Consider the following 54,962-nt stretch of genomic DNA (forward strand, 5'->3'; position numbering starts at 1 on the left):
GGGTGGCACGCCTGCCGGTCCCGCCACGCAGGCGAGCGACTCAGCCGCCGCGGCAACCGACCAGCCCGGCGAAGATATCGTCGTCAATGGCACCTACGCGCGCAGCATCGACGCCGCGGTCGAGACCAAGCGTCGCGCCGCGTACGGCGTCGACTCGATCAGCTCGACCGACATCGGCAAATTCCCGACGCAGAACGTCGCCGAGGCGCTCCAGCTGATCCCGGGCGTCGCGATCACCCGCCCCCGCGGCGAGGGGCTGTACGTCAGCGTCCGTGGGCTTGGGCCGCAGTTCCAGAACACGCTGATGAACGGCCGCACCATCGCGCTCAACGACCTGATCGAGAACGGCGGCGCCAACGGCCGCCAGTTCCGCTTCGAGATGCTGCCAGCCGAGTTCACCTCGCGCATCGACGTGGTGAAGACGCCCACCGCCGACATGAGCGAGGGCGCGCTGGGCGGCAACATCGACGTCACCACCTTCCGGGCGCTCGAGGTGGGCAACAAGACCACGCTCAACCTGCGCGGCACCTACACGACGCAGACCGACAAGGTGCGTCCCAACGCCACGCTACTGACCAGCGCCGTCACCGACGACGGCACCTTCGGCCTGCTCGCGGGCGCGCAATATTGGGCCAAGTCGGTTCGCAACGATCGGTTCATGGGGTTTGGCTGGATCGCAGACCGCTATGCCACCACCGCGGCCGGAGGCCTGCCCAAAGGCCTCTACTCACCGACGCGCACGCGACCGACCGTGGAGACTGAGGATCGCGAGCGCGTATCGGGAATGATCTCGGCGCAGTGGCACCCGACGGCCGAGCTGGAGACCACCCTGGACGTCGTCGCGACCCGGCTTGACGTCGCCTATGACGAGTTCGGCCTCGACATCTATCCGGACGACGGCAAGGGCACCTACAATCCTTTGGGGTCGTCGATCGTGCCGGGCTCGGTCGTCGCGGACGGCGACACGATCACCAAGGCGACGATCAACGACGTCCGCTTCATGGCATCGCGCGAATACAGCCTCAATCGCCATGACCTGCTGACGGTCGGGCTCAAGCAGCGCTGGAATCCCGACCGCTGGCACCTCTCGGCCGATGTCAACTGGTCGGCGGCGCACAGCTACCACCCTGACTATCGCGAGGGCACGGTACGCAGCCGCGCGATCTTCATCGCGCCGCTCAGCTATGACGCGACCGGCGGCTACGAGGTGCTGCCGACGCTCACCACGCCGGTCGACGCCACCGACCCGGCGAACTACAGCCTCTACACCTTCAACATCGCGCCCAAGGACAGCAAGGACTGGGATCTCTACACGCGCGCCGACGTCGCGCGCGACCTAGACGGCTTCGTCTCCAAGCTGACTGCCGGCGGCGAATATCACCGGCGCCGCCGTGACTATTTCCGCCGCGACTTCCTGGTCAACCCGCCCGCCGGCACGCCGCTTAGCGTGCTCGGCACCGGCGCCTACGAGCAGCTGCCGTTCGACGACTTCCTCAAGGGCGTCCCGGGCAACGCGCCGCGCACCTTCCTCGTGCCCGTGACGAGCGCCTATCTCGACGCCTTCTTCACGCCCGCCGTGGAGAATTCGGCGCTGACGCTGGCGGACCGGCGCTCAAGCTTCAGCGTCACCGAGCGGATCGCGGGCGGCTATGTCCGCGCCGACTATCAGTTCCCGGTCGGCGCGGTGGCGGTGAGCGGCAATGTCGGCGTGCGCTACATTCACACCGACCAGGTGGCGAGCGGCACGCTCACCGCGGGCTCGGTCGCGACGCCGGCGAGCTTCCCGAAAACCTTCAACAACTGGCTGCCCAGTTTCAACCTGCGCGCCGATCTCACCACCAAGCTGGTCGGCCGCCTCGCCGCCAGCCGCGTGCTGACCCGGCCCAACGTCACCGACGTCGCGCCGCGCATCACCGTCTCGACCGACGCGGCGACCGCGAGCGGTGGCAACCCGCAGCTGGTACCGTTCCTGGCGACGCAGTTCGACGGCTCGCTCGAATGGTATTTCGCGCCGTCGGGGCTGCTGTCCGGCGCAGTCTTCTACAAGGCGCTGGATAATTACATCACGCAGAACAACGTCCAGATAGAGATACCGGGACGCGGCAACGTCAATCTTTCCACGCAGATCAACGGCGGCGACGCCAAGGTCTATGGCGCCGAGTTCGCCTACAGCCAGGTGTTCACCTTCCTGCCCAAGCCGCTCGACGGGTTGGGCGTGCAGGCCTCGTACACGCACACCTCGGTGCAAGCGGACTATAAGGCGGGCGACCGCGAGATCCGCGACCAGCTGATCGGCCTGTCGAAGAACAGCTTCAACCTGGTCGGCTTCTACGACATGGGGCCGGTGTCGACCCGGCTCTCCTACGTATGGCGCGACCGTTATCTCAACGGCACCGGCAGTACGGTGCAGGCGCCGAGCTATGTCGCGCCGTTCGGCTCGCTCGACGGCAATTTCTCGATCAAGGTGACGCCGCAGCTGACGCTGAGCCTCGAGGGGATCAACCTCGCCGGCGCACGGCAGAACACGTACAACGACAAGGAGCTGCGCTTCGGCGAGGTGAATTACTACGGGCGCACGATCCTGTTCGGCGCGCGCGCGGAGTTCTGAGCGTCAAGCTCCTCCCCGCTTGCGGGGAGGGGAACCGCCGCGAAGCGGCGGTGGAGGGGGGTCTGCGCAGGCGCTGCGCCTAGTGGAGATCCCCCTCCACCACCCGGCTTTGCCGGGCGGTCACCCTCCCCGTGTTGGAAAGGATCTTGGGTCAGAACCGATACGTCAGCCCGACGTAATAATCGGTGCCGTAGCGCTGGTAGCGCCGCACCTGGCGCGGATCGCCGTTGGTGTACTGGTAGAAAGCTTGGTCGGTCAGGTTCTTCGCCTGCGCCAGGATGGCCAGTCCCTGGAGCGGACCGCTCTGGAATTCATAGCCGATCTGCGCGTCGAGGATGCCCTCCGCCTTGGCGGTGTTCAGCTCCGGCGTCGCCGACAGGCCGCGCACCTCCGCGAGGAAGCTCGAGCGGTAGCGGTAGGTCGTGCGCGCCTGGAAGCCCCATTTCTCGAAGTAGGCGGTGCCGTTGAGCACCCACTTCGACAGGCCCGGCACCGTCTGCGTGTCCGCCGGCGCGCTGTCGTAGCGCACCGCCGAGCTGGTGTAGCTACCGCTGCCGAACAGGCCGAAGCCGTCGAGCGAGCGGGTCAGCATGCGCAGCGGCAGCGACAGCGTCGCCTCGGCGCCGAGGATCTCGCCGCGGCCCGAGTTGGCCGGCAGCTTGAACAGGCCGTTCTGCGCGTTCTGCGCGCGCACGATCGCCTGCTGCTCGGGGGTCAGCGAGCTGAGCAGCGGCGAGAAATCGTACAGCACGTTGTTGTTCGGATCGACGTAGTCGGTCAGCCGCTTGTAATAGCCGGTCAGCGCGACATAGCCGCCGCCAGGGAAATACTTCTCGAACGACATGTCGATGTTGGTCGACTTGTACGGGCGCAGCTGGAAGTTGCCGCCGTCCGACGAGAAGGGGCTGTTGAGCGGGTCCGAGCCGCGCCCGACGTTGCCCGGCGTGATCGCGACGTTCTGCGAGATCCGCTCCTGGTCGAGCCGCGGGCGCACCATCGTCTGCGACGCGCCCATCTTGACGAAGCCGCTCGGGATCAGCTCCACCGACAGCGTCGCGCTCGGCAGCACGTTGGTGTATTTCGCGCCGCCCGACACCTCGGACAGCGTCACCGCGCCGGCGTTGAGGCCGGCGATGCGGCCGTCCGAGCTTTGGTCGGTGTGCACCACCTGGACGCCGAGCGAGCCCTTCATCGCCTTGCCGCCGGCGGTGCCGTCGAACACCAATTTGGCGTAGCCGGTCGCCACCTTCTCCTTCACGCCCCAGACCTTGGCGAGGCTCTCGGGGCGGTTGTCGAACACCGGGGTAAGCAGGTCGAGCACGCCGCGCGAGTCGAGCGCGAGGATGTTGGGCACGCCGATGAAGCCGAGCGAGACCGGGTCGAGCACCACCTCGCTCGGCACCGCGATCGAGGTGGTGGTGCCGCTCGCCACCGTGCAGTTGCTGCCGGTGCCCGACGGGCAGTAGAAATACGACGTGTACTGCGCCTTCTTCTCGCGCTGCGAGTAATTGGCGCCGACCTCCCAGCCGCGGATCACGCCCAGGTCGGCGAAGTCGCCGGCCAGGCTGGCGCGCAGCGACTTGAGGTCGTCGCTGAACTTGGGCCGGTTCTGGAAGCCCGCCTGCACCACCGCGTTGGTGCCGTTATAGCCCCAGCCGCCCGGGTCGGTGATGCGGATCACGTCGGTGTTGGTATAGTCGAGCGTCGGCACGATCGAGTAGATGCCGCTGTTCTGGCGCGTGATCGTGATCGTGTCGCGCTGCCCGGTGCCGCCATAGCCGGTGCCCGAATAGGTCTCGATCAGCTCGTCCTGGCGATTGGCGTGCGACCAGCTCGCGTCGACGTTGAGGTGGATCGAGTCCGACAGCTTGAGGTCGTTGTTCCAGCCGAACGAGTACATGTCGGCGCGGCGCTCGTTGAGGTCATTGCGCTGCACGGTGTATTGCGGCGAGAAGGTCGCGCTCTGGACGTAGCCGTCCTGCACCGTCACCGAGCCGGGGTTGGGCGCGACGTTATACCCCAGCGGGAACTCGATCCCGCGCAGGTGCTGCGTCTCCTCAAAGTGCGTGTACAGCGCGTCGAAGGTCGAGTGGAACGAGTCGCTCGGCTGCCACTCGATCGTGCCGACGCCGCCGTAGCGCTTGAGCAGGTTCGACTGGACATAGGGCTTGGCGCCGCCGAGCAGGCACGGGTTGCCGCCCGCCGCGTCGCAGTTGACGTTGCGGTCGTTGAGCCCCGGATAGCCCCAGGCCTCGTATTTGTCGTAGTTGGTCGGCGATTCCTGCGCGGCGAGGCCGATCGAGATGCCGAGCGTGTCACCCGCGAACTTGTCGACGAAGGTGGCGGTGGCGCGATAGCCGTAGCGCTGGCCGTCCGGGTTGCGCTTGCCGATGCCGTTCATCTGCCCGCGCGCCGAGACGACGAACAGCCGCTCCTTCTGGTCGAGCGGGCGCAGCATGCGCAGGTCCACCGTGCCCGACACGCCGGCCGCGATCAGCGACGCGTCGGCCGACTTGTAGACGTTGACGTTGCTGAAGAACTCCGAGGGATATTGGTCGAACTCGACACCGCGGTTGTCGCCGGTGGTGACCTGCTCGCGTCCGTTGAGCAGGGTGGTGGAGAAATCGGGGCCGAGGCCGCGGATCGACAGGCTCTGGTCGCGGCCCTCGACGCGCTGCGCGGTGACGCCGGGCAGGCGCGCGAGCGAGTCGGCGACCGACACGTCGGGCAGCTTGCCGATGTCCTCGGCCGAGACCGAGTCGACGATGATGGTCGAGTTGCGCTTGATCTCGGCCGACTTGGCGAGGCTGGCGCGGATACCGGTGACGACGATCTCGTCCGCGCCCGCGTCGGTCGCGGTGGGATCGGGGTTGGCACTGGCGTCGGGCGTGGGATCGGCCGGCGGCGCGGGCTGGTCGACCGTCGCCTTGGCGGTCGGGTTAGCGGTCGGCGCGTTCGCCTGCGGCGGCGCCTCCTGCGCCTGCGCGGCGGCGGCGACGAGCAGCAGCGCCGCGGCGAGCGCGCTGGCGCTGCCGTGCGAGACGAGGCGCGTGCGCGCCGACGATATGGATGACGAGCGGTCCAAGATGATCCTCCCCTGTCCCGGCGGCCGCGTTGGTGCGACCGTGCCTGGGCTGATGCCGCCGATTAGGCCCGCCCCGGACCGCGTCACAAGAAAGCCACATACGTATTCAGCCGCCTCGGGGCGGGCTGTGGCGCGTCGGACACAGCGGCTTCGGCGGCGTCAGCGAGGGAACGAGCGCGGCCGGCGCGACGTTGGCGCGCTTCAGCCGACGGAGACTGACATGACCCGTGCCCTGCCCCGCGCCGCCTTCCTCGCCGCCCTTCCGCTCGCGCTCGCGCTCGGCGCCTGCGGCAAGGGCGACCAGACGATCACGGTCGACGAGAACAACAATGTCGTCGCCAACGAGAGCCAGGCCAACGGCCTCACAGCCTCGGGCGCGGCGGGCGACGTGATGGCGACGGACAATGCCTTGAGCGGCAACGGCATGATGATGGAGAACAGCGACACGCTCGGCGACCTGTCGAACGGCACGATGTCGGGCACGAAGTGAGGGGAAGAGGCGGGCTGGCGGTTACTCGCCTGTCGCGCCATCGGAGCGGTCAGTGGCTGAGCGGAAGCCAGCGTCGCTGACCGGGATCGGCGATGCCGTCAGATCCTCCCCTTCCAGGGGAGGATGAGGGTTCCCGTTAGCCGACCTCCCCGCCTCCCTACTTTCCCGCCTCCCACGCGCGCTGGCCGCCGATCCACGTCTCCAGCACCTTGGTCCGGCGGAGCTCCGACGCGCCCGCGAGCATCGGGTCGCGGTCGAGGATCAGGAAGTCGGCGCGCTGGCCCGGTGCCAGCACGCCGAAGCGATCCTCCGCGAAGCCGGCATAGCTCGCGCCGCCGGTATAGGCCCACCACGCCTGCTCGCGCGTCACCGCCTGCTCGGGATGCCAGCCGCCGGCGGGCTCGCCGTTCGCGTCGGTGCGCGTGAACGCCGCCGCCCAGCCCGCCCAGGGATCGGGGCGCTCGACCGGCACGTCAGAGCCGAACGCCAGCTTGGCACCGCTGTCGAGCAACGACTTCCACGCATAGGCGCCCGCCAGCCGCGCCGGCCCGAGCCGTGCCTCCGCCATCAGCCGGTCACTGGTCTGATGCGTCGGCTGCATCGAGGCGATGATGCCGTAGCGGCCGAACGACTTGAAATCGGCGGGGTCGACCACCTGCGCATGCTCGATCCGCCAGCGCCGGTCACCTTTATAGGTCTGCGACAGCTCGGCGATCGAGTCGATCACCTGCGAGTCGGCGCGGTCGCCGATGGCGTGCACCGCGACCTGATAGCGGTCCATCGCGGCGCGGCTCATGATGTTCTGCAACTGGTCGTCGCTGAGGAAAGCGAGCCCGCGCTGGCCCGGCGCGTCGGCGTAATCGGCCTTGAGCCACGCGCCGCGCGAGCCGAGCGCGCCGTCGGCGTAGAGCTTGACCCCCTCCAGCCGTAGCCGGTCGTCGTACAGCCACGGCGTCGGCCCGGTGCCGCCGATCGTCACGGCGGTGTCGATGCCGAGCGCGTAGGACATGATCCGCACGCGCAGCGCGCCGGTGTCGCCCATGCGACGATAGGTCATCCAGTCGTCGAGGCTGGTCCCCATGTCCGCGATCGCGGTGACGCCGTAGCCGAGCAGGATCTGCTGCGCCTTGAGAAAGGCGGCGGTGCGGTCCTTCGGGCTGACCTTCGGGATCACTTTCTCCATCAGGTCGGTGGCGCGATCGACCAGTGTGCCGAGCGGCTTCTCGATCCGGCCGCCCGCCGGGTTGGGCGTCGTCGCGGTGACGCCGGCGGCCTTGAGCGCGGCCGAGTTGGCCCATACCGCGTGACCGTCGGCGCGCGTCATTACCACGGGGCGGTCGACCACCGCGGCGTCGAGGTCGGCGGCGGTGGGGAAGCGGCCGAGCCCCCACACTTCCTGGTTCCAGCCGCGCCCGACGATCCACGGCCGCTCCGGATTCTCGCGCGCATAGGCGGCGATCTTGGCCTTGGCGTCATCGAGCGTCCGCGTGTCGGAGAGGTCGAGCGTCAGCGCGGCGATGCCGAGCTGGACAACATGGCCGTGCGCGTCGATCATGCCGGGGACGAGCACGCGCCCCTTCATGTCGGCGCGCCAGTCGTAGCGCGGGCCGGGGTTCTTCTTGGTCGGCTTGGGCGGCTGCTCGTCGGGTGCGATCAGCCGGACCACCTTGCCCTGCGCGTCGATCACCATCGCCTTGAAGCGGACGACGCGCTGGTCGCGATCGAGCGTGAGGCCGGTGACATTGTCGATCAGCGCGTCAGCCGCGGCCTGCCCCGCCGCGGCGAGCGAGGGCAACGCGACGGCGGCGCCGAGCAGGCGCGGGAGCAAGCGGCGGTTCATGCGATCGCCATATGATCTCGCGCGGTCTTTGGCGAGGGTGCGATGCATTGGGTGTGGAGGGGGTTCGCGATCGGCGCGGCGCTGCTGGGCGCACCCGCGGTGGCGGAGAAGACGGCCGATTACACCTTCGCTTATGTTGCGCCGTCTGCCGCGACGTGTCCGCCCGGCTTGCGCCAGTGGCTCGACCGGGACCGCGCGCGCTTCCGGCGGACGGTGGCGACAGAGGCGGCGGCGGATCGGGTCGAGGCGGCAAAGGACGGTTACCCGTTCCACCAGCACGAGGCCACGCGGACGTGGAAGGTGGTGACCGAGACGCCGTTCCTGCTCAGCCTCTCCGCCGAGACCTATCGCTACACCGGCGGGGCGCACGGCGGCACCGCGATCGAGTCGCTGGTGTGGGACAAGGCGCGGTCGCGGCGGCTGGACCCGCGCGCGTTGTTCGTGTCGGCGGAGGCGCTGCAACGCGTGCTCGGCGCGCGCTGGTGCGTCTGGCTGTCACGCGAGCGCGCACGCCGGCTGCAGGCGGACGAGGTGGACGATCCCGTCTTCCCCTGCCCGAAGGTGGCCGAGCTGACGCTGCTGCTCGGCTCGAGCGACCGGCGCGCGATCGACCGCGTCGGGCTGATCGCCGGGCAATATGTCGCGGGCGCCTACGCCGAGGGGATGTACGACATGACCGTGCCGGTAACGCCCGAGCTGCTAACCGCGGTGCGCCCCGCCTGGCAGGAGGTGTTTCGCGTCGGACGGTGAGACCGGGGCGCTCGGGCCGCGATCAAGCCTCTCCTTACTTCTCCTTCGTCATTCCCGCGAAGGCGGGTATCCAGACGCGCTGGGGCCGATACTGGAGTCGCCACGTCCGCGTGTCTGGATCCCCGCCTCCGCGAAATGCACGGCGAAGAGGGCAGACCGCCCGAGCAGCGTATACATCGCGCCCGTCACCCCCGTCGGCAGTCCTCCGCCGACACGGTGTAGCTCGTCTGCTCGCCCGGCCTGACGTCGCCGCGCAGCACCTCGCGACCGCTGCGGCACAGCAGCCGCACCTGGCCGTCGAACGCCGGGCGCGTCGCCCAATAATCGCGGGCGAACGCGCGCAGCGGCCGGCGTCTCGCGCCGAGCCCGTCCTCCAGTACCGCTCCCGCGATCAGCGCACGCGGATCGTACACCACCACGAAGCCGCGGGTGGCCAGGTCGATCGCGCTCACCGCTACGCCGGCGACGATCACCAGCAGCGCGATCCGGAGCGAGAAGAAGTAGCGCTGCACCGATGACCAATGCGCGTCGGCGCGGGGGTGTTCCTCTCTCCCCGATCATCGGCTAGCACGGCGCGATGGCCAGCCTTCCCGTGTCCGATCCCGCCCTGCCCGTCTCGATCGACGACGTCCGCGTCGCGCACGCGCGCATCGCGCCCTCGATCGTGCGCACGCCGACGCTGATCAGCCGCACGCTCTCCGAGCTGACCGGCGCGACCGTCTATCTCAAGTTCGAGAACCTCCAGTTCACCGCGGCCTACAAGGAGCGCGGCGCGCTCAACACCTTGCTCCAGCTGTCCGACGAAGCGCGGGCCAAGGGCGTGATCGCGGCCTCGGCGGGCAATCACGCGCAGGGGCTCGCCTATCACGCCAACCGGCTCGGCGTGCCCGCGACCATCGTGATGCCGCGCAACACGCCGACGGTGAAGGTCACCCAGACGCAGGCGCACCGTGCCGACGTGATCCTGGAAGGCGACACGTTCGACGCCGCCTACGCGCACGCGCGGCTGCTCGAGTCCGAGCGCGGCTTCACCTTCGTCCATCCGTTCGACGATCCGCGGATCATCGCCGGCCAGGGCACGGTGGCAGTCGAGATGCTCGAGGATCACCCCGACATCGATACGTTGGTGGTGCCGATCGGCGGCGGCGGGCTGATCTCGGGCATGGCGACCGTGGCGCGCGCGGCGGCGCGCCCGATCGAGGTGGTTGGCGTGCAGGCCGAGCTCTACCCCTCGATGTACAACCGCATCAACGCCACCCAGCTCACCTGCGCCGGCGACACGCTGGCGGAGGGCATCGCGGTCAAGGAACCGGGCGGCCTCACCGCGCAGATGGTGGCGCGGCTGGTCGACGAGATCGTGCTCGTCTCGGAGCGCAGCCTGGAGGAGTCGGTGAGCCTGCTGCTCCAGATCGAGAAGACCGTCGTGGAGGGCGCGGGTGCGGCCGGGCTCGCCGCCTTGCTGGCGCATCCCGAGCGCTTCCGCGGGCGCACCGTGGGCGTCGTGCTGTGCGGCGGCAACATCGATACGCGGCTGCTCGCCAACGTGCTGCTGCGCGACCTCGCGCGCTCGGGCCGGCTGGCGCGGCTGCGGCTCCAGCTGCAGGACCAGCCCGGCGCGCTGTACGGCGTGATGCGCGTGTTCGATCGCGAGCGGGTCAATATCATCGAGATCTATCACCAGCGCGTGTTCACGACGCTGCCCGCGAAGGGCCTGATCACCGACATCGAGTGCGAGGCGCGCGATCGCGCGCATCTCGACCGGCTGATCGTCGCGCTGCGCGAGGCCGGCTATGAGGTGCGCCCCGTCGACCTCGCCTGAACCGAATTGAGCGGGGCAATGGCGTGGAAATCTTGGTGAATCCACTTTTCACCATCGGCGCGACCCTACATATGGGAGATCACGCACCGGGGCGGAGTCGAAGAGGAGGCTGAAGGCGGTGACCGCGCCATTTCGATTCCCCCGCTTCTTCGTCACCAGCCCGCAGCCGTGCCCGTATCTGCCCGGCCGGCAGGAGCGGAAGGTCTTCACCGAGCTGAGCGGCCCCAACGCGGGCGAGCTCAACGACGCGCTCGGTCGCATCGGTTTCCGCCGCAGCCAGTCGGTCGCCTATCGGCCGAGCTGCGCGGGTTGCGCCGCCTGCGTGTCGGTGCGCGTGCTCACGCACCAGTTCGAGCCCAACGCGAGCCAGCGCAAGCTGATGCGCCGCCACGCCGATCTCGAGGTGAGCGCGTGCCGCCCCTGGGCGACCGACGAGCAATATCAGCTGCTGCGCCAGTATCTCGCGGCGCGTCATCCCGGCGGCGGGATGATCGGGATGGACGAGATGGACTATGCCGACATGGTCGAGCAGTCGCCGGTCAACTCGGTGGTGGTGGAATATCGCGAGCCCGCGGTCGGCGACCGCCCCGGTCGGCTGGTCGGCGCCTGTCTCACCGATCGCCAGACCGACGGCCTGTCGATGGTCTACAGCTTCTTCGCCACCGAGCAGGATGCGCGGCCGGGGCTCGGCAACTTGATCATCCTCGATCACATCGCGCGTGCGCGCGAGGCCGGGCTGCCCTACGTGTATCTCGGTTACTGGGTGAAGGGCTCGGCGCGGATGGCGTACAAGACGCGCTATCGCCCGCTCGAGATGCTCGGTCCGCGCGGCTGGACGCTGATGCCGGAGGAAGAGAGCGCCGCGGTCCGGGTGTGAGGGATCGGGGAGCGGTGTGGTCGCTCGGCACGCCTGCCCCCGTCCACTGGCGTCATTCTGAGGTCGTCTCAGGATTCGCACCGCGCCTCAGAACCCAGTATGCTCATTGTCGCAGAGGCGGCTCCCCCTTCCCGTCACCCCGGACTTGGTCCGGAATCCACTCCTCCGCAAGAATAACGCGACATGAGTGTGCGGCACGGTGAATCCCGGACCAAGTCCGGGATGACGGAGGGTTCTTGCAAGGATCTCGCTTGCGCAGGAGCCCGAGGCCACCGCGCGCACCGCCCGCGACGCTGGGTTCCTGCCTCCGCGGGAACACCGCTTCGAGAAAGACGCCCCCCTCACTCCCCCGCGAAATAGCGCGCCAGCGGCTCGATCATCTCCTCGGGGATGCGGCGTGCGATCACCGGCATCACCTGTTGTGGCTGACGCGCGTCGACGATCTTCTCGTCGCCGCGCCAGTGGCGCAGCCGCTCGGCGAGATACACCGCGCGCTGGCCCGCGAGCACCGGCTGCGGCTTGCCCGGCGCGTGGCAGCTCGCGCAGGCCGGCAGCTGGCGCTCCGGCAACCCGCGCTCGACGATCAGCCGCGCGCGCGCGTCGCGCGCCGGAGCCGCGCCAAGCCCCGGCATCGCGGCGAAATGCGCCGCCAGCGCGCGGCGCTGCGCGGGCGTGAGCACCGCGGCGACATTGGCCATCACCGCGCTCTGCCGCCGCCCGTCGGCATAGGCCGCCAGCGTCGCCTCGAGATAGCCGCCGCGCTGCCCGCCGAGCACGGGGATGTCGGGCTGGCCGCGCCCGCGCCCGTCGGCGCCGTGGCAGGCGACGCAGCCCGCCAGCGTCGCGCCGGCGAGCGTGCGCGCGTCGGTCGTCCCCGCGCCGGTCGCGCCGCCGCTGAGCAGACGATATTCCGCCGCCGACATCACGGGAAGCCGCCGCACGAAGGCGACCATGCGGCGGATCTCGTCGTCGCGCCCCTTCCCGCCCCAGGCCGGCATGCCGCTATACTTCACGCCGTGGCGCAGGATGTAGAACAGCTGCTTGTCGGTCCACTGTGTGGCGTTGACCGCGAGGTCGGGCGCGGGCGGCATCGCCCGCTGCATCACCGGCGAGGGGCGCTGGCCCGGTGCGCCGTGGCAGGTCGCGCAGGCCGCCGCGAAATGGCCCGCCGCGCTCACCATCGCGCCGTCGCGCGCGATCGAGTCGTCGGGCGAGTCGAAGAAGCTGTGTGTCTTGACCGAGTTGCGCATGGTCCAGTGGAGGAACCACTCGGTCACCGCCCAATGGCCCGACGAGGCGGCGATGTTGAAGATGCCCGACCAGGCGAACAGCAGCCCTGCCGCCGCCAGCGTCGCCAGCGCGGCGACCAGCCGCTTCCAGGTCACCCGGATCGTCATGCCGCACGCGGCTCCCGCAAGAGGGTAGCGAGCAGCCACAGCCCGCCGAGACAGTAGCTCGCGCCGCCCACCACCAGCATCACCACACCGCCGAGCTGCTGGTCGGCGAGCGCGTCGAGCCCCGGCGCGGGGTGCATCGCCATCATCGCGTAGAGCGGGCGCGGCGCCAGCCCGATCAGCGCGCCCAGCAGGGTCATGTGCATCGAGGTGAGCAGCAGCGCCGCCGCGCCGGCCGCGGGCTGCGCCAGCGCGGCGCGCCACAGCGCCACGCCCGCGGCGAGGAACAGCGCCTGCTCGGCCAGAGAGACGAAGTCGTGCGCGTCGGCGAGCGCGCGCAGCGCGGGGAAATGCCACGCCCAGACGATCGCGAACTCCACCATCGCCCAGAGCAGCGGCGCCCCCGCGCCGCGCGGACGCCGCGGCAGCGCGGCGGCGAGCGCTGGCGCGGCGACCGCGACCGCGCCCATGTGCGCCGCCATATGCCCGGTCATGCCGAGCCCGGCGAAGCCGAGCGCCGTGGCGCCGAGCGCGAGCGCGAGGCCGGGCGCGGCTCTCACCGGCAGTCCGTCAGCAGCAGCGCGGGCGCGGCGGTGAACAGCACCGCGACGAAGCTCAGCCCCGCCAGCAGCAATGTCGCCGTGGCGAGAAAGCGCAGCCGGTCGATGTCGGTCCCCTCGTCGTGCGGCGGGTCGTCACCCGGCGTGCGCGACTGCACCCAGGCGATCCAGCCCGAGGCGAGGATGATCGCCAGCGCCGCCCCCGTGCCGACCACGAAGGCGACCGGGAAGCGCGGGAAGGCGCCGAGCTTGGCACAGCTCACCGCCACCCAGAGGTAGCAGAAGAGGAAGTGCACCGCCCAGACGGTCGGCGGCACGATCAGCGTCCACAAGGTGACGCGCAGCCCGCGGACGCGCTCACCCAGACTCTGCCGGCCGCGGGGGGCGTCCTCTTTCATGCCGCCCCCGGAAACAGGCCGATGGTGGCGTAGGTCACTACCGCGGTCAGTGCCATGAAATGCTGGTAGACGGTGATGTTGCGCAGGTCGGCGTCGTGGCGAGGCGTCATCCGCCCGGCGAGACTCCGCGCCAGCGTATAGAGCTGCATGATCGCACCGACGCCGCAGTGCGCGGTCGTCCAGATCGCCAGCGTCCACACGATCGCGGGATAGACGTGGAGCTCGGGCTGCAGGCCGCTCAGCCACGGCCCCGCCAGCCCCGCGCCGATCGCGCCGAGCGACAGCAGCGCCGCCACTCCCAGCGCCGCGCGCGCGGCGCCGACCGCCTCACGCCGGTTGAGCTCGCGCGCGGCGACGGTCAGCGCCCAGCTCGCCAGCATCACCGCCATCGCCAGCATCGGCCAGAAGCTGCCCGGGCCGTCCAGGCCGGGGCCGCTGGGCGGGAAGTCCTCGTGCCGCGTCCAGAAGAAGAAATAGCCGAACACCAGCCCCGAGAAGGCAGTGGCGTCGGCCATCATCGTGATGAACATCGCCCACCAGCCGCTCGCCGACGCGCCCGAGATGTACAGCGGCAGCACGATGCCGTGACCGATCGGCTTGCAGTCCTTCTCGGGGATCTCCGCGGTGCCGGTCCACAGCCAGTAGAGCACCAGCGCCAGCGTCACCACCGCGCCGACCAGCGCCGGCCAGTAGAGATGGTAGGTCGTCAGGATGAAGACGCTGCCCAGCGCGATCGCGGTGAGCATCGGCACCACGCTCGGCCCGCCGAGCCGCAGCACCTGCACCGGCCGTGCGTCGAGCACGCTGGTGACGATCGTCTCGCGCCGGCCTTCTTCCGCGTCAGGCAGGAAGAAGCGGCCCTCGTCGACCTTGGCGACGAAGTTCGTCTGGTCCCAGATCGGGTAGCGGCTCTCGATCAGCGGGATCGAGCGAATCCCCCAGTCCTCGTCGTCGGGATGGGCGAGCCACTCGAGCGTTCCCGCGGCCCAGGGGTTGCGCGGCGACTTGGATCGGCGCGGGCTCAGCGCGAGGTCGACGCAGACCAGCAGCACGCCCGCGGCGAACACCCAGGAGCCGATCGTCGAGGCGAGGTTGAGCCCGCCGATGCCGAGCTCCTCCGGGTAGGTGAAGACGCGGCGCGGCATCCCCATCAGCCCGGAAAAATGCATCGGGAAGAAGGTGAGGTTGGCGCCGCCGAACAGCAGCCAGAAGGCGGTGCGCCCGATCCGGTCGGACAGCTTCTTTCCCGTGATCAGCGGCCAGTAATAATAGAGGCCGCCGAACAGCGGGATCAGCGTGCCGCCGATCAGCACGTAATGCAGGTGCGCGACGATGAAATAGGTGTCGTGCGCCTGCCAGTCGAACGGCGCGATCGCCACCATCACGCCGGTCAACCCACCGATCACGAAGATCGCGATCGAGCCTGTCACGTAGAGCAGCGGCGTCGACCAGGTCACGCGCCCGGCCCAGAGCGTCGCGATAAAGGCGAAGATCTGGATGCCGGTGGGGATCGCCACCGCCTCCGACGCGGCGGAGAAGAACGCCAGGCTGATCTTGGGCAGCCCGGTGGTGAACATATGATGCACCCACAGCCCGAAGCTGAGGAACGCCGTCCCCACCGCCGCGAGCACGATCCACGGGTAGCCCAGCAGGTGGCGTCGCGCGAAGGTCGGCACGATCATCGCGAACAGCGCGATCGAGGGCAGGAAGACGATATAGACCTCGGGGTGGCCGAAGATCCAGAACAGGTGCTGCCACAGGATCGGGTCGCCGCCCTTGGCCGCGTCGAAGAAGGGCCAGCCGAGCAACCGCTCCAGCTCGAACAGCACGTCGCCGGCGATCAGCGGCGGGAAGGCGAACAGGATCATCACCGCGACCACCAGGATGTACCAGGCGTAGAGCGGCATCAGGTTGAGCCGCATGCCTGGCGGGCGGCACTTGAGCACGCCGGTGATCAGCTCCACCGCGGCGGCGACCGACGACACCTCGATGAAGCTCAGCCCCAGCATCCAGATGTCGGCGCCGAGCCCGCTCAGGTCGGTGCGCGTGGTGAAGGGCGGGTACATGAACCAGCCGCCGTCGGGCGCGGCGTCGAAGAAGATCGAGCCCGAGACGAACACGCCGCCGATCAGGAAGCTCCAGTATCCGAACGCGCTGAGCCGCGGGAACGGCAGGTCGCGCGCGCCGAGCAGCTGCGGCAGCAGGATGATCGAGACCGCCTCGAACATCGGCACCGCGAACAGGAACATCATCATCGAGCCGTGCAGCGTGAACAGCTGGTTGAAGGTCGACGGCGTGACCAGCTCGTTGCCCGGCTGCGCCAGCTGCACGCGCATGATCAGCGCGAGCACGCCGGCGAACAGCATGAAGCCGAACGCGGTCAGCGTGTACCACACGCCCACCTGGTTGTTGTTGGTGTCGGTCCAGCGCAGGAACAGGCCTTTGGGCGGCGCCCAGACGGCGCGCAGCCGCTCTTCCTGGGCTGCGCGCAGTGCGGGATCGTCCTGCGCGTGGAGGCTCATCGGTTCGTCTCCAGCCAGCGCGCGATCGCGGCGGCGTCCTGCACGGACATCTGCGGGTAAGCGGGCATGCGCGCGCCGGGCTTCACCGCGGGCGCGTCGCGGATGAATCGGACGAGGTTGGCGGTGGTGAGCGGCTGGATCCCCGCCGCCATGGTCGCGCGGCTGCCGAGATGCGTGAGGTCGGGGCCGATCGCGCCCGCCGCGCCGGTCCCGCGCACCACGTGGCAGCCGCCGCAGCCGTGGGCGTCGAACAGCCGCGCACCCGCCGCGGCGGCAGTGGTGACCGGGCGGCGCTCGGCGGCGAGCCAGGCGTCGAAGGCGGCGGGCTCCATCGCCACCACGTCGAACGCCATCAGCGCGTGGCTCAGCCCGCAGAACTCGGCGCATTGCCCGCGGAACCGCCCCGCGCGCGTCGCGTGGACGACGAGCGTGTTGGTGCGCCCCGGCACCATGTCCATCTTGCCGGCGAGCCCTGGCACCCAGAAGCTGTGCAGCACGTCGCCACCCTCGAGCGCGAGCACGACGTCCCGCCCGACCGGCAGGCGCAGCTCGTTGGCCGAGGTCACCGCGGCGGCGCCGGCGGGTCGATAGGCCATGCGCCACCAGAATTGCTCGCCCGTCACGGTGACGCGCAGGTCATCGCGGGCGGCGCGGATCGGGCGCATCGCGGGCAAAGTCGCGACGAGCAACGTGAGCAGGACGACGCTGGGCACGATACCACCCGCCCACAACACCAGCCGCATCCCCTGCCGGTGGGTCAGCGCGCCCTCGCGCGAGCGCGACGCGGTGACCATCAGCGCGGCGAGCGCCAGCGCGATCACGACCGCGCCGAGCACCATCCATCCGGTCAGCCCGGCGAGCCAGGCGGCCTCCGTGCCGAATGTCGTGAATGCGGATTGGCGCCCCGAGCCGATGATCCTGTCCCCCTCGGTCGAGAAGGATCTTGATAAAGCTTTGTTCCTGACCGCGCGGTGACGAAATGTTGCTGCGGTATCGATTGCATCATCTCTTTGCACACCGGGGCAGGCCGGGGTCCAGGTGGGGAACGTCGGTGCGACTTAACAGTGTCGCCTAATTGGGCCCCGGCCTGCGCCGGGGAACAGCCAATGAAGACGAGCGGCATCTCTCCCCAGTTGCGTCATCCTGAACTCGGTTCAGGATCCGCCATGCCGCCCACCAAAGCGCGGCGGCGCCTGCGCGACAGTGGATCCTGAAACCAGTTCAGGATGACGCCCGATCCCTACGATCCCTCCCGGCTCCGAGCACGAGACCAGCCCACGCAACATCTCGTCCGCCGGAAGGTTATCCCAGCGATGCGCCACCCCGACGAAGCGCTGCCGCCCTGGTGGGAGAGCGGCACGGTCTACCAGATCTACCCGCGCTCGTTCCAGGACAGCGACGGCGACGGTGTCGGCGACCTTGCCGGGATCGAGCGCCGGCTCGACCATGTCACCGCGCTCGGCGTCGACGCCATCTGGCTGTCGCCGATCTTCCCCTCGCCGATGGCCGACTTCGGCTATGACGTCGCCGACTATTGCGGGATCGAGCCGATGTTCGGCGACCTCGCCGCCTTCGACCGGCTGCTCGCCGCCGCGCACGCGCGCGGGCTCAGGCTGCTGCTCGACTTCGTCCCCAATCACTCGTCCGACCAGCACCCCTGGTTTCAGGCGAGCCGCTCGAGCCGCACCGACCCGAGGCGCGACTGGTATATCTGGCGCGATCCCGCCCCCGAGGGCGGGCCGCCCAACAACTGGATCAGCGACTTCGGCGGCTCGGCCTGGGAATATGACGCCGCGACCGGGCAATATTACCTGCACGCCTTCCTCAGGCAGCAGCCCGATCTCAACTGGCGCAACCCGGCGCTGAAGGCGGCGATGCTCGACGTCATGCGCTTCTGGTTCGACCGCGGCGTCGACGGCTTCCGCATCGACGTGCTGTGGCATATCATCAAGGCGGAGGGACTGCCCGACAACCCAGCCAACCCTTATTGGCGCCCCGGCATCACCGAGCGCGACCGGCTGATCCAGCAGCATTCCACCGACCAGCCCGAGGCGCACGCGATCGCCGCCGAGATGCGCGCGCTGGCGGACAGCTACGGAGAGCGCGTGCTGATCGGCGAGATCTTCCTGCCCAACGAGCGCCACGCGCGCTGGTACGGCACACTCGAGCGGCCGCAGGTACACCTGCCCTTCAACTTCCAGCTGATCGAGAATGCGTGGGACGCGGCGTCGCTGCGGCGCGTGATCGGCGACTATGAGGCGTCGCTGCCGCCGCACGGCTGGCCCAACTGGGTGATCGGCAGCCATGACGCGCCGCGCATCGCCGCGCGGGTGGGCGAAGCGCAGGCACGCGTCGCGGCGATGCTGCTGCTGACGCTACGCGGCACACCGACGCTCTACCAGGGCGACGAGCTCGGCATCGGCCGAGTCGATATCCCGCCCGAGCGCGTGCGCGACCCGCAGGAGCTGCGCCAGCCCGGCATCGGCATCGGCCGCGACCGCTCGCGCACGCCGATGCCGTGGGACTCGAGCCCGTTCGCCGGCTTCTCCACGGTCGAGCCGTGGCTGCCGCTCAACCCGGACTGGCGCACGCGCAACGTCGCCGCGCAGGAGACCGATCCGCAATCGATGCTGGCGCTCTACCGCCGTTTGATCGCACTGCGCCGCGCGCACCCGGCGCTGGCGGTCGGCGACTTCGCGCTGGTCGACGCCGCGCCCGACGTGCTGGCGTACGAGCGGCGCGACGGCGACGCGATGCTGCGCGTGGCGCTCAACCTCTCGGCCGAGCCGCGCCCGCTGCCGTTCGGCGGCGAGGTGCTGCTGTCGACGCTCGACGGCGCGGGTGACGGCGTGCTGCGAGGGGACGAGGGCGTGGTGATGCGTTAGGTATGTACGCGCACGCCGACACCGTCGCTTCATCCGTCTTCCCGGACTTGGTCCGGGATCCACCGTGCCGCAGACGAACCGGCCGCGATGCCTGTGGTGACGTGGATCCTGAAACGAGTTCAGGATGACGTCAGGAGAAGGGGGAACGCCCACGCCCCGCATGACGAAGGACCACATATGAAGATCGCCATGCTCGCCCCGATCGCCTGGCGCACCCCGCCGCGCCATTATGGCCCGTGGGAGCTCGTCACGCACCTGCTCACCGAAGCGCTGGTCGCGCGCGGCATCGACGTCACGCTCTTCGCCACGCTCGACAGCCTCACCGCGGGCACGCTCGACGGCGTCGTCCCCGCGCCCTATTCGGAGGATCCCAGCATCGACGCCAAGGTATGGGAATACCGCCATCTCGCGCACGTGTTCGAGCAGGCCGACCAGTTCGACCTGATCCACAACCAGGCCGATTTCCCCGCGCACGCCTTCGCGCGGCTGGTCGACACGCCGCTGGTGACGACGATCCACGGCTTCTCGTCCGACCGTATCCTGCCGATGTACCAGCCGTTCCAGGATCGCGTCCATTATGTCGCGATCAGCGACGCCGACCGTCACCCCGCGCTGCGCTATGCCGCGACGATCCACCACGGCATCCCGCTCGACGACTTCGCCTTCGATCCGCGCGGCAGCGACGACCTGCTCTTCTTCGGCCGCATCCACCCCGACAAGGGCGCCGAGGAAGCGATCGCCGCGGCGCGCGCGAGCGGGCGCCAGCTGCACCTGTACGGCATCGTGCAGGACCAGGGCTATCACGAGCGCGCCGTGGCGCCCGCGCTCGGTGGCGCGGGGGTGACGTGGCACGGCGCGGTCGGCGGCGCCGAGCGGGTCGCCGCGCTGGGGCGTGCCCGCGCGTTGCTGCACCTGATCAACTTCGACGAGCCGTTCGGCCTCTCGGTGGTGGAGGCGATGGCGTGCGGCACGCCGGTGATCGCCAACCGTCGCGGCGCGATGCCCGAGCTGATCGAGCATGGCGTCACCGGCTTCCTGGTCGAGAACGTCGACCAGGCGGTGGAGGCGATCGAGCATGTCGGCGAGCTCGACCGCGCCGCCTGCCGCCGCCGCGTCGAGGAACGCTTCAGCGTCGAGCGCATGGCCGACGACTATGCCGCGCTGTACCGGCGGATCATCGGCTAAGGGCGCGAGTCGGACGCCCGGCTCGCCTCAACCCGTACCGTCATGCCGGACTTGGTCCGGGATCCACGGCGCCGCGCCCTCAGCGGCCGTCGAGCAGGCGGAGGGGTGGATGCTGGACCAAGTCCGGGATGACGGAAGGGCGGGGTGAAGAGCGTCGGAGCGCGGCCGACATTCAGCTCCATCAGCCGCCGCTCACCACTAGCACCCACCCCGCGCTGGCGAGCGGCGTCCGCGGCCCTTATCTCCCACGGCATGACCGCTTCGCCCGAACGCCGCGCCACGCTCTACCGCATGGTCATGCCCGGCCACACCTGCCCTTATGGCCTCAAGGCCAAGGATCTGCTGGAGCGCCGCGGCTACACCGTCGTGGACCATCCGCTGCGCACGCGCGAGGAGACCGACGCCTTCAAGGCCGCGCACGGCGTCAGGACCACACCGCAGACCTTCATCGCGGGCGAGCGCGTCGGCGGCTACGACGATCTGCGCCGCCACTTCGGCCAGCGCGTCGCGGCGGCGGGCGAGACCAGCTACCGCCCCGTGGTTGCGGTCTTCGCGATGACCGCGCTGATGGCGCTCGCGGCCAGTCACGCCGCCTACGGCACGCCGTTGACGGTACGCGCGGGCGAGTGGTTCATCGCCTTCAGCATGTGCGTGCTCGCGTTGCTCAAGCTGCAGGACGTCGAGACCTTCTCGACCATGTTCCTCAACTACGACCTGCTGGCGCAACGCTGGGTGCGCTACGGCTATGTCTATCCCTATGCCGAGGGGCTGGCGGGCGTGCTGATGGCGGCGCACGCGGCGGACTGGCTGTCGGTGCCGATCGCGCTGGTGATCGGCGGCATCGGCGCGGTCTCGGTGGTCAAGGCGGTCTACATCGACCGGCGCGAGCTGAAATGCGCGTGCGTCGGTGGCGCCACCCGCGTGCCGCTCGGCTTCGTGTCGCTCACCGAGAACGTGATGATGGTCGCGATGGCGCTATGGATGGCGGCGCGATGACCCTCGGCGCCGACGCGCGAGAGGAAAGATACGAGACTTTCCGCAAATAGATGCGCCGTTCGCGCAGACACAAAACGTAATCCTGCTGGAGGACGCCTGTCACGGCGAAGTCGTTGACTCCTCGTTAACCAGAAGCTGTCTGGTCGCGGGCGAGCGCGATCCGGGAGACGTCGCGATCTCTGCTTCGCCCGACGACAACAGAGGGAGTTGCGATCATGAGACAGGCAGTTCTACTGGCCACCGCGGCCGTGCTCGCGCCGGCGAGCGCGTCGGCGGCGACGATCTTCGGCGTGGACGAGACCAACAGGCTGGTGACGTTCAGCAGCGCGATGCCGGGCACGTTCACGTCCTCCGTGAAGATCACCGGCACCAACAGCAGCATCGAGGCGCTCGACTTTCGCCCGCTCAACGGCATGCTCTACGGCCTTGGCACCGATCGCGTCGTCTACACCATCAACACGATGACGGGCGTGGCCACCGCCGCCAGCGCCGCGTTGGGGATCGAGGGAAGCGTCTTCGGCTTCGACTTCAACCCGACGATCGATCGTGTCCGCATCGTCAGCAACACCAACAACAATTACGTCTACAATCCCAACGACGGCTCGCTCACCGGTGCGCCGACCACCAGCCCGCTCGGCTATGCCGCGGGCGATCCGAACGCCGGGCGTGACCCGGGCGTGAGCGCGGCGGCCTATACCAGCTCGAGCTTCGGCGCGCCGGGCACCTCGACCCAGCTCTACGTAATCGACACCGATCTCGACGTGCTCGCCAAGCAGAACAACAACGGTGGCGTGCTGACGACGGTGGGCGGCCTGGGCCGCGACCTGGGCTCGCGCACCAGCTTTGACATCGCGGGGAGCGAGGCGTTCGCGTACAACGGCCGCTCGCTCTACAGCGTCAATCTCGAGAGCGGCGCGCTCGCGACGCTCGGCACCACGTCGCGCCAGCTGTTCGGCATCGCGGTCGCGCCCGTGCCAGAGCCGGCGACCTGGGCCATGATGATCCTGGGCTTCGGCGCGGTGGGCTACTCGCTGCGCCGTCGCACCGCGCGCGTGCGCGTCACCCAGCTGGTCTGAACGGGATCGAGGGCGCGAGAGCGTCATTCATCGAAGCGAAGGCGTGCTCCGGCGGAAGCCGGAGCCCAGGGACACTGTCGCCAACACCTGCTGCCCTGGGCTCCCGCGTGCGCGGGAGCACGTCTCACTTCGAAGGGATCAGCCGCTCACGCGCTCCTCGACACCCTCAGGGCTGATCTTCGGCGGCCTTGGCGGCGGCCTTGCGCTCGCGCTTCCACCGCGTCGCGTTCTGCACCACGCATCCCGTGGCGCTCGCCGCGCCGACCGTCGAGCAGCTGCCGACCCCGACCGCGCCGACGCCCGAGTTGGCCGCCTCCTTCGCCGCCCAGGCCTGGTTCTCGGGCGTCACCTCGAAGTTGCGCAGCTCCTTGGGGATGCGGAACTGCTCCTCGGCGGGGCGGCGCGTGCAGACCACCACCTCGGCGCCGTCGGCGTTGGTCGGGCAGCGCTCGTTGCCGTAGAGCACCAGCACGCCGTTGACCGGCGCGTTGCGCGACACGCCCTCCGCGACGGTGGTGCGCGGCGCGCGGACCGCGTTGGGCGACGGCGGCCCGCTCTGCGCCAGCGCGGCCGCCGGTGCGGTCAGCAGCAAAGCCGCGGCGAAGACCCGTCCTACCATCACCTTCCCTCTCAGATCCTCTTGGCGGTCGCGATCGCCACCCGGCAGCCGAGCCGGATCACCGCCGACATCAGCGGATAGGCGGGCGCGTTCTCGGCGCCGTGCGCCAGCGCGGTGTCGCGATGCTCCAACTCCTCGGCCTGGAACTCGCGGATCGCCTCGGACAGCTCGGGGTCGCTGTCGCCGAGCGCGACGAGCTGCTCCTCATAATGTTTGTCGATCTCGGTCTCGACCGCGGCGGTGCAGGCCATCGCCGCCTCCGGGCCGATCGCTGCCGTCACCGCGCCCAGTGCGAAGCCGGCGACGTCCCAGAACGGCTGGAACAGCGTCGGTCGCACCCCGCGCTCGATGATCATGCGATCGAAGAAGGCGCGGTGCTTCTCCTCCTGCAAGGCCATCGCCGAGATCTTGCGCGCCATCGGCGAGCGCTGCCCCATGATCGCGAGCTGCCCCGCATAGATGCGGATCGCGCCGAACTCGCCCGCCTGGTCGACTCGGATCATCGAGTCGCTCGCCGCGGGTTTGTCGCCGGGTTTCCAGGTCATGCGCGCCTCCACAGCTGCGATACGATCAGCGCGGCACCGGCGAAGGAGAGGAGAGCGTTCCATCCCGCCAGCGACACGCCGAGCAGCGACCATTGCGCCGCGTCACAGCGAACGATCGGCGCGGCGAGCAGGTCCTTAAGCGCCTGGTCGGTGGAGAGGCCTACGGTGCTGGTCGTCTGGGTGCAGGCGGTCACGCCCTGCCACCAGTGATATTCCACCCCGGCGTGGAACACGCCGATCGCGCCCGAGACGACGATCAGCGCCGCCGCCCCCGCCACCAACGTCGCCTGGACGCGCGGCGTGCCGATCACGAAGGCCAGCGCGGCCATCGCCGCGGCGCCGTAATGCGGCCAGCGCTGCCAGTGGCACATCTCGCACGGATAGAGCCCGCCGATCAGCTGGAACGCCCAGGCGCCCGCGAGCAGCGCCGCGGGCACCAGCAGCGCGAGCAGCCGCGCGGTGCGCAGCCCCCGGCTCAAGCGGGCGCCGAACGGCCGGTCGAGCGCCGCCCCGGTCACTTCTTGCTCGCCGCCGGCGGATTGCTCGCCATCGACTGGGTCACCGCGGCGACCTGCTGCGGTCCGCCGAGCCGCGCGATCGTCTTGAGCGCGTACCACAGCTGGAAGTCCTCGACGCCCTGCTTCTTGAGCGACTCAGGGGTCGCGGTGAAGCGCGGGTCGTCCTTGGTGTCCTCCTCCAGCACGGCGTTGTCGGGTGACTTGATCTCGTTGATCAGGTGGCGGCGCAGGTCGGCCTCGCGGAATACCGGGCGCGACTTGTAGTCTGCGTCGGAGAGCTGCGGCACACGGATGTCGGGCTCGATCCCGCCCTCCTGCACGCTCCGCCCGGACGGCGTGAAGTAGCGCGCCGTGGTGAGCCGCAGCGCGGTGCGCGGGCCGAGCTGGAGCAGCGTCTGCACTGATCCCTTGCCGAAGCTGCGCTCGCCCATCACCAAAGCGCGGTGATGGTCCTGCAGCGCGCCGGCGACGATCTCGCTGGCCGAGGCGGTGCCCGAGTCGGTCAGCACGATGATCGGCAGGCCGTGCGCGACGTCGCCCGGCTTGGCGAAATAGCGCTCGATATCGTCCTTCTCGCGGCCGCGCTGGCTGACGATCTCGCCGCGCTCGAGGAAGGCGTCCGAGACCTCGATCGCCTGGGTCAGCAGCCCGCCGCCGTTCTCGCGCAGGTCGACGACATAGCCCAGCGGCTTGTGCCCGAGCGACTTGTCGATCGCCATCACCGCGGCGCGCGTGTCGGCGCCGGTCGCCTCGGAGAAGGTGTTGATGTTGATGTAGCCGACGTCGCCCTTCACTTCCCATTTGACCGGGCGCTGCACGATCACCTCGCGCACGAGGGTCACGTCGATCGGCTTGTCGCGGCCAGGGCGCACGAGCGTGAGCGAGATCTTGGTGCCGGGCTTGCCGCGCATCTGCGCGGTCGCCTCGTCGAGCGTGCCGCCGTAGATCAGCTTGCCGTCGATGTGCGTGATGAAGTCGCCCGACTTGATCCCGGCGCGCCCGGCGGGCGTGTCCTCCTGCGGCGAGACGACCTTCACCGCGCCGTCCTCCATCGAGACGGTGAGGCCGAGGCCGCCGTAATTGCCCTCGGTCTGGATGCGGAGATTGTCGAAGTCGGAGGCGTCGACGTAGCTGGAATGCGGGTCGAGCGCGGCGAGCATGCCGTCGATCGCGCCCTTGATCAGCTGCTCGTCGGTGACCTTGTCGACGTAGTCGGCCTTCACGCGATTGTAGACGTCGAGGAACTTGTCCATCTCGCGATAGGTGCTGGTATCGGCGGCGGCCATCGCGCCGGTGGCGACCGGCACCATCGCGATCGTGGTGACCAGCGCGGCGGCCTGGAGCAGCTTGGACTTCATGCGAACGGTCGAGACCCCGGTGAGAGCGATCCCGCGATGTAGCGGAATTGCACGACCGATCCTAGCGCCCGCGCGGCTGAACCGCGGCTGAGCGGATGAGGGCGGTCGCGCTCTACTGCTGATCCGCCCCAAGGAGGATTCTTCTGCAAAACCCTTCCGTCATCCCGGACTTGGTCCGGGATCCACCGTGCCGCAGACTCTGGAAGCGTAGTTCACGCGGAAAGGTGGATCCCGGAACAAGTCCGGGTCGACGGTGAGTGACAAGCGTTCCGAGGAGAGCGCAGAAAAACGCTGCAAGGACAGGATCAGCGAGCTACGGCCGCCTTGCTTTCGGCAGGCGGCACTTGCCCTTGCGGCACTCGGGCGGCGCATAGGCGCCGAGATAGACCGGCGGCGCCGCCACGCTCGCGATCACCACCGGGTCGCGCGCCACCGCCGGCTCGGCCGGGAAGGCCGCGCGCGCCCGGGCGAACAGCGCGCGCGCGCGCGCCGCCCCGGGCGCGGTCGCGCTGGCGCCGACCCAGCGCCAGTGCCACGGCTCCCACTTGACCCGCTGGCGATTGCCCGCGGGGAAGGACATCTCGAAGCCGTAGCGCGCGGCGTTCGCGACGAGCCAGCGGAACGCCGGGGTCGCCGCGCCGCACGCCTCGGCGTCGGGGCAGTCGTTGACGCGCGGGCGGAAGGCGAAATCGAGCGCGTAGCCGGTGGCATGTTCGCTGTGCCCCGGCGGCGCCACCGAGAGCGCGCGCTCGCCCGCCGCGGTCTGCGCCTCGCGGCAGAACACCGCCTGCTGGTAGCTGATCGAACGGTGGCACGACAGCGCGCGCACCTGCCCGCCCGAGGCCGCGATCAGCCGCGCGAGATCGGGCACCACGTCGCGGCGCAGCACGCAGGACCCGACCGCCAGCCCCTCGGGCACCGCGACCAGCTCGCCCGGCGGCGCGTCGCCATAAGGCAGGTGCCCGAACGCGCGCCCGTCCGCGCCCATGCGCACGTTGCTGTTGTCGCACAATTGGGCCTGTGCCGGCGCGGCCAGCGCGAACAGCGGGGCGGCGAGGATCAGGGAGGCGCGGCGCATCGCGCCCTCTGGCCACGGCGGCGTGGCGATGGCAAGGGCGTGGCGCATGTTAGGCGACCGGGTCCTGTTCCTCGACGGCGAGGCGTTGATCATCGACAAGCCCGCCGGGCTGCCGGTCGATCCCCCGCGCGACGGCGGGCTCAGCCTGGAGAACCATCTCGGCTCGCTCACCTTCGGCTTCCACCGCTGGCCGGTCGCGGTGCACCGGCTCGACCGCGACACCAGCGGCTGCCTGCTGCTCGCGCGCAATCCCAAGGCGCAGGCGCGCTTCCAGCAGGCGTTCGAGGCGGGGCAGGTGCGCAAGCGCTACCTCGCCATCCTCGACGGCCTGCCCCAGGGAGAGCGCGGCACGGTCGAGCTGGCGCTGCGCAAGGTCTCCAGCGCCGAGCGCGGCTGGCGCATCGCGGTCGACCCGCGCGGCAAGGCGGCGCGAACCGACTGGGAGCTGCTCGACACACGTGACGGCCGCGCCCTGGTCGCCTTCACCCCGCACACCGGGCGGACGCACCAGCTGCGCGTCCACGCGCGCGAGGGGCTGGGCGTGCCGATCGTCGGCGATCCGGTCTATGGCCGCGCCGATCCGGCGGGCATGATGCTCCACGCCGCCGCGATCGCGCTGCCGCGACCCGGCAAGGAGGATGCCGCCGCCGAGGCGCCCTGGCCCGAGCGCTTCGCCGCGCTCGGCTTCGCCGCCGGCTGAGCTGCCGCGCTCCGGCGCCGATCAGTCGAACGAGGGCTTCTTGCGCCCTGCCTTCACGCCCGACCGGCCTTTCTTGGCGTCCACGCGGCGGGTCTGCGACGCGCGGGTCGGTCGCGTCGGGCGGCGCTTGGCCTGCACCACGGTCGCCTCCTGGATCAGCGCGACGAGGCGCTCCAGCGCCTCCTGCCGGTTGACGTGCTGCGAGCGCGATCCCTCGCTCCGCAGCACCAGCGCGCCCGCCGCCGTCATCCGCGATCCTGCCAGCGCGGCGAGCCGCTCCTTCACCCGCTCGGGCAGGTCGCTCGCGGTGACGTCGAAGCGCAGGATCACCGCCGAGTCGGTGGTGTTGACGTGCTGGCCACCCGCGCCCCCGGAGCGGGTCGCGGTATAGTCGATCAGATCGTCCTCGATCGAGAGCGAGCGGGTCACGGGGATGCGGGCCATGGCGGTATATAACGCCGACTGGCGCGAGTGCGATGGGCCCGGAAGGCCGATGCCGCGCCCTCGCGCCGAGCCGCCACCGCCGCAACATGACGGCGAACGGACGCAACACAGCGACACGCGAGCGAGACGCGCGCGGCGCACCTCGCCCCGCGCCGGCCTCCCCTGCCGGCGCAACGAGGAAGTTGGCATGTACATCTCGTCCCGCAGCCGCGCGCCGCAGCCGCGCCAGGCCCCGTCGCCGCTGGTCGACAATCCCTTCGCCGCCGAGCTGTTCGCGACCGGCTGCGCCGGCTTCACCAGCCTGGGCGGCACGGTGGTGCTGACGCTGGAGGCGGCACGCTGCGATCATTCCGGCGAGACCCCGGTGGTGGAGCGGGTGGTCGCTGGGCGGATCGCACTGACGGTCGCGGGGGCGCAGGCGCTGGCGGCGGGGCTGAACCAGTTCCTCGACCAGCAGGGGCTCGCCCCGGCGCGCGGAGGCGTCAGCCAGTGACGGCGCTGCGGTACTGGGGCGCCGGCGCTTCCCGACCAGCGGTCACGCTTGCGCAAAGCGAGAACCCTCCCTGGCCGCTGTGCGAGGCCGGCTACAGCCGGGTGGTGGTGCACTGGACGGTGCGTAGCTGATCGGCGCGGCGGCGTCGTGGCGGCCCCGCGCCGCCCGACGCACCCGCCTCTGGCGCGATCCTGGGTGAGCTCCTAGGTCGGCGCCATGTACGAGTTCGCCGTCACCGCCGAGTCGAAGCCCCACCGCTACGACGATCTCTTCGCCGCGCTGGACGCGCTGACCGGCGACGAGCGCGATCCGATCGCCAACATGGCCAATGCCGCGGCGCTGCTGTGGCAGTATCTGCCCGAGCTCAACTGGGCGGGCTTCTATCGGATGATCGGCGACGAGCTGGTGCTCGGCCCGTTCCAGGGTAAAGCCGCGTGCATCCGCATCGCGCTGGGGCGCGGCGTGTGCGGCACTGCCGCCGCCGAGCGACGCACCCAGCTGGTCGAGGACGTCCACGCCTTCCCCGGCCATATCGCCTGCGACGCGGCGAGCCGGTCGGAGCTGGTGGTGCCGATCGTGCACGAGGGCCGGCTGCTCGGGGTGCTCGACCTCGACAGTCCGGCACCGGCGCGGTTCGATGCCGACGACGCGCGCGGCTGCGAGCGGCTGATGGCGCTGCTCGCCCCGCGCCTGGCGGGCTGACGCGCTACTTCTTCTCGCGGCCGGCGAAGGTGACGAGGCTCTCCGCGCCGTCCGGGCCAATCGCGGCCACGCCGAAGAAATGGTCGTCCACCGGCACACCGGCGACGTCGAGCGTCGTGCCGGTCACCTCGCGCGAGTCGCTCCACGCCGCGGCGTCGGCGCGACGCCAATAGACCTTGTAGCGCGCCGCGCCCGCGACCGGCGCCCAGCTCACCTTGGTGTCGTACGACAGCGCGCCCGAAATCGCCGCGCTCGCCGGGGCGGCCGGGGCGGCGGCGAGCCGCGCGATCGTTGCGACGTTGATCGCGGTCACCTTGGCGAGATAGCCGAAGTCCATCCCCTCGATCGTGTCGGCATAGACGCGGCCGTTCTCGGTGCGCACGTCCTGGTGCTGGCGGTCCCAATTCTCTGCCGCCACCGAGAAGCGCACCGCCGGATAGCCCTGTTTGAGGAAGGGCTCGTGGTCGCCGCCGCGGCCGAACCGGTCGGGGCGGCGATCGACGAAGACGCCGAAGCCGCCGGGCAGCGTCGTCGCGACGCCGCCGATCATCTTGGCCAGCGCGCGGCTGGGGCCGTCGTCCTCGCCGCCGATGCCGCGCCGCTCGATCGCTTCGGGGAGCGACTCGCTGGCGCGGATCCCCTCGGAGAAGACGCGGACGTAGCGATCGTTGACCACGCCGCCCTGCCCCAGCGAGTTGCCGACGATGTCGTTGTTGAGCATCGCATCGACCTGCCAGCCGCGCGCACGCGCGGTCTCGGCCAGCAGCGTCGCGCCCCACAGCCCCTGCTCCTCGCCCGAGAAAGCGACGTAGACGATGTTGGCGCGGAAGCGCTCGCGGTGGAGCAGTCGCGCCGCCTCGAGCACCAGCGCGACGCCGCTGGCGTCGTCGTTGGCGCCGGACGCGTCGCTGGTGACGTTCATCACGTCGGTGACGCGGCTGTCGATGTGCGCGCCGACGATGACGTAGCGGTCCGGATCGGTGCCGCGCTGGACGCCGAGCACGTCCTCGATCACCACGCCGTCGGGCGCGCGCGGGCCGGTAAAGCGGCGCGACAGGCGCTCGGTCGTGATGCAGCCGCCGCAGTCACGCGACAGTTTCGCGAACTCGCCAGCCACCCAGGTCCGCGCCGCGCCAATGCCGCGCTTCGGATCGGTCGCCGAAGACAGCGAGTGGCGCGTGCCGAAGGAAACGAGCTTCTCCACCGTGGCGCGCTGCCGCTCCTGCGACACCGCATCGCGCGCGGCGGCGGGGGTGGCGAGCGTCAGCGCGAGCAGCGCGGCGGCGGGAAAGCGGAGCGTCATCCGTCGCTTGTGGCGGGCCGCGGCGGACGGCGCAATCACTCGCTGGACGAGGCCGCCGCATCTCAGGCATGACGCGACGCACAGGAACGATCAGCGAGAGGAGCGGCGCCATCACTCGACGCCTCGAACATTTCCCCAACCTGGTGACGATGTTCTTCACCCGCGCCGCCGAGAAGGGCGACGCGCCCTTCCTGTGGAGCAAGCGCGACGGCGCGTGGCGCGCGACCAGCTGGCGCGAGGCGGCCGAGACGGTGGCACGGCTCGCCGCCGGGCTGCGCGCGATCGGGCTGGAGCGCGGCGACCGCGTCATGCTGGTCAGCGAGAACCGCCCCGAATGGTGCCTGTCCGACCTCGCGATCATGGCGGCGGGCTGCGTGACGGTGCCGACCTACACCACCAACACCGAGCGCGACCACGCCCACGTGATCGAGAACTCGGGCGCCAAGGCGGTGATCGTCTCGACCGACAAGCTCGCCCGCACGCTGATGCCCGCAATCCTGCGCTCGATCCGCCCGCAGATGCTGATCGGCATCGACCCGATGCGGCTCGGCCAGACGCCCGTAGAGGTGCACGACTGGCGCGCGCTCATCGAGCGCCATCCCGCCGGGGTGGGCGCCGCCGCCGATCGCGCCGTCGCCGAACTGGGGCGCGACGACCTCGCCTGCATCATCTACACCTCGGGCACGGGCGGCGCGCCGCGCGGGGTGATGCAGCATCACGGCGCGATCCTGCACAACGTCAACGGCTGCATCGTGATCATCGCCGAGGATTTCGGCTGGGGGGACGAGGTGTTCCTCTCCTTCCTCCCGCTCAGCCACGCCTATGAGCATAGCGGCGGCCAGCACCTGCCGATCGGGCTCGGCGGGCAGATCTATTATGCCGAGGGGCTGGAGAAGCTCGCCAGCAACATCGAGGAAGTGCGCCCCACGATCATGGTGGTGGTGCCGCGCCTGTTCGAGGTGCTGCGGACGCGCATCACCAAGGGGATCGAGAAACAGGGGGGCACACCGCAGAAGCTGCTGCGGCTCGCGCTCGACGTCGGCACCAAGCGCTACGAGGGGCGGCTGGGGCTGCGCGACCGGCCTGCCGCGCTGCTGGTCGACACCCTGTTCAAGCGCAAGATCGCGCGCAAGTTCGGCGGCCGGATCAAGGCGATGGTCTCAGGCGGCGCGCCGCTCACGCCCGAGGTGGGCGTGTTCTTCCAGTCGCTCGGCATCTGCTTTTTGCAGGGCTATGGCCAGACCGAGGCAGCGCCCGTGATCTCGTGCAACCGTCCCTCCGCCGGGCTGCGGATGGACTCGGTCGGGCCGCCGCTCGCCGAGACCGAGGTGCGGATCGCCGCGGACGGCGAGATCCTCGTGCGCGGCGAGCTGGTGATGCGCGGCTATTGGCGCAACGAGGCCGAGACCGCGCGCGTGCTTCAGGACGGCTGGCTCCACACCGGTGACATCGGCGAGCTCGACGAACGCGGCCGGATCCGCATCACGGACCGCAAGAAGGACCTGATCATCAACGACAAGGGCGACAATGTCGCGCCCCAGAAGGTGGAGGGCATGCTGACCCTTCAGCCCGAGATCGGCCAGGCGATGATCTACGGCGACCGTCGCCCGCACATGGTGGCGGTGCTGGTGCCCGACCCGGAGTGGACCTTCGACTGGGCGCGCGCGCAGGGGCGGCGCGACCCCGTGACGCCGGACGATCCCGCCTATCGCGCCGCGCTCCAGGCGGCGGTGGACCGCACCAACAAGGACCTGTCAGTGACCGAGCGCGTGCGCCGCTGGATCGTGGCGGACGGCCCCTTCACGATCGAGAACGAGCAGCTCACCCCCAGCCTCAAGATCCGCCGCCATGTGCTGCGCCAGGTCTATGGCGCGCGGCTGGACGCCTTGTACGGGGGGTGAGGCACGCGGTCGCGCTGGGCCCCCGGTGCCCCGGCGAAGGCCGGGGCCCAGTTAGCACGTCTGTCGTGTGTCTCGCCGACGTCGCCCAAATGGGCCTCGGCCTTCGCCGGGGAACTTAGGGGGAGGAGACCGCGCTACTTCGCCGGCACGGCCTGAAGCGGCGATCCGGCCGGTGTCGCCGCCCCCGCCCCGCCCCCGGCCGCCCTGGGCACCACCGCCATCGTCCAGTCCTTGTCCGGCCGCAGATATTTGGCCGCGCTCGCCTGGAGCGCCTCGGGGGTGATGCCGGTCATGTCACCGATCAGGCTCTGGCTCGCCTCGATGCGTTTGGGGTCGAAGGTGCCGCCCGAGGTCTGGATCAGCCAGAACTGGTTCCCCGACGAAGCGCGCGCCATATATTGCAGCATCGGCACGATCGTGCGGCGCAGCTCGTCGGCGCTGATCGGGGTCGACACCAGCTCGGCCGCGATCTGGCGCGACAGCTGGAAGAACAACGGCACCTTGTCGGGCGCCACCTTGCCCACAGCGATCAGCCGCCCGCCGCCGGGCAGACCCACCGGCCACTGGCTCTGCGCGGTCGGCGAGTAGCTCGCCCCCGCCACCGAGCGCAACCGATCGAACAGCCGGTCGGCGAACACCGCGGCGAGCACGTCGAGCCGGCGCTGCTCGGCGTGGTCAGTCGAGCCGCCCCCGGTCGGCCAGGCGATCAATGCCGCGGCCTGGTTGTCGTCGCCGTCGTGCGTGCGCATCACGGGCGTGGCGTTGTGCGCGGGGAAGCGCACCGGCGCGCCCGTCCCCTCGTCCGCGCGGCGCGGCTTGAGCGCGCCGAAGCTCTTCGCGATCGCCGCGATCGCCTCGTCGGCCTTGACGTCGCCGAACACGTCGACCTCGATCGGCCCGGTTGCCAGCAGCGGCTGCCACAGCTTCTTGAAGTCGCGCGCGTTGAGCGCCTGGATCTGCGCCAGCGTCGGCATGCCCCAGCGCGGATCGCCGTCGCGCAGCAGCCCCTCAAGGTCGCGCGCCAACACGCCGTCGGGGGACGAGTTCAGCCCGGCATAGCCCGTCAACATCGCCGCGCGCGCGCGCGCCACCGGCGCCGCGTCCCACCGCGGCGCGGCGAGCTTGGCCGCCATCAGCGTGAGATTGTCGGCATAGTCACTCGGCGTCGTCTGTGCGCCGAGCAGGAAGGCGTCGTCGCCGATGTCGAAGTCGAGCCCCATGCGGCGACCGGTGGTGAGCGAGTCGAGCGCGCCCTGATCAAGCGTGCCGACGCCGCTCGCGATCAGCGCGGTCTCGCCCGCCCAGGCCGGGGTCGCCCGGTCGCCCGGAAGCGCCTGATAGCCGCGCCCGAAGCGCACGCGCAGGTAGACGCGCCCGGTCTCGGACGGGTTGGCGTAGATCAGCGCGCGCACGCCGTTGGCGAAGGTCACCTGCTCCATCGGCGGGTCACCCACCGTGGCACGCGCGGTCGCCTGTCCGGGCGTGCCGAGCTTGGGCACCTTGGAGAAATCGACCGAGCGCTGCTCGGCGCGCTTGCCCGCCAGCTTGGAGACGTCGGCGGTGAGCGCGGCGGCCAGCTTGGTCGCGGCGCTGGCGTCGGGCGTGCGCGTGTTGAGCAGCGCGCGCTGAACGTCGCCCTTGAACAGCCGGTTGGTCGATTCGATCATCGCCGCCGGCGTGAACATGCCCTTGGTGCGCGCCTCCTGCAGGATATCGTAGCTGGTCTTCGGCCCCGCCACCGTCTCGCGGATGTCGAGAGCGTTGACCATGTCGTCGGCCTGCTTGGCGCCGGCCTCGACGCGCGCGGTGTCGACGTCGTTCTTCATCGCCGCGTCGAACTCGGCGAGCTCACGATCGACCTCGGCCTGGGTCGGCGGCGACACCATCGCGTCCGCCACGACCGCGCGCACATCCTTGAGCGCAGCCTCCCAGTCATCGCCGATCGGGATCACGTTGGTGAAGGTGCCGTTGGCCGAGCGCGACACGTCGTCGAGGCTGACCGACGCCTGGAGGAAGCTGCCGCCGGCGCGGGCGCGGGATTCGAGCCGACGGTTGATCAGCCGGATCGCGAGGAAGTCGACCAGCCGCTTCTGGTTGAAGATGATCGTGTCGTCGCGATACTCCCACGGCCGCAGCGTCGCGGTGGCGACCACCGGCGGCAGCGAGGGCTCGGCGATCGTCTTGGTCGCCGGCGCCTTGGGATCTGGCTTGCCGAAATCCGGGTCCGCCGGGTCGGCGCCCTTGCCGGTCCAGGTGCCGAAATTCTTGACCACGAGCTTGGCCGCGACGTCGGGATCGATGTCACCCGAGATGATCACCACCGCGCGCGCAGGGCGGTACCATCTGTTGTGGAACGCCTGAACGGTCGCGGGCGTGGCCGCCTCCAGCGTCTTGATCGTACCGATCGGCGAGCGCTCGGCGAGCGGCTGGCCGGCGAAGAAGGTCTGGCGGATCGCGTCGCCGTAGCGCACCTGCGCGCCGGGCGCCTCGCGCTGCTCGGCCAGCACCGCTGGGCGCTCGGCGGCGAGACCCGCGTCGGTAATCGCGGGTTCGGCCATCATGCCGGCGAAGATCTTGAGGCTCTCGTCGAGCTTGACGTCGGTCGCGCCGGGTAGGTCGAGCTTGTAGACCGTCTGCGTCGGCGTGGTGGAGGCGTTCGAGTCCGAGCCGAAGGTGGCGCCGAAACGCTGCCACACGCGCTTGGCCTCGCCGTCGGGCACGTAGCGCGAGCCGCGGAACGACAGATGCTCGATCAGGTGCGCGAAGCCCTGCTCGGCGTCGCTCTCGTACAGCGAGCCCGCGTCGATCCGCACGCGCACCGCGACCTGCCCAGGCGGCACGCCGTTCTTGCGCACCGCGTAACGCAGCCCGGTCGGCAGCGCGCCGAAATGCCACTCGGGATCGGGGGGGATGTCCGAACCCTTGAACAGCCACGGCGAGGTGTCGACGCGGATCGCGGGCGCGGGCGGGGCGGCGACGGGTTTGACGGGAGCCGCCGGTGCCCGGCGTGCGCGCTGCTGCGCGGGCAGCGGCAGCGACACGGAGACGAGCAGGAGGGCGACGAGCGGCTTCGCGAGCACGCGCGAATACGAATTCATGGCCGCGCTTGTAGGGCGCGCGCGGGCCGGCGGCAACTCACACCAGTGAAACGATCCTTTCCCGTGCCCGAGCAAGCCTTTGCCAAGCGGATGCCACGTTTTGGTCGCGATGCGGGTTTAGCCGACGGGAAAGAGAGAGCGATGGCGCGCGCGCCATCGCGACGAGGACGTTTTCGATGAAGCACGACAGCCGGTTGGCACAGGCGCGGATGTGGCAGGACAGCGGCGATGCCGCCGACCCGGTGCTGGTGCCCGATCTCAACGTGATCTCGGGTGCGCCCGTGCCCGGTGCCGCGATGCGGGCCGACGCCAACCGCCCGCTGCTGATCCGCGTCGGCAAGCACCTGCGCGGCGTCTTCGACCGGTTGATCGCGGGCTCGTCGCTGGTGCCCAACGATCCCGTGCTCGACGTGCGCGATTTCGCCTGGACCGCGCTGCTGCGCGAGCAGTGGGAAGCGATCCGCGACGAGGCGCGCGCGGTGGCGCTGGTCGGCAACGCCGCGCCCAGCCTGGCGACGATCTCGCCCGACCATCGCGCCATCGCCGAGGTCAACAAGTGGCGCTCCTTCTTCCTGTGGGGCTACGGCTATCCGATCCACGACAATCTGGCGCGTTGCCCGCGTACCCAACAGGTAATCGAGCAGATCCCGGGGCTCAACTCGGCCTTTTTCTCCATCCTCGCGCCGGGGACTCACATCCCCGACCATCGCGGTGTGACCAAGGGACTGATCACCTGCCATCTCGGGCTGATCGTGCCGCGCGACGGCGACGTGCGGATGCGCGTCGACGATCGCGTCGTGCGCTGGGCCGAGGGCGAGACCCTGGTGTTCGACGACACCTACCGCCACGAGGTGTGGAACGACACCGCCGGCACCCGGGTGGTGCTGCTGATCCAGTTCGAACGACCCTTGCGAAACCCGGGCAAGTGGTTCGCCGACCTGTTCCTCGGCGCGGTCAAGCGCTCCGCCTTCGTGCAGGAAGCGCGTGCCAACGTCGCCAAGTGGAACGCCGCGGTGCAACAGCTGGATGGGTGAAGCCAAAGATCCTCGCCGGCACGGGGAGGATTTTACCCGTCCCCGAAACAATCCCTTTCGCGGCGCCCGCTTGATCCCCTGCCGCGCAGGCGCCACATGCCGACCATGCTGATCGAGACCGAAGCCACGCCGAACCCGGCGACCGTGAAGTTCCTGCCGGGGCGCATCGTGATGGACGCCGGCACGCGCGACTTCGCCACGCCCGAAGAGGCCGAGGCGAGCCCGCTTGCCACCGCTTTGTTCGATCTGGGCGACGTCACCGGCGTTTTCTTCGGACGCGACTTCGTCTCGGTCACCGCCGCGCCGGGGGTGAGCTGGAGCGAGCTCAAGCCCGACGTGCTCGCGCTGCTGATGGACCATTTCACCGCGCAGATGCCGCTGTTCCGCACCGGCGGCGCCGACTTCAGCGTGCCCGCGGAGGAAGAGACCTTCACCGACGATCCCGCCGACGCCGACATCGTCGCGCAGATCCGCGAGCTGATCGACACGCGCGTCCGCCCCGCGGTGGCCAATGACGGCGGCGACATCGTCTATCGCGGCTTCGACAAGGGCAAGGTGTTCCTGCGCATGCAGGGCGCCTGCTCGGGCTGCCCCTCCTCCACCGCCACGCTCAAGAACGGCATCGAGCAGCTGCTGCGCCACTATGTCCCCGAGGTGACTGAGGTGCGCGCGGTCTGACGCGCGCGCCCGATCGCTCTCCCTTCCCTATCGACAGGATCGCCATGCCCGCGCTCGACCGCCCCCTCGACGATGCCGCGCTCGACCAGCTGTTCCGCACCGCGCGGACCTTCAACCATTATCGCGACGAGCCCGTGTCCGAGGAGACACTGCGCGCGATCTGGGACCTGATGAAGATGGCGCCTACCTCGGCCAACCAACTGCCCGCGCGGCTGGTGTGGTGCGTGTCGGACGAGGCCAAGGCGCGCCTCGCCGCCGCCTGTTCCGACAGCAACAAGGCCAAGGTGCTGGCCGCGCCGGTGAGTGTCGTGATCGGCATGGACACCGAGTTTCACGAGCATCTCCCCACGCTGTTCCCGCACGTCGACGCCAAGAGCTGGTTCGACGGCAATCGCGAGTTGCGCGAGGCCTCCGCCTTTCGCAACTCGTCGCTACAGGGCGCCTATCTGATCCTCGCGGCGCGCGCGCTGGGGCTTGGGGTCGGGCCGATGTCGGGCTTCGACGGCGGCGCGGTGGACAAGGCCTTCTTCGCCGACACGCCCAACGTCCGCACCAACTTCATCGCCACGCTCGGCTATGGCGACACCGCGACGCTGCACGAGCGACTGCCGCGCCCCGCGTTCGAGACATTCAACCGTATCGCCTGACGTGCGCGACCGGCTGCTCGTCATCGACACCGCTACCGCGGCCTGCTCGGTCGCGCTGTTCGAGCGCGAGCGCCTGATCGCGCACGCGCACGAGGAGGTGGGGCGCGGCCATGCCGAGCGGCTGGTGCCGATGATCGCCGGCCTTCCCGACGGCGGCCGCGCCGCGCGCATCCTGGTCGACGTCGGTCCCGGCAGCTTCACGGGCATCCGCGTCGGTGTCGCCGCGGCCCGCGCGCTCGCGCTGGGCTGGGGCGCGGCGGTCTCGGGCTATGGCGCGCTGGCGCTCGTCGCCGCCGCCGCGCTGGCCGAGAACACGGATTTGGCGGCTCTTGCGGTGATCGCCGAAGGCGGGCACGGTGAGGTCTTCATGCAGCGTTTCGCTCGCCCGTTCCGGCCGCTCGACACGCCCCGCTCGCTCACGCCGGCGGCGGCGCTGGCCGAACTCGACGGCGCCGCGGCGATCGGTACGGGCACGCGCTGGCTCGCCGCGCTCGACGAGACCGTCGCAGACCGCCCCGCACTTCCCGACGCGGCGCACGCGCTGCTGCTGCCTGGCGCCGAACGCGCGCTGCCGGCGGTGCCCTTCTACGGCCGCGCGCCCGACGCCAAGCCGCCGGCGCCGCGCGTCGCGCCGTGAGCGCGCGCGTGCGGCTGGTCGAGCTCGCCGCCGGGGCCGCCGCCGACGCCGAGGCGATCGACCGCGTGATGGGCGCCGCCTTCGACCCGCGCTACGGCGAGGCCTGGACGCGCAGCCAGTGCGTTGGCATCCTGGCGATGACCGGCGTGTGGCTGACGCTGGCGCGGGTCGAGGGCGCGGTGGTCGGCTTCGCGCTGAGCCGCGCGATCATGGACGAGGCCGAGCTGCTGCTGATCGCGGTCGACCCGGCGCACGCGCGCACCGGCATCGGCGCGACGCTGCTGCGCGGGACGATCGCCGAGTGCCGCTCGCGCGGGGTGAAGCGGCTCCATCTCGAGGTGCGCGCCAACAACCCCGCGGTGGCGCTCTACGCCGCCCACGGCTTCCGCCGCGCCGGGGTGCGCCGCAACTATTATCGCAACCGTGACGGTGAGACCTTCGACGCGCATACCTACGCGCTTGCGCTGGAGTGAGGCGGAAGGCGACTCGCGGCCGAGCGGCTTGCGACGCGAACCGCCCGCCCTGCTTACCCATCCCGCGAGAGCAACTCACTCTGATCATAGCTATTCGCCTTCTTGCGAGTCGCTAGCGCTTTTCGCAACAAGCCGGACGCACTACATAGGGCCGCATGGCTCGAAAGATCGATCTCGAAGCGCTCTGTCAGGAGAAGGGGCTGCGCATCACCGAACAGCGCCGCATCATCGCGCGCGTGCTGTCGGAAGCGGAGGATCACCCCGACGTCGAGAAGGTCTACGCCCGCGCCTCGGCGATCGACCCGGGCATCTCGATCGCTACCGTCTATCGCACCGTGCGGCTGTTCGAGGAGGCGGGGATCCTCGACCGCCACGATTTCGGCGACGGCCGCGCGCGCTATGAGCCCTCGCCGGAGGCGCATCACGACCATCTCATCGACGTCGAGACCGGCAAGGTGATCGAGTTCGTCGATCCCGAGCTGGAGCTGCTGCAGAAGGCGATCGCCGAGCGGCTCGGCTTCCGCCTGGTCGACCATCGCATGGAATTGTACGGCGTCTCGCTCGCCAAGAAGTGAGGCGGGTGGGGCGCGGTGATACGGCTGCTCCGGGCTCATCTCGGCGGCTCGCCTGCTGGTGCGACGCGTACGCCTTACCACAGCCGACCAACCCGGCGCATTCCGGGGTCCAGGTGGGGAGGCCGTGATGGCCCCGCCGAGACCTTCCCCACCTGGACCCCGGCGTGCGCCGGGGTGGAGCCGCCCTTGGAGGAAGAGCGAGCGGCCGTTACGGCGCGTGCCGGTCCCGTCTCCCTCCCGCTCCCCGCGTGATCGCCTTTTTCCGCCTCGCCGCGCTCGTCGCCTGGCTGCTCCTGGCGCTGCTGCTCCACGGCCTCTGGCGGCTTGTGCGCGCACGCTCGCCTTGGCCGCGGCGGTTCCTCGGCGTCTCGGCGTGGCTGTTCGGCGCGCGCGTGCGGGTCCTGGGCACGCCGCTGCGACGCGACGCGATGCTGCTCGCCAACCATCTCAGCTGGCTCGACATCCTCCTGCTCGCCGGGGCCAGCGGCTGCGCCTTCGTGGCCAAGGCCGAGCTTCGCTCCGCGCCGCTGGTCGGCTGGCTGAGCACGCTCAACCACACCGTCTTCGTCCGCCGCGGCGACCGGCTCGGCGTCGCCGACCAGGTCGCCGCGCTGCGCACCGCGCTCGCCCGCGGCCAGCCGGTCGCGATCTTCCCCGAGGGCACGACGAGCGACGGCGCGACGCTGCTGCAGTTCAAGGCCGCGCTGCTCGCCGCGCTCGATCCGCCGCCGCCCGGGCTGATGGTGCAGCCGGTGCGAATCGACTATGAGCCCGCCGCGCGCTCGCTCGCCTGGGTCGGCGACGAGCCCGGCATCGCGCATGCGCGCCGCGTGCTCACACGGCGCGGCACGTTCGTGGCGACGCTCACCTTCCTCGAACCGTTCGCCCCCGCCGGCGATCGCAAGGCGATCGCCGCCGAGGCGCGCCGCCGCATCCTGGCCGCGGGTAGCGGGACGAACGCGTTTCCGGTAGAGCGCGCGCCATGTCCGTGACTGCCAAGACCCCGCCCCAGACCTTCCACGTCAAGTCGTTCGGGTGCCAGATGAACGTCTATGATGGCGAGCGCATGGCCGAGCTGATGGCGGCCGAGGGGCTGGTCAGCACCGCGGACGCTGACGCCGCCGATCTCGTGGTGCTCAACACCTGCCACATCCGCGAGAAGGCGACCGAGAAGGTCTATTCGGACATCGGCCGGCTGCGCAAGCGCGCGCGCGAGCGCGGCAGCGACGCGCCGATGATCGCGGTGGCGGGCTGCGTCGCCCAGGCCGAGGGCGAGGAGATCGTGCGGCGCGCCAAGGTCGACGTGGTGGTCGGCCCGCAATCCTATCACAACCTGCCCGGCCTGGTAGCGCGCGCCGCGTCAGGCGAGGCCGCGCTCGACACCGACATGCCGCTCGCGTCCAAGTTCGCGCACCTGCCGACGCGGCGGCGCGTCGGCGCGAGCGCCTTCCTCACCGTGCAGGAGGGCTGCGACAAGTTCTGCACCTATTGCGTCGTGCCCTACACGCGCGGCGCCGAGGTGAGCCGCCCCTATGCCGCGATCCTCGACGAGGCGCGCGCGCTGGTCGACGCCGGGGCGCGCGAGATCACCCTGCTTGGGCAGAACGTCAACGCCTGGCGCGACGACGACGGCCGCGGGCTGCACGACCTGATCGTCGCGCTCGACCGTCTGCCGGGGCTGGCGCGCATCCGCTACACCACGAGCCACCCCAACGACATGGCGCAGGGGCTGATCGAGGCGCACCGCGACGTCGTGTCGCTGATGCCCTTCCTCCATCTGCCGGTGCAGGCGGGCAGCGACCGCGTGCTGCGCGCGATGAACCGCGCGCACACGGTCGACGGCTATCTCCGCCTGCTCGACCGCGTCCGCGCGGTTCGGCCCGACATCGCGCTGTCGGGCGACTTCATCGTCGGCTTCCCCGGCGAGACTGAGGCGGAGTTCGCCGAGACGCTGCGGCTGGTCGACCGGGTCGGCTACGCGCAGGCGTTCAGCTTCAAATATTCGCCCCGCCCGGGCACGCCTGCGGCCGAGTTGGCGGCGTCGGTGCCGGCGGAGGTGATGGACGAGCGGCTGCAGCGGCTGCAGGCGGCGCTCAACCGCGACCAGGCGGCCTTCAACGCCGCCTCGGTCGGGCGGCGCTGCACCTTGCTGATCGAGCGCCGCGGCAAGTTGCCGGGCCAGTGGCTCGGCAAGTCACCGTGGCTCCAGTCGGTCCATCTCGTCGGCGACCATGCGATCGGCGACCTGGTCGAGGTGACGCTCGCCGCGGCAGGACCGAATTCGCTGACCGGCGCGGTGGCGCTCCGCGACACGGCCTGAGGCGGGCGGAGTCGCCGTCGCGCGCGTGCCCCGGCGAAGGTCGGAGCCCAGTCGAGAAACGCTGGTGAGTCCCACCACCACCTTCCCCACAACGCCTTGGCCTGCGCCGGATCGTGATCGGCCGGCCTAGGGCCGCAGCCGCGCCACCACCTTGATCTCGAAATCAAAGCCCGCGAGCCAGGTGACACCGACCGCGGTCCAGGTCGGATAGGGCGCGGCGCCGAAGACCTCCCCCTTCACCTTCATGATCGTCTCGAACTGCGTCGCCGGATCGGTGTGGAAGGTGGAGACGTCGACCACGTCGTCGAAGTCGAGCCCGGCCGCGCCCAGTACGGTCGCGAGATTGGCAAAGGCGCGCCGAACCTGCGCCTCGAACTCGGGCTCGGGCGAGCCGTCGTCGCGGCTGCCGACCTGGCCGGAGACGAAGAGCAGCTCGCCCGCGCGCACCGCTGGGGAATAGCCGTGCGCGTCATACAGCGCGTGGCGGTGGGGCAGGTCGACGACGTCACGGTGGCTCATCGGTCTTCTCCTATGAGGCCGGCACTGGATCAGGCCCGCCATTCGACATACGCTGCGTAGGTGACGGCATACGCGTTGTATGTCAATTCGCATACGCCACGTATGCAAGGAGAATATCCGAGATGGCAGGACGCCGTGCCGAGACCACCGAGGCGAACCGCGCGCGACTGCTCGCGGCCGCGCGCGCCGCCTTCGCCGCGCACGGCTACGCCGGCGCCTCGATGGACGAGCTGACAGCGGCGGCGGGGCTGACGCGCGGCGCGCTCTATCACGGCTTCGGCGACAAGAAGGGGCTGCTCGCCGCCGTGGTCGCGCAGGTCGACCACGAGATGGCCGCGCGCGCGCGGGCAGCAGCGGCCTCCGCCCGCGACGATTGGGACGCGCTGCTCGCCGAGGCCGCCGCCTATATCGAGATGGCGCTCGACCCCGAGGTGCGTCGCATCGTGCTGCTCGACGGTCCCGCCGTGCTGGGCGACCCGTCGCGCTGGCCGAGCCAGAACGCCTGCCTCGCCGAGACGCGGGACACGGTCGCGCGCCTCGTCGCGGCCGGGACGATGCGCGCGGTCGACGCCGAGGCGGCGGCGCGGCTGCTGAGCGGTGCCGCGCTCAACGCGGCCCTGTGGGTGGCGGCGAGCGAGGCGCCCGACGTCGCGCTGCCGCGCGCGCTCGACGCCTTCGCGCTGATGGCCGAGGGGCTGCGCGCGCGCTGACCCATGCCGGCGCGAGGTGCTGGACGCGCCGGCGCGGCGCAGCGAGGCTGCGCGGCGTGATCGGCGCGCTCCCCCCGACCCTGATGATCCGCTGCCTGCTCGCCGAGCTGCTCGCCGGCGTGGTCGCCGACCTGACCCCGGTGCTCGGCGCGCGGGTCGAGCGAGTGCTGATCTACCTGCTGCTGTTGCGCCGTACGCTGGACGGCGCGCGACCGACCCCGGTGCTCGGGGTCGGCGAGACGTTGGCCATGCCGTTCGAGACCGCGCGCCGTCACGTCGCCGCGCTCGCCGCTGCGGGGCGGTGTCGCCGCGTCGCGGGCGGGATGATCGTCGCCGGCCGCCCGCTGGACGATCCCGCGTTGGCGCCGCGTCTCGCGCGGGTCCACGACCGCGCCGTGGCCCTGGTCGAGCGGCTCGTCGCAGCGGCGTTGCTCCCCGAGCTCAGCGCGATGCCGGGGGAATATGCCTGGATCGAGGGGCTGGGCGTCGCGGCCGATCTCACGCTCGCCATCGTGGCGGCGGAACAGTCGCGCTGTGCCAAGCCGCTCGACCGGGTGCTGCTCGCCGCTCTGCTGGCGGGCAATGCCGCCGCGATCACCGCCGATCCCGCCCTGTTCCGCCGCGCCGCGCCGCCGCACCAGCTCACACCGGGGTGGCGGCCGGTGCGTGGCCGCCTCGTCGCCGATGCGCTGCATCTGCCCGAGGCGACGGTGCGGCGGCGGTTCGTCCAGCTCGGCGCCGCGGTGGAGCTGACCGCCGCGGGTCTCGCGCTGCGGCCAGACTGGCTCACCGATGCCGCGGGCGAGGCGGTCGGCGCAGCGCTGACCGGCGCGCTGCGGCGTCACCTCGCGCAGCTGGCGCGGCATCGGTTCCCGCTCGAAGCGGCCGCCACGGCGTACCGTCGCGGCACGCCCCCATCGCTGAATTTCGGTTAGCCGCACGCGCGATTTCGGCTTGTCCGCCGCGTCGCGCCTGCCACACTCGGCGGCGATGCCATTGCGTCACCGCCCCTCGCGCCTATCTCCCGCCTCAACCGGCGCGTCCGCCGCCGTGCAAGGAGCCGCATGAGCCGAAAGCCCGTTCCCGCCCAATCCGGCGAGCGTTCCCGCGTCGAGCTGTTGTTCGACAAGCCCCAGCTGCTCAGCCAGCTGTTCGGCCAATATGACCAGCATCTGGTGGCGCTCGAGAACCGGCTCGGCGTCTATATCACCGCGCGCGGCAACCGCGTCGGGCTGGAGGGCACCGCCGAGCAGGTGGCGCTCGCGCGCGACACGCTCAACGATCTGTATCACCGCATCCAGCGCGGCGAGGAGGTCGACACCGGGCTGGTCGACGCCGCCATCGCGATGGCGGCCGAGCCGGTGCTCGACGGTATCATCCGCGCCGACTCGGGCAGCGGCGCCCCCTCCGTGATGATCCGCACGCGCAAGAAGACGATCGTGCCGCGCACCCCCGCACAGGCGCATTACATGCGCGAGCTCACCTCGCACGAGATGATCTTCGCGCTCGGCCCGGCGGGCACGGGCAAGACCTATATCGCGGTGGCGCAGGCGGTGTCGCAGCTGATCTCGGGCAGCGTTCAGCGGCTGATCCTGTCGCGCCCCGCGGTCGAGGCGGGCGAGAAGCTCGGCTTCCTGCCCGGCGACATGAAGGAGAAGGTCGATCCCTATCTCCGCCCGCTGTACGACGCGCTGCACGACTGTCTCCCCGCCGAGCAGGTCGAGCGCCGCATCGCCAGCGGCGAGATCGAGATCGCGCCGATCGCGTTCATGCGCGGGCGCACGCTGGCCGATGCCTTCGTGATCCTCGACGAGGCGCAGAACACCACGCCGGCGCAGATGAAGATGTTCCTCACCCGCTTCGGCCAGAACAGCCGCATGGTGATCTGCGGCGACCCCAACCAGACCGACCTGCCCGGCGGCGTCGCCGCGAGCGGGCTGGCCGACGCGACCTTCCGGCTGGAGGGCGTGGAGGGCATCTCGCTGTGCCGCTTCACCGCGGGCGACGTGGTGCGCCATCCGATCGTCGGGCGGATCGTGGAGGCGTATGAGGGCCGTGAGGCTTGATGCGACGGGATATCCTTTTAACCTAGAGGGGTTATACGGAGGCATCATGGGTGCGTTGTATATCAAGAACGACGAGACCGCCGACCTGGCACGCGAGGTCGCGGAGCTGCTGCACGTCACCAAGACCGCGGCGGTTCATGACGCGCTGCTGCACCCACGAGACGCGCTGAGGCCGGAGCGAGGGCGCACCATCCACGAACGGCTGGATGCGTGGCGGGCCGCGCATCCGCTCGGAGAGCCGACCGGGCGCGAGGCGAACAAGGCGTTCTACGATTCGCTCAACGACGAGGACGGCGGTTGACCGTCTTCATCGACGCCTCGGCGCTGGTGGCGATCGCGACGGGGGAGCCGGACGCGCGCGAGCTGGAGGTTAACTTCGGCGCGGCAGAGCGCCGGCTCTCCTCACCCATCGCGCTCTGGGAGACGGCGCGCGCGGTGGCGCACAAGCGGAACATAACGATCGACGTCGCCTACACGGAATTGACGACATTGTTGCACGAGTTCGCGATCGATCTCGTCACGGTCGGCGAGGCGCAGACGGTCGCGGCGATCGCGGCCCACGCCCGCTACGGCAAGGGCACCGACCACCCCGCGCGACTCAACATGGGCGATTGTTTCGCTTATGCCTGCGCCAAGACCCATGCCGCCGCCCTGCTCTACAAGGGCGACGATTTCTCGCACACGGACCTCGCCTGACATGATCCACGTCGAACTCACCCGCGAGGAACCCTGGCCCGGCGAGGCGTGGGAGCAGCGCGCGCTTGCCGCCACCCGCGCCGCGGTGGCGCACACGCCGCACGGCGAACTGCTCACCACCCGCGCCGCGGTGGAGGTGAGCGTACGGCTCACGGACGACGCCGAGGTGCACGCGCTCAACCGCCAGTATCGCGGCAAGGACAAGCCCACCAACGTGCTGTCCTTCCCGATGGTGCAGCCCGACCTGCTCGCCACCGTAAGCCAGAACTCGGACGACGGCGAGCTGCTGCTCGGCGACATCGTGCTGGCGCACGGCGTTTGCGCGCGCGAGGCGGCGGAGCGCGGGATCGCGGTCGGTGATCATTTCACCCACCTTGTGGTGCACGGCACGCTGCATCTGCTAGGCTATGACCACATGACCGACGAGGAGGGGGACGCGATGGAGGAGATCGAGCGCGCCGCGCTGGCCGACCTCGGCGTCGCCGACCCCTATCTCATACGCGAGGACTGACGAACGGCGATGGCCGACGACCGAAGTACCGCCGGTAACGGCGACCACCATCACGAACCCGGCATCTGGTCGGGGTTGCGCAACCTCATCTTCGGCGAACCGCACGAGGCGACGCTGCGCGAGGTGCTCGAGAAGGCGATCGACCGTTACGAGGAAGACCCGGCGCCCGATCTGAAGGGCGATCTCACCCCGCTCGAGCGCCAGATGGTGCGCAACCTGCTCCACTTCAGCGAGCGCGACGCGGGGGGCATCGGCGTGCCGCGCGCCGACGTGGTGGCGGTGGAGGAGGCGACCAGCTTCGCGCATCTGGTCGAGGTGTTCGCCGAGGCGGGGGTGAGCCGCCTGCCGGTGTATCGCGAGAACCTCGACCACATCATCGGCATGGTCCATATCAAGGACGTGTTCGCGATCCTCGCCCGCGGCGGCGAGCCACCCGAGACGATCGCGGCGCTGATCCGCCAGCCTTTGTACGTGCCGATGAGCCGCGGCGCGCTCGACCTGCTGGCCGACATGCGCCAGTCGCGCATCCACCTCGCGGTGGTGCTCGACGAATATTCCGGCACCGAAGGGCTGGTCACGATCGAGGACCTGATCGAGGAAATCGTCGGCGAGATCGAGGACGAGCACGACGACGCGCCCGAGGTGCTGCTCGTCCCGCTCGACGGCGGCGCCTGGGAGGCCGACGCGCGCGTCGAGCTGGAGGATGTCGGCGAGACCGTCGACGCGCGGCTCGCCGAGGCGGAGAGCGATGTCGACACGATCGGCGGCCTCGCCGCGGTGCTCGCCGGGCGCGTGCCCGAGGCGGGCGAGTGCGTCGATCACCCGAGCGGCTGGCGCATCGAGGTGGTCGACGCCGACTCGCGCCGGATCAACCGGCTGCGCCTCCATCCCCCCGTACCGGAGCCGGAGGACGTCGACGCCTGAGGCGCGGCGCGGCGAAACGAGGTAGGTCGGGGTTGCCCCGTGGCGACGGGTTGCGCTAGCGCCGCGGCGAGGGTTCGGGGGCGGTGCGCCGCCCCCCCACGCGACCGACCAGGTCAGCCCTTCGGGTCGCCCGACTGGCAGCTGGGTCGGGGGTCGCCGGCGTGCCCCCCACGCCGGCGGCCCAACCATGCCGCCGGCACCGTGCCTAGCCGGCAGCCAATTCTGTCGCCGATCTCAACGATTTATTTACCTCGTTGCGGTCTAATCGCGACGGTGCCCGCGCCGTGCCGGGGCTCGGAGGTGTTCGATGGCGTCTCTCCTCGCCGCGCTGCTGCTTCAAGCGGCGCCGGCCGCGCTCGCGACCCATGGCGACTGGATCCTCGGCTGCGACAATCAGCACGGCTGCGACGCGCTGGTCCGCGACAGCGGCGGCAGCGAGCCGCGGCTGCGGCTGGCGCTGCGGCGCGACGGCGCAACCGTGGCACCGGCGCGGCTCGACGTGCCCCTTCCCCCCAGCGTCGCGGCGGCCCGCCGGGTCACGCTGGCGGTCGACGGGCGGCCGCTCGCGCAGATGATCGCGCCCGGTGGCGGTGGCGGACTCGCGCTGCCGTTCGAGGGCAAGCTCGCCGCGGCGCTGGTGCGCGGGCGACGCCTGACCTTGTTCGCGTCGGATCGGCACGTGCTCGCCGGCGCCTCGCTCGTGGGACTCGGCGCGACGCTGCGCGCGATCGACGCGGTGCAGGGGCGCGAGGGCAGCGCCGTGGCGCTCGTCCCGCCCGGGCGCGGCGCCGTCACCGCTCCGATCGCGGCCGTGCCGCCGCTGCCGGTGATCGACCAGCCCGAGGTGACCGGCGAGGCGCCGCGTCGCTTCTCCGCCAAGGACGCGCGCAAGCTGCTCGGCCGCCCCGCCGCCGACTGCGCCGCGGCACGGACCTGGCGGCTCGACGCCGCGCACACCCTCCTGGCGCTCGACCCCGGCTGCGCCGCGACGAACGGGCTCGCCGCGCTGTACCTGCTCCCGCCGAAGGGACCAGCGATCGCGGCGACGACGGACCGCGCACCCGCCGCGGCGCCACCGAGCTGGGACCCCACGCGACGCCGCCTGGTCAGCGCGGCGGGCCCGCTGCGACAGGAATATGCCTGGGATGGCGAGCGTTTCCGCCTGGTGCTCGAGCAACACGACGCCGCATTGCCGGACGCCAGCGGCGACGAGGACGTGATCACGACGTGGCGCGCCACGGTGGCGGTGCACTGACCGCCGGCGCTCTCCGCGGCTAGGCCGTCACCCGCGCGCGGCGGCGCATCCCCTCGGCGCTGGCGAGATGGTGCGCATGGGTGATCGCCACCGCCAGCGCGTCGGCGGCGTCGGGGCCGGCGAGCCTGGCGCCGGGCAGCAGCACCGCCATCATCGCCTGGATCTGGCGCTTCTCCGCGCCGCCGGTACCGACCACCGCCTTCTTCACGGTGGAGGGATGATATTCACCGATCGCCAGCCCCGCCCCTGCAGCGGCAAGCAGCACCACGCCGCGCGCCTGCCCCAGCTTGAGCGTCGACTGCGCGTTGGTGTTGCCGAGCACCTCCTCCACCGCCGCCGAGTCGGGGCGCTCGGCGAGGATCACGTCGGTCAGCGCGGCGTGGAGGTTGGACAGGCGGCGCGGCAGCGGCATCGACGGATCGGTGCGGATCTGCCCGTTGGCGACGTGGCTCAGCCGGTTGCCGTCGGCGTGGATCACGCCCCAGCCGGTGGTGCCCAGCCCCGGATCGAGCCCGAGGATGATCATGCTTTCAGGTCCTCCCCGCTTGGCGGGGAGGATCTGGCCCTCCCCACGCCGGGAAGGTTCAGGATCAACCCAGCTTCTCCATCACCGCGTCGGAGACCTCGTAATTGCCCCACACGGTCTGGACGTCGTCGTCGTCGTCGAGCGCGTCGATCAGCTTGAACAGCGTCGCCGCCTCGTCCTCGCCGACCTCGACCATGGTCTGCGGGCGCCACGCCAGCTTGGCGCCCTCGGCCTCGCCCAGCACCGGCTCGAGCGCCTTGGCGACCTCGTGCAGGTCGGCGACCGCGGTCCAGATCTCATGGCCCTCGTCGCTCGAGGTGACGTCCTCGGCGCCCGCCTCCAGCGCGGCCTCGAACACCTTCTCGGCGTCGCCCGCGCTCGCGGGATAGGTGATCAGCCCGACGCGGTCGAAGGCGTGGCTCACCGACCCGCTCGCGCCGAGATTGCCGCCGTTCTTCGACACCGCGGTGCGCACGTTGGTGGCGGTGCGGTTGCGGTTGTCGCTGAGCGCCTCGATGATCAGCGACACGCCGCCGGGGCCGAAGCCCTCGTAGCGGATCTCCTCGTAATTCTCGGTGTCGCCCTTGGTCGCCTTGTCGATCGCGCGCTGGATATTGTCCTTGGGCATCGACTGCGCCTTGGCGGCGTTCACCGCGGCGCGCAGGCGCGGGTTCATGTCGGGATCGGGCAGACCCATCTTCGCCGCCACGGTGATCTCGCGGCTGAGCTTGGAGAACATGCCCGAGCGCTTCTTATCCTGCGCACCCTTGCGGTGCATGATGTTCTTGAATTTGGAATGGCCTGCCATGACTGCCTCTAGCGGGTAATCCCGAGCCTTTATCCCGCCGACGCGCGCGATGCCAGTGCGGGGGCGCCTCGCCCCTACGAGGCCGGAGGGCCGGACCGCCCCGCCCTTCCGACCAGAGCACAAAGGCGTGACCCGTTGCGACAAGCCGGACGCCCCTCTTCCGTCATCCCGGACTTGTTCCGGGATCCACCCATCCGCGAGAACAACGCCTGCAGGAGGTGCGGAACAGTGGATCCCGGACCAAATCCGGGATGACGGGAGGGTGGGTGGCACAAGGGCTCGCTCGCAGGCGGCGGCGAACCATGAGCGACACCCCTTCCCCCATCATCGCGCTTGCCCCGACTCCGCCGCATCGGGCACAGGCGGCGGCAATGACCGTCAGCGTGGACATGGGCACCGATACGTCGGGCGCGCCCGTGACAATGGATCTCGAGGAACTGCTCGCCACCCGCTTGCTCGTCCAGGGCAATTCGGGCTCGGGCAAGTCGCACCTGCTGCGCCGCCTGCTCGAGGGCTCGGCCGGGCAGGTGCAGCAGGTGGTGATCGATCCCGAGGGCGATTTCGTCACCCTCTCCGAGCGCTACGGCCATGTCGTGATCGAGGGCGCGGACTATGCCGAGCGCGAGATCGCGCGCATCGCCGCGCGGCTGCGCGAGCATCGCGCCAGCGTCGTGCTCAGCCTGGAGGGGCTGGAGGCAGAGGGACAGATGCGCTGCGCCGCGGGCTTCCTCGGCGCGTTGTTCGATGCGCCGCGCGAGCATTGGTATCCCGCACTGGTGGTGGTGGACGAGGCGCAGCTGTTCGCCCCCACCACTGGGGGCGAGGTCGCGGAGGACGTGCGCCGCGCCTCGCTCTCGGCGATGACCAACCTGATGTGCCGCGGGCGCAAGCGTGGTCTGGCCGGGGTGATCGCGACGCAGCGGCTCGCCAAGCTCGCCAAGAACGTCGCGGCCGAGGCGAGCAACTTCCTGATGGGGCGCACCTTCCTCGATATCGACATGGCGCGCGCGGCGGACCTGCTCGGCATGGAGCGGCGCCAGGCCGACGTGATTCGCGACCTCGCGCGTGGCACCTTCCTGGCGCTCGGTCCGGCGGTGTCGCGCCGCCCGCTGACGGTGAAGATCGGCGCGGTGGAGACGCAGGCGCGCAGCGGCAGCCCCAAGCTGGTGCCGCTGCCCAAGGCGGACAGCGTCGACGTCCAGGCGCTGCTCGACGTCACCCCCGAGGCGGCGCCGTCGCTGCCGCTGTCGTTCGATCCGCGCCCGCGCCGCGTGCCGAGCGAGGAGCTGCTCGCCGACCTCGCCGCGCCGCCGGCGCCGGGCGTGCCCGCGCCCGCATTGCCCGACCGCTCCGAGGAGGAGGTCGAGGCGATCTACGCCGAGGTGCTGCGCGCGATCGTCGCCGACGCGGAGAGCGCGGGGCGGCCCGCCGCGGTGCTGTTCCAGGACTTTCAGGTGCGCTGCCGGATGACGGGCGTGGCGCGCCCCGCGCTCGACCTGCCCGCCTTCAGCCGCCGGCTGTCATGCGCGCGCGCGGGCATCTTCACCCCGCACGCCGAGGAATGGGCGAGCGCGCTGGCGTTGGCGCAGGGGCTGCCCGACGACATGCTCGGCGCCTTCCTGCTGGTCGCCAAGGCGGCGCGCGACGGCGAGCCATGCCCATCGGACGAGGCGATCGCGCACACCTATGGGACGAGCTCGCTCGGGCGGGTGAAGCGGCTGATCGGCTATATCGAGAGTCGCGACCTGTTCGTCACCCGCACCGACATGGCGGGCAAGCGCTCGATCACGATCCCGCATCTGGGATGGACGACCGGGGCGGCAGAGGCGGCTTAGGGAGACTCAGGGGCGTGGTCGTGTGCGGAGAGCCCTCTAGATCCTTCCCTGAAAGGGGAGGTGGCAGGCCGCAGGCCTGACGGAGGGGTGACAACATCCGCGAGGCTCGATCGGCTCTCCGCCGGCGACACCCCTCCACCACCCGGCTGCGCCGGGCGGTCCCCCTCCCCCTCCGGGAGAATTTAGCTCAGCCTCACCCCTCCAGCTGCGCCTCCGCCACCAGCGGCGGGGTCTGCTGGTGCTGCACCACGGTCCAGCGCTCGTGCTCGATCCGGCGATAGGTCGAGGTGCAGTGCGCGACATAGGTCTCGCCGCCGCTCTTCGACGCCTCGACCTTGTAGGCGACGACGATCAGCCCCTCCTGCGGGCGCACGATACGTTGGTCGCTGAAGCGCACCGCGTCCCAGCGCGGCGTGCGGCTCACCGCCTCCACCGCCGCCTCGCTCTCCAGCACATAGGGCGGCTGCGGCACCACCATCAGGGCCGATTCGTCGATCGACTCGCGATAGTGTTCCGCGTCGGCGGTCCACAGGCTCTCCTCGAACGCCCACACGCGACCGTCTTCCATGCTACCTGCTCCCGTGACTGTTCCGCCACCAAGCGAGGCGGGCGCGGGATCGTTCCGTCGCGGCTCAGCCCGCCGCGCCGCGCCGCCACGGATAGCCGCTGACGCGCGGCCACAGCAGGTTGAGCGCCAGCCCGCCCAGCACCAAAGCGGCGGCGAGCAGTTTCCACCCCGGCAGCGGCTCGCCCAGCAACAAGGCCGAGGTGCCCATCCCGAACACCGGCACGAGCATCGCGCTCGGCGTGATCGTCGCGGCGGGATGGCGCGCCAGCAGCCAGCCCCAGGCCGCGTAGCCGAACAGGGTGTTGCCGACCGCCTGCCATACCACCGCGGCCCACACGCCCGGGCCGGCGCGCTGCACCGCCGCCGCGATCGGCGCCGCCCCCTCGACCAGCAGCGCGGCGGCGACCAGCGGCGGCACCGCGAAGGCGCTCGACCAGACGACGAAGCCCAGCATGTCGGTGGTGCCGCTCGCCCTGGCGACCTGGTTACCGCCGGCCCAGCTGATCGCCGCCGCGATCGTCAGCGCTATGCCGAGCGGAGTGGCGGCACGGTCGTTGTGGACGAGGATGGTGAGGATGCCCGCGCTCGCCAGCACCAGCGCGCCGAGCTGGTAGGAGCGGACGCGCTCGCCGCTCAGCACGATCGCGAGGCCGATGGTGAAGAACACCTGGCTCTGCACCACCAGGCTCGCCAGACCGGGCGAAATCCAGCCGTCCATCGCGAGGAACAGCAGCCCGAACTGCCCGGCGCCGATCAGCAGGCCGTAAGCGGCGAGCGAGCGCCACTTCACCTTGGGGCGCGGCACGACCAGCGCGGGCAGGAAGGCGAGCGCGAAGCGGCAGGCGGCGAAGGCGAGCGGCGGCAGCACGTCGAGCGCGGCGCGGATCACGACGAAGTTGGTGCCCCACACCGCCACCACGGCGAGCGCGAGCAGCAGGTGGCGCGGCGGCACCGCGCCCGAGACCGGCGCGGCCATGCTCAGCCGAGAAGGTCGAGCGCGGTCAGCTCGGCGCGCAGCGCGGCCGCGCCGGAGAACAGGTGCGAGCGGATACCGAGCGCACGTGCGGCAGCGACGTTCGCTTCGTTGTCGTCGACGAAGAAGGCCTGGTCGGCGGTGAGCGCGAAGCGGCGCAGCGCGAGGTAGAAGATCGCGGGGTTAGGCTTCACCACGCGCTCGTCGCCGGAAACGACGATGTCGCGAAAGCGGTCGAACAGCGCCGCCTCGCGCGCGCGGAACGGCGCGAAGAACTCGCCCGAGAAATTGGTGATCGCGAACAGCGGCACGCCGCGCGCGTCGAGTTCCTCGACCAGCGCGGGCATGCCCGGGATCGGCCCGGGGATCTGCTCGTCGAACCGCGGCCCCCACAAGGCGATCATCGCGGCGTGCCGCGGGTGCAGCGCGGCGAGCTCGGCGCTGGTCTCGGCGAAGGGCCGGCCGGCGTCGTGCTGGAAATGCCACTCGCGCGTGGCGACGTCGCGCAGGAACGAGTCGAGCGCCTGCTCGTCGTCGAACAGGCGCCCGTAGAGCGCACGCGGCTCCCAGTCGTAGAGGACGTGCCCGACGTCGAAGATCACCGACGTCGGGGCGCCGGCCGCCGACGTCACGTCAGGGCTCAGCCCTGGCGCGCCTTGAAGCGGCGGTTGGTCTTGTTGATGACGTAGGTGCGGCCGCGACGACGGATCACGCGATTGTCGCGGTGGCGGTCCTTGAGCGACTTGAGGCTGTTGCGGATCTTCATGGCGATGGCGCTTCTATCGAGAGAATGAGAAAGCGCGCCGCCTAGAGAGCAGGGGGTGCAAAGTCAACCTGAGTCGGGGAGAGTGGCGGATGGGGGCGCGCTTCGAGACACCACTTCGACAAGCTCAGTGGCTCCTCAGCATGAACGGCGAAGGAGCGCGGCGGGCGAAGGGACGCGCGGTGCAGCTGAGATCGCCCCGCTGTTCGCTCACGTCCGTTCGCGCTGAGGAGAGGCTGCGTTCGTCGAAGCCTCGTCTCGAAGCGCCCCTGCCGCGATGAACCCGCTGCGGCGATCCGTCCCTTTCCCCGCCCCCGCGGAGCTTGCGACGCGCTGCGGCGTTGCTATGGCGCAACGATCGTTTCCGCGAAGGATGTGTCATGCGTCGTGTCGTCCTCGTCCTTCTCGCCGCCGCGCCGCTGGCCGCCTGCGCCACCGGGCCGCAGCGCTTCCCGGTCGAGGCGACCCGCTTCCACTATGACGCCGTGGCCGAGCGCGGCACCGTCAGCGTCGAGCCGCTCCAGGGCGCGGGCTCGCCCAGTCTCGAGTACAAGACCTACGCCGCCGCGGTGGAGGCCGAGCTGCTGCGCAACGGCTTCACCAGCCCCGCGCCCGGCACCGCCGCGCAGTATATCGCCACCGTGGGCTTCACCCGCACCGACCGGCCGCTGCCGCCGCGCAGCTCGCCGGTGCAGATCGGGCTGGGCGGGGGCGGCTTCTCGGGCGGGCGGCGCGGTGGCACCGGACTGGGCGGCGGGGTCAGCTTCCCTCTGGGCAAGGCGCGCGAGCGCATCGGCGTGGTAACCGAGCTGGCGGTGCGGCTGCGGCGCGGCCCCAACGCGATCTGGGAGGGCCAGGCGCAGTCGCTCACCGACACCAGCGCGCCCGACGCCGACGCCAACGCCGTGGCGGCGCGGCTCGCCGCCGCATTGTTCAAGGATTTCCCCGGCGAGTCCGGGCGCACGGTCGAGGTGAAATGACGCTACAGATCAACGCCGCCTTCGATGGCGGCAACATCCGCCTGGTCGAGCTCCGCGGCGAGGGCGACGACTGGACCTGCGATCTCGAGATCGTCCGCGATCACCAGTCCGACTTCTACCAATGGTTCTACTTCCGCGCCGCCGGGCTGCGCGGCAGGCGGGTGACGTTCCGCATCGTCAACGCCGGCCAGTCGGCCTATCCGTTCGGCTGGCCGGGCTA

56 protein-coding genes (2 of these 56 running past the window's edge) are annotated in these 54,962 nt (G+C 70.6%); 33 read left to right on the forward strand and 23 right to left on the reverse strand.

The annotated features are described in order from the left end of the window. A protein-coding gene (locus FHY03_RS17275) for a TonB-dependent receptor (RefSeq protein ID WP_183931819.1) crosses the window boundary here: on the forward strand, window positions 1–2,608 show its 3' portion. 80 nt of this gene lie to the left of the window's left edge; 2,608 of the gene's 2,688 nt are visible here — the last part of the coding sequence; the start codon falls outside the window, past its left edge; it ends in the stop codon at window positions 2,606–2,608. 151 nt (window positions 2,609–2,759) lie between these two features. On the opposite strand, the gene FHY03_RS17280 is transcribed toward FHY03_RS17275, so the two are convergent. Continuing rightward, window positions 2,760–5,693: a TonB-dependent receptor gene (locus FHY03_RS17280; RefSeq protein ID WP_260159375.1), complete on the reverse strand. Its 2,934-nt coding sequence runs from the start codon at window positions 5,691–5,693 to the stop codon at window positions 2,760–2,762. A gap of 220 nt (window positions 5,694–5,913) precedes the next feature. Between FHY03_RS17280 and FHY03_RS17285 the strand changes: the two genes are divergently transcribed. Then, window positions 5,914–6,183, forward strand: coding sequence for a hypothetical protein (locus FHY03_RS17285; RefSeq protein WP_183931820.1), 270 nt, complete (start codon window positions 5,914–5,916; stop codon window positions 6,181–6,183). A gap of 157 nt (window positions 6,184–6,340) precedes the next feature. On the opposite strand, the gene FHY03_RS17290 is transcribed toward FHY03_RS17285, so the two are convergent. Then, complete coding sequence (locus FHY03_RS17290) at window positions 6,341–8,023, reverse strand: amidohydrolase (protein ID WP_183931821.1); 1,683 nt, start codon at window positions 8,021–8,023, stop codon at window positions 6,341–6,343. A 42-nt stretch (window positions 8,024–8,065) separates the two neighbouring features. On the opposite strand from FHY03_RS17290, the gene FHY03_RS17295 reads away from it, so the two are divergent. Further along, window positions 8,066–8,773, forward strand: coding sequence for a DUF4163 domain-containing protein (locus tag FHY03_RS17295; RefSeq protein ID WP_183931822.1), 708 nt, complete (start codon window positions 8,066–8,068; stop codon window positions 8,771–8,773). Window positions 8,774–8,958: 185 nt separating this feature from the next. Here the strand turns inward: FHY03_RS17295 and FHY03_RS17300 are convergent, their stop codons facing one another. Further along, window positions 8,959–9,285: a hypothetical protein gene (locus FHY03_RS17300; protein ID WP_183924634.1), complete on the reverse strand. Its 327-nt coding sequence runs from the start codon at window positions 9,283–9,285 to the stop codon at window positions 8,959–8,961. Window positions 9,286–9,350: 65 nt separating this feature from the next. On the opposite strand from FHY03_RS17300, the gene FHY03_RS17305 reads away from it, so the two are divergent. Both FHY03_RS17305 and FHY03_RS17310 read left to right on the forward strand, forming a co-directional pair. Then, window positions 9,351–10,592, forward strand: a complete 1,242-nt coding sequence (locus tag FHY03_RS17305; protein ID WP_183931823.1) for a threonine ammonia-lyase — start codon at window positions 9,351–9,353, stop codon at window positions 10,590–10,592. A gap of 118 nt (window positions 10,593–10,710) precedes the next feature. Further along, complete coding sequence (locus FHY03_RS17310) at window positions 10,711–11,469, forward strand: arginyltransferase (RefSeq protein ID WP_183931824.1); 759 nt, start codon at window positions 10,711–10,713, stop codon at window positions 11,467–11,469. A gap of 341 nt (window positions 11,470–11,810) precedes the next feature. On the opposite strand, the gene FHY03_RS17315 is transcribed toward FHY03_RS17310, so the two are convergent. The 5 genes from FHY03_RS17315 to FHY03_RS17335 are packed head-to-tail and all read right to left on the reverse strand — an operon-like array spanning window position 11,811 to window position 17,164. Then, window positions 11,811–12,866, reverse strand: a complete 1,056-nt coding sequence (locus FHY03_RS17315; protein ID WP_183931825.1) for a c-type cytochrome — start codon at window positions 12,864–12,866, stop codon at window positions 11,811–11,813. Further along, a complete protein-coding gene (locus FHY03_RS17320; RefSeq protein ID WP_183931826.1) occupies window positions 12,863–13,423 on the reverse strand; it encodes a cytochrome c oxidase assembly protein in 561 nt (186 codons plus the stop codon). Before FHY03_RS17320 ends, FHY03_RS17315 begins: the two co-directional genes overlap by 4 nt. Next, window positions 13,420–13,821: a hypothetical protein gene (locus tag FHY03_RS17325; protein WP_183924624.1), complete on the reverse strand. Its 402-nt coding sequence runs from the start codon at window positions 13,819–13,821 to the stop codon at window positions 13,420–13,422. Before FHY03_RS17325 ends, FHY03_RS17320 begins: the two co-directional genes overlap by 4 nt. Then, on the reverse strand, window positions 13,818–16,343 hold the full coding sequence (ctaD, locus tag FHY03_RS17330) for a cytochrome c oxidase subunit I (RefSeq protein WP_183924622.1): 2,526 nt from the start codon (window positions 16,341–16,343) through the stop codon (window positions 13,818–13,820). Before ctaD ends, FHY03_RS17325 begins: the two co-directional genes overlap by 4 nt. Then, the gene (locus FHY03_RS17335) at window positions 16,340–17,164 is read right to left on the reverse strand and encodes a c-type cytochrome (RefSeq protein WP_311722132.1); all 825 of its coding nucleotides are present in this window, start codon (window positions 17,162–17,164) and stop codon (window positions 16,340–16,342) included. The genes ctaD and FHY03_RS17335 overlap by 4 nt, the downstream gene beginning before the upstream one ends. Between FHY03_RS17335 and FHY03_RS17340 the strand changes: the two genes are divergently transcribed. From FHY03_RS17340 to FHY03_RS21170, 5 genes are all read left to right on the forward strand, one after another. Next, window positions 17,130–17,318 (forward strand): hypothetical protein, encoded by a 189-nt coding sequence (locus FHY03_RS17340; protein WP_183924748.1) that lies wholly within the window; start codon window positions 17,130–17,132, stop codon window positions 17,316–17,318. The genes FHY03_RS17335 and FHY03_RS17340 overlap by 35 nt on opposite strands. 338 nt (window positions 17,319–17,656) lie before the next feature. Continuing rightward, window positions 17,657–19,228, forward strand: a complete 1,572-nt coding sequence (locus FHY03_RS17345) for an alpha-amylase family glycosyl hydrolase (RefSeq protein WP_183931828.1) — start codon at window positions 17,657–17,659, stop codon at window positions 19,226–19,228. Between the two features lie 177 nt (window positions 19,229–19,405). Beyond that, window positions 19,406–20,413: a glycosyltransferase family 4 protein gene (locus FHY03_RS17350; protein WP_183931829.1), complete on the forward strand. Its 1,008-nt coding sequence runs from the start codon at window positions 19,406–19,408 to the stop codon at window positions 20,411–20,413. Between the two features lie 252 nt (window positions 20,414–20,665). Then, window positions 20,666–21,409 carry a MauE/DoxX family redox-associated membrane protein gene (locus tag FHY03_RS17355; protein ID WP_183924614.1) on the forward strand — a complete coding sequence of 248 codons (744 nt, stop codon included), beginning with the start codon at window positions 20,666–20,668 and terminating at the stop codon, window positions 21,407–21,409. Window positions 21,410–21,624: 215 nt separating this feature from the next. After that, window positions 21,625–22,485 carry a DUF4394 domain-containing protein gene (locus FHY03_RS21170; protein WP_183924612.1) on the forward strand — a complete coding sequence of 287 codons (861 nt, stop codon included), beginning with the start codon at window positions 21,625–21,627 and terminating at the stop codon, window positions 22,483–22,485. A 166-nt stretch (window positions 22,486–22,651) separates the two neighbouring features. On the opposite strand, the gene FHY03_RS17365 is transcribed toward FHY03_RS21170, so the two are convergent. From FHY03_RS17365 to FHY03_RS17385, 5 genes are all read right to left on the reverse strand, one after another. Further along, complete coding sequence (locus FHY03_RS17365; RefSeq protein WP_183931830.1) at window positions 22,652–23,104, reverse strand: hypothetical protein; 453 nt, start codon at window positions 23,102–23,104, stop codon at window positions 22,652–22,654. An 11-nt stretch (window positions 23,105–23,115) separates the two neighbouring features. After that, on the reverse strand, window positions 23,116–23,649 hold the full coding sequence (locus FHY03_RS17370) for a demethoxyubiquinone hydroxylase family protein (protein WP_183931831.1): 534 nt from the start codon (window positions 23,647–23,649) through the stop codon (window positions 23,116–23,118). Beyond that, the gene (locus tag FHY03_RS17375; protein WP_311722138.1) at window positions 23,646–24,167 is read right to left on the reverse strand and encodes a disulfide bond formation protein B; all 522 of its coding nucleotides are present in this window, start codon (window positions 24,165–24,167) and stop codon (window positions 23,646–23,648) included. Before FHY03_RS17375 ends, FHY03_RS17370 begins: the two co-directional genes overlap by 4 nt. After that, window positions 24,164–25,525 carry a S41 family peptidase gene (locus FHY03_RS17380; RefSeq protein ID WP_183924606.1) on the reverse strand — a complete coding sequence of 454 codons (1,362 nt, stop codon included), beginning with the start codon at window positions 25,523–25,525 and terminating at the stop codon, window positions 24,164–24,166. The genes FHY03_RS17375 and FHY03_RS17380 overlap by 4 nt, the downstream gene beginning before the upstream one ends. Window positions 25,526–25,838: 313 nt before the next feature. After that, window positions 25,839–26,651, reverse strand: a complete 813-nt coding sequence (locus FHY03_RS17385; protein ID WP_260159376.1) for a M15 family metallopeptidase — start codon at window positions 26,649–26,651, stop codon at window positions 25,839–25,841. On the opposite strand from FHY03_RS17385, the gene FHY03_RS17390 reads away from it, so the two are divergent. Beyond that, window positions 26,650–27,303, forward strand: coding sequence for an RluA family pseudouridine synthase (locus FHY03_RS17390; RefSeq protein WP_183924604.1), 654 nt, complete (start codon window positions 26,650–26,652; stop codon window positions 27,301–27,303). The genes FHY03_RS17385 and FHY03_RS17390 overlap by 2 nt on opposite strands. A gap of 21 nt (window positions 27,304–27,324) precedes the next feature. Here FHY03_RS17390 and arfB read toward each other — a convergent pair whose 3' ends face one another. Further along, a complete protein-coding gene (gene arfB / locus FHY03_RS17395) occupies window positions 27,325–27,747 on the reverse strand; it encodes an alternative ribosome rescue aminoacyl-tRNA hydrolase ArfB (RefSeq protein WP_183924602.1) in 423 nt (140 codons plus the stop codon). Between the two features lie 187 nt (window positions 27,748–27,934). Between arfB and FHY03_RS17400 the strand changes: the two genes are divergently transcribed. Both FHY03_RS17400 and FHY03_RS17405 read left to right on the forward strand, forming a co-directional pair. Continuing rightward, window positions 27,935–28,240 carry a hypothetical protein gene (locus tag FHY03_RS17400; protein WP_183931832.1) on the forward strand — a complete coding sequence of 102 codons (306 nt, stop codon included), beginning with the start codon at window positions 27,935–27,937 and terminating at the stop codon, window positions 28,238–28,240. 216 nt (window positions 28,241–28,456) lie between these two features. After that, window positions 28,457–28,942: a GAF domain-containing protein gene (locus FHY03_RS17405; protein ID WP_183931833.1), complete on the forward strand. Its 486-nt coding sequence runs from the start codon at window positions 28,457–28,459 to the stop codon at window positions 28,940–28,942. Window positions 28,943–28,946: 4 nt separating this feature from the next. On the opposite strand, the gene FHY03_RS17410 is transcribed toward FHY03_RS17405, so the two are convergent. Next, window positions 28,947–30,245, reverse strand: a complete 1,299-nt coding sequence (locus FHY03_RS17410) for a M20/M25/M40 family metallo-hydrolase (protein ID WP_183931834.1) — start codon at window positions 30,243–30,245, stop codon at window positions 28,947–28,949. A gap of 68 nt (window positions 30,246–30,313) precedes the next feature. Between FHY03_RS17410 and FHY03_RS17415 the strand changes: the two genes are divergently transcribed. Then, entirely contained in the window at window positions 30,314–32,146 is a 1,833-nt protein-coding gene (locus FHY03_RS17415; RefSeq protein ID WP_183931835.1) for a long-chain fatty acid--CoA ligase, read from the forward strand. A 134-nt stretch (window positions 32,147–32,280) separates the two neighbouring features. Here the strand turns inward: FHY03_RS17415 and FHY03_RS17420 are convergent, their stop codons facing one another. Beyond that, window positions 32,281–35,244, reverse strand: coding sequence for a pitrilysin family protein (locus FHY03_RS17420; protein ID WP_183931836.1), 2,964 nt, complete (start codon window positions 35,242–35,244; stop codon window positions 32,281–32,283). A gap of 176 nt (window positions 35,245–35,420) precedes the next feature. On the opposite strand from FHY03_RS17420, the gene FHY03_RS17425 reads away from it, so the two are divergent. The 8 genes from FHY03_RS17425 to miaB all read left to right on the forward strand — a co-directional run bounded on the left by FHY03_RS17425 (window position 35,421) and on the right by miaB (window position 41,608). After that, a complete protein-coding gene (locus FHY03_RS17425; protein ID WP_260159377.1) occupies window positions 35,421–36,278 on the forward strand; it encodes an aspartyl/asparaginyl beta-hydroxylase domain-containing protein in 858 nt (285 codons plus the stop codon). A 105-nt stretch (window positions 36,279–36,383) separates the two neighbouring features. After that, the gene (locus FHY03_RS17430; RefSeq protein WP_183924727.1) at window positions 36,384–36,956 is read left to right on the forward strand and encodes a NifU family protein; all 573 of its coding nucleotides are present in this window, start codon (window positions 36,384–36,386) and stop codon (window positions 36,954–36,956) included. 44 nt (window positions 36,957–37,000) lie between these two features. Next, entirely contained in the window at window positions 37,001–37,603 is a 603-nt protein-coding gene (locus FHY03_RS17435; protein WP_183924590.1) for a malonic semialdehyde reductase, read from the forward strand. Between the two features lies 1 nt (window position 37,604). Further along, window positions 37,605–38,240, forward strand: a complete 636-nt coding sequence (gene tsaB / locus FHY03_RS17440; RefSeq protein ID WP_311722147.1) for a tRNA (adenosine(37)-N6)-threonylcarbamoyltransferase complex dimerization subunit type 1 TsaB — start codon at window positions 37,605–37,607, stop codon at window positions 38,238–38,240. Then, window positions 38,237–38,713: a ribosomal protein S18-alanine N-acetyltransferase gene (gene rimI / locus FHY03_RS17445; protein WP_311722149.1), complete on the forward strand. Its 477-nt coding sequence runs from the start codon at window positions 38,237–38,239 to the stop codon at window positions 38,711–38,713. Before tsaB ends, rimI begins: the two co-directional genes overlap by 4 nt. A 155-nt stretch (window positions 38,714–38,868) precedes the next feature. Further along, window positions 38,869–39,288 (forward strand): Fur family transcriptional regulator, encoded by a 420-nt coding sequence (locus FHY03_RS17450; RefSeq protein WP_132908705.1) that lies wholly within the window; start codon window positions 38,869–38,871, stop codon window positions 39,286–39,288. A 248-nt stretch (window positions 39,289–39,536) separates the two neighbouring features. Next, the gene (locus tag FHY03_RS17455) at window positions 39,537–40,280 is read left to right on the forward strand and encodes a 1-acyl-sn-glycerol-3-phosphate acyltransferase (protein ID WP_183931837.1); all 744 of its coding nucleotides are present in this window, start codon (window positions 39,537–39,539) and stop codon (window positions 40,278–40,280) included. Beyond that, complete coding sequence (gene miaB / locus FHY03_RS17460) at window positions 40,271–41,608, forward strand: tRNA (N6-isopentenyl adenosine(37)-C2)-methylthiotransferase MiaB (protein WP_183931838.1); 1,338 nt, start codon at window positions 40,271–40,273, stop codon at window positions 41,606–41,608. Before FHY03_RS17455 ends, miaB begins: the two co-directional genes overlap by 10 nt. A 126-nt stretch (window positions 41,609–41,734) precedes the next feature. On the opposite strand, the gene FHY03_RS17465 is transcribed toward miaB, so the two are convergent. Beyond that, window positions 41,735–42,127 carry a RidA family protein gene (locus FHY03_RS17465; protein WP_183931839.1) on the reverse strand — a complete coding sequence of 131 codons (393 nt, stop codon included), beginning with the start codon at window positions 42,125–42,127 and terminating at the stop codon, window positions 41,735–41,737. A gap of 122 nt (window positions 42,128–42,249) precedes the next feature. On the opposite strand from FHY03_RS17465, the gene FHY03_RS17470 reads away from it, so the two are divergent. From FHY03_RS17470 to FHY03_RS17505, 8 genes are all read left to right on the forward strand, one after another. Next, the gene (locus FHY03_RS17470; RefSeq protein WP_183931840.1) at window positions 42,250–42,837 is read left to right on the forward strand and encodes a TetR/AcrR family transcriptional regulator; all 588 of its coding nucleotides are present in this window, start codon (window positions 42,250–42,252) and stop codon (window positions 42,835–42,837) included. Between the two features lie 56 nt (window positions 42,838–42,893). Continuing rightward, window positions 42,894–43,772, forward strand: coding sequence for a hypothetical protein (locus FHY03_RS17475; protein WP_183931841.1), 879 nt, complete (start codon window positions 42,894–42,896; stop codon window positions 43,770–43,772). Between the two features lie 129 nt (window positions 43,773–43,901). Then, entirely contained in the window at window positions 43,902–44,903 is a 1,002-nt protein-coding gene (locus tag FHY03_RS17480; protein WP_132908698.1) for a PhoH family protein, read from the forward strand. Between the two features lie 46 nt (window positions 44,904–44,949). Next, window positions 44,950–45,204: a type II toxin-antitoxin system VapB family antitoxin gene (locus tag FHY03_RS17485; protein ID WP_183931842.1), complete on the forward strand. Its 255-nt coding sequence runs from the start codon at window positions 44,950–44,952 to the stop codon at window positions 45,202–45,204. Then, window positions 45,201–45,599, forward strand: a complete 399-nt coding sequence (locus FHY03_RS17490) for a type II toxin-antitoxin system VapC family toxin (protein WP_183924575.1) — start codon at window positions 45,201–45,203, stop codon at window positions 45,597–45,599. Before FHY03_RS17485 ends, FHY03_RS17490 begins: the two co-directional genes overlap by 4 nt. A 1-nt stretch (window position 45,600) precedes the next feature. Further along, window positions 45,601–46,110, forward strand: a complete 510-nt coding sequence (gene ybeY, locus FHY03_RS17495) for an rRNA maturation RNase YbeY (RefSeq protein WP_183924572.1) — start codon at window positions 45,601–45,603, stop codon at window positions 46,108–46,110. 9 nt (window positions 46,111–46,119) lie between these two features. Then, entirely contained in the window at window positions 46,120–47,034 is a 915-nt protein-coding gene (locus FHY03_RS17500; protein ID WP_183924563.1) for a hemolysin family protein, read from the forward strand. 307 nt (window positions 47,035–47,341) lie between these two features. Continuing rightward, the gene (locus tag FHY03_RS17505) at window positions 47,342–48,289 is read left to right on the forward strand and encodes a DUF1176 domain-containing protein (RefSeq protein ID WP_183931843.1); all 948 of its coding nucleotides are present in this window, start codon (window positions 47,342–47,344) and stop codon (window positions 48,287–48,289) included. 19 nt (window positions 48,290–48,308) lie between these two features. On the opposite strand, the gene ruvC is transcribed toward FHY03_RS17505, so the two are convergent. Beyond that, entirely contained in the window at window positions 48,309–48,815 is a 507-nt protein-coding gene (gene ruvC / locus FHY03_RS17510; protein WP_183924560.1) for a crossover junction endodeoxyribonuclease RuvC, read from the reverse strand. Between the two features lie 64 nt (window positions 48,816–48,879). Further along, the gene (locus FHY03_RS17515; RefSeq protein ID WP_183924558.1) at window positions 48,880–49,623 is read right to left on the reverse strand and encodes a YebC/PmpR family DNA-binding transcriptional regulator; all 744 of its coding nucleotides are present in this window, start codon (window positions 49,621–49,623) and stop codon (window positions 48,880–48,882) included. A 371-nt stretch (window positions 49,624–49,994) separates the two neighbouring features. Here FHY03_RS17515 and FHY03_RS17520 point away from each other — a divergent pair, with 371 nt between their 5' ends. After that, window positions 49,995–51,458 (forward strand): ATP-binding protein, encoded by a 1,464-nt coding sequence (locus FHY03_RS17520; RefSeq protein ID WP_183924556.1) that lies wholly within the window; start codon window positions 49,995–49,997, stop codon window positions 51,456–51,458. 193 nt (window positions 51,459–51,651) lie between these two features. Here FHY03_RS17520 and FHY03_RS17525 read toward each other — a convergent pair whose 3' ends face one another. The 4 genes from FHY03_RS17525 to ykgO all read right to left on the reverse strand — a co-directional run bounded on the left by FHY03_RS17525 (window position 51,652) and on the right by ykgO (window position 53,765). Beyond that, on the reverse strand, window positions 51,652–52,026 hold the full coding sequence (locus FHY03_RS17525; protein WP_183924554.1) for a DUF4440 domain-containing protein: 375 nt from the start codon (window positions 52,024–52,026) through the stop codon (window positions 51,652–51,654). Window positions 52,027–52,090: 64 nt separating this feature from the next. Next, on the reverse strand, window positions 52,091–53,002 hold the full coding sequence (locus FHY03_RS17530; RefSeq protein ID WP_183924552.1) for an EamA family transporter: 912 nt from the start codon (window positions 53,000–53,002) through the stop codon (window positions 52,091–52,093). 2 nt (window positions 53,003–53,004) lie between these two features. Then, the gene (locus FHY03_RS17535; RefSeq protein ID WP_183931844.1) at window positions 53,005–53,631 is read right to left on the reverse strand and encodes an HAD family phosphatase; all 627 of its coding nucleotides are present in this window, start codon (window positions 53,629–53,631) and stop codon (window positions 53,005–53,007) included. Between the two features lie 8 nt (window positions 53,632–53,639). Further along, a complete protein-coding gene (gene ykgO / locus FHY03_RS17540) occupies window positions 53,640–53,765 on the reverse strand; it encodes a type B 50S ribosomal protein L36 (protein WP_003046794.1) in 126 nt (41 codons plus the stop codon). A gap of 377 nt (window positions 53,766–54,142) precedes the next feature. On the opposite strand from ykgO, the gene FHY03_RS17545 reads away from it, so the two are divergent. After that, window positions 54,143–54,742, forward strand: a complete 600-nt coding sequence (locus FHY03_RS17545) for a DUF4136 domain-containing protein (protein WP_183931845.1) — start codon at window positions 54,143–54,145, stop codon at window positions 54,740–54,742. Further along, window positions 54,739–54,962 carry the beginning of a carboxypeptidase family protein gene (locus FHY03_RS17550; protein WP_183931846.1) on the forward strand. It continues 898 nt past the right edge of the window, so 224 of the gene's 1,122 nt are visible here — the first part of the coding sequence; it begins with the start codon at window positions 54,739–54,741; the stop codon falls past the right edge of the window. Before FHY03_RS17545 ends, FHY03_RS17550 begins: the two co-directional genes overlap by 4 nt.

Origin of the sequence: Sphingomonas sp. BK345, assembly GCF_014193845.1 — a bacterium.
Lineage (GTDB): Bacteria > Pseudomonadota > Alphaproteobacteria > Sphingomonadales > Sphingomonadaceae > Sphingomonas.

Bases quoted from the DNA above. Each gene is read 5' to 3' on its own strand.
- FHY03_RS17285 (WP_183931820.1), top strand. From the start codon at position 5,914: ATGACCCGTGCCCTGCCCCGCGCCGCCTTCCTCGCCGCCCTTCCGCTC.
- FHY03_RS17290 (WP_183931821.1), bottom strand. From the start codon at position 8,023: ATGAACCGCCGCTTGCTCCCGCGCCTGCTCGGCGCCGCCGTCGCGTTG.
- FHY03_RS17295 (WP_183931822.1), top strand. From the start codon at position 8,066: ATGCATTGGGTGTGGAGGGGGTTCGCGATCGGCGCGGCGCTGCTGGGC.
- FHY03_RS17305 (WP_183931823.1), top strand. From the start codon at position 9,351: ATGGCCAGCCTTCCCGTGTCCGATCCCGCCCTGCCCGTCTCGATCGAC.
- FHY03_RS17315 (WP_183931825.1), bottom strand. From the start codon at position 12,866: ATGACGATCCGGGTGACCTGGAAGCGGCTGGTCGCCGCGCTGGCGACG.
- FHY03_RS17325 (WP_183924624.1), bottom strand. From the start codon at position 13,821: ATGAAAGAGGACGCCCCCCGCGGCCGGCAGAGTCTGGGTGAGCGCGTC.
- ctaD (WP_183924622.1), bottom strand. From the start codon at position 16,343: ATGAGCCTCCACGCGCAGGACGATCCCGCACTGCGCGCAGCCCAGGAA.
- FHY03_RS17345 (WP_183931828.1), top strand. From the start codon at position 17,657: ATGCGCCACCCCGACGAAGCGCTGCCGCCCTGGTGGGAGAGCGGCACG.
- FHY03_RS17350 (WP_183931829.1), top strand. From the start codon at position 19,406: ATGAAGATCGCCATGCTCGCCCCGATCGCCTGGCGCACCCCGCCGCGC.
- FHY03_RS17355 (WP_183924614.1), top strand. From the start codon at position 20,666: ATGACCGCTTCGCCCGAACGCCGCGCCACGCTCTACCGCATGGTCATG.
- FHY03_RS21170 (WP_183924612.1), top strand. From the start codon at position 21,625: ATGAGACAGGCAGTTCTACTGGCCACCGCGGCCGTGCTCGCGCCGGCG.
- FHY03_RS17365 (WP_183931830.1), bottom strand. From the start codon at position 23,104: ATGGTAGGACGGGTCTTCGCCGCGGCTTTGCTGCTGACCGCACCGGCG.
- FHY03_RS17370 (WP_183931831.1), bottom strand. From the start codon at position 23,649: ATGACCTGGAAACCCGGCGACAAACCCGCGGCGAGCGACTCGATGATC.
- FHY03_RS17380 (WP_183924606.1), bottom strand. From the start codon at position 25,525: ATGAAGTCCAAGCTGCTCCAGGCCGCCGCGCTGGTCACCACGATCGCG.
- FHY03_RS17390 (WP_183924604.1), top strand. From the start codon at position 26,650: ATGTTAGGCGACCGGGTCCTGTTCCTCGACGGCGAGGCGTTGATCATC.
- FHY03_RS17385 (WP_260159376.1), bottom strand. From the start codon at position 26,651: ATGCGCCACGCCCTTGCCATCGCCACGCCGCCGTGGCCAGAGGGCGCG.
- arfB (WP_183924602.1), bottom strand. From the start codon at position 27,747: ATGGCCCGCATCCCCGTGACCCGCTCGCTCTCGATCGAGGACGATCTG.
- FHY03_RS17400 (WP_183931832.1), top strand. From the start codon at position 27,935: ATGTACATCTCGTCCCGCAGCCGCGCGCCGCAGCCGCGCCAGGCCCCG.
- FHY03_RS17405 (WP_183931833.1), top strand. From the start codon at position 28,457: ATGTACGAGTTCGCCGTCACCGCCGAGTCGAAGCCCCACCGCTACGAC.
- FHY03_RS17410 (WP_183931834.1), bottom strand. From the start codon at position 30,245: ATGACGCTCCGCTTTCCCGCCGCCGCGCTGCTCGCGCTGACGCTCGCC.
- FHY03_RS17415 (WP_183931835.1), top strand. From the start codon at position 30,314: ATGACGCGACGCACAGGAACGATCAGCGAGAGGAGCGGCGCCATCACT.
- FHY03_RS17420 (WP_183931836.1), bottom strand. From the start codon at position 35,244: ATGAATTCGTATTCGCGCGTGCTCGCGAAGCCGCTCGTCGCCCTCCTG.
- FHY03_RS17425 (WP_260159377.1), top strand. From the start codon at position 35,421: ATGAAGCACGACAGCCGGTTGGCACAGGCGCGGATGTGGCAGGACAGC.
- FHY03_RS17430 (WP_183924727.1), top strand. From the start codon at position 36,384: ATGCTGATCGAGACCGAAGCCACGCCGAACCCGGCGACCGTGAAGTTC.
- FHY03_RS17435 (WP_183924590.1), top strand. From the start codon at position 37,001: ATGCCCGCGCTCGACCGCCCCCTCGACGATGCCGCGCTCGACCAGCTG.
- FHY03_RS17450 (WP_132908705.1), top strand. From the start codon at position 38,869: ATGGCTCGAAAGATCGATCTCGAAGCGCTCTGTCAGGAGAAGGGGCTG.
- miaB (WP_183931838.1), top strand. From the start codon at position 40,271: ATGTCCGTGACTGCCAAGACCCCGCCCCAGACCTTCCACGTCAAGTCG.
- FHY03_RS17465 (WP_183931839.1), bottom strand. From the start codon at position 42,127: ATGAGCCACCGTGACGTCGTCGACCTGCCCCACCGCCACGCGCTGTAT.
- FHY03_RS17470 (WP_183931840.1), top strand. From the start codon at position 42,250: ATGGCAGGACGCCGTGCCGAGACCACCGAGGCGAACCGCGCGCGACTG.
- FHY03_RS17480 (WP_132908698.1), top strand. From the start codon at position 43,902: ATGAGCCGAAAGCCCGTTCCCGCCCAATCCGGCGAGCGTTCCCGCGTC.
- FHY03_RS17485 (WP_183931842.1), top strand. From the start codon at position 44,950: ATGGGTGCGTTGTATATCAAGAACGACGAGACCGCCGACCTGGCACGC.
- ybeY (WP_183924572.1), top strand. From the start codon at position 45,601: ATGATCCACGTCGAACTCACCCGCGAGGAACCCTGGCCCGGCGAGGCG.
- FHY03_RS17500 (WP_183924563.1), top strand. From the start codon at position 46,120: ATGGCCGACGACCGAAGTACCGCCGGTAACGGCGACCACCATCACGAA.
- FHY03_RS17505 (WP_183931843.1), top strand. From the start codon at position 47,342: ATGGCGTCTCTCCTCGCCGCGCTGCTGCTTCAAGCGGCGCCGGCCGCG.
- ruvC (WP_183924560.1), bottom strand. From the start codon at position 48,815: ATGATCATCCTCGGGCTCGATCCGGGGCTGGGCACCACCGGCTGGGGC.
- FHY03_RS17515 (WP_183924558.1), bottom strand. From the start codon at position 49,623: ATGGCAGGCCATTCCAAATTCAAGAACATCATGCACCGCAAGGGTGCG.
- FHY03_RS17520 (WP_183924556.1), top strand. From the start codon at position 49,995: ATGACCGTCAGCGTGGACATGGGCACCGATACGTCGGGCGCGCCCGTG.
- FHY03_RS17525 (WP_183924554.1), bottom strand. From the start codon at position 52,026: ATGGAAGACGGTCGCGTGTGGGCGTTCGAGGAGAGCCTGTGGACCGCC.
- FHY03_RS17530 (WP_183924552.1), bottom strand. From the start codon at position 53,002: ATGGCCGCGCCGGTCTCGGGCGCGGTGCCGCCGCGCCACCTGCTGCTC.
- ykgO (WP_003046794.1), bottom strand. From the start codon at position 53,765: ATGAAGATCCGCAACAGCCTCAAGTCGCTCAAGGACCGCCACCGCGAC.
- FHY03_RS17545 (WP_183931845.1), top strand. From the start codon at position 54,143: ATGCGTCGTGTCGTCCTCGTCCTTCTCGCCGCCGCGCCGCTGGCCGCC.